Origin of the sequence: Pseudovibrio exalbescens DSM 16456, from assembly GCF_000422785.1 — a bacterium.
GTDB classification, from domain to species: domain Bacteria; phylum Pseudomonadota; class Alphaproteobacteria; order Rhizobiales; family Stappiaceae; genus Pseudovibrio; species Pseudovibrio exalbescens.
On record NZ_AUGS01000018.1, the window covers coordinates 1 to 57,101 of the forward strand.

Genomic DNA, 57,101 nt, shown 5'->3' on the forward strand with positions numbered 1-57,101 from the left:
GGAAGCAATCGTCGGTACAACAACAACCGGCACCTTGCTGTAGAACGCCACGGACTTGGCCGTGTCCAGCGTCTTGCCGCCGCCAATGCCCACAATCACATCCGCCTGCGTGCTCTTGGCAATTTCCAGAATGCGGTTGATCTCATCACGGCAGCACTCGCCGTTGAACTTTTCCATGGTGAGCTTGGCTTCCGCCGCCGCAAAGCTGGACGTGACAGTCTCTCCCACCAGACCCGTGACCACCTCATCGGCAATCGCCAGCGGACGGCCGCCCAACGGCTTCACATAGTCACCGATCTTGGCAAGCGTGCCGGCCCCTTGAACGTACTTGCTTGGAGAGATGATGATTTTATCCATAGCTCGGTCTCACTTTCACTGCCGGTCCCTGCCCGGCATTCAGGAAGTTGATCATTGGCAGGCCGGTCCTCCCTGATTGGGCCTCCACCTGCTAAACAAAGTCACACAAAAGACTATGGGGGACACTGAGGGCGTAAAAAATAAGGGATTAAACGTAAAGTGTGATATCGAAAGAAATTTGATCGGTTTCGAGCCCTTGTTTCAGACCCAGACCGTAGGTTGAAGTTCGTACTCGAACAACCATAGGTCTCAGGACATCAGTGTGACCAAAACGATATAGATTCATATATTTCAATTGGTTACATGAATGTTCGAAGGGCAAAGGTTTCATAGCTCGCCGATGATTGTCGTATACGTAGTCACATTTTCGAAAAACAACAGCTCTCTGTGAATATTTGTTCGATTCATCGTCAAAGGTAAATCCCTGACTGGAAAAATAACCAGCTTATGGTAGGGTCTCTTCGGTAGTTGAGGACTTGCTAAATGGAAATGAAGCAAGTGAGAATTACTCGCAAAACCGGTTGATTCCAGCACCTACGAGGGCGTTCTCTCAAATCTGCCTGTGGCTTTGCAGCGCAATGGTGCAATCGACAGCCACGTTGACATGACGCAGCCAAAATGGGCGGCCTTCACCCCTAAACGTGATCAACGCTGTCTATTTTTGATCTTTATCTGGAACTTTATTGACTTATTGTGTATGAAATGGGCTAATATATGTATTAGCTCTGATAGATTGTGACCATTTGTCGACTTAATGTGATCAATGAATGAAGCTACTTGGCAGATCACTGCATCAGGGAGAGATGCCGGATCGATTTGGGCGCCCGTGAACATGTTCTGCCAAGACACGGAGGAACAGAATGTCTGTAGAAAGACCCCGTATTGGTGTGGTCGCGCTGGGGCGCCCCACTTTTGATGTCCCATTTGCCGAAGAAATCCTGGCCAAGGCATGGTCGACCCTTGAAAGCATTGACGCCGAGTTGATTGGTCAACCAGAGCTGCTGTTTGATGCCGACGCTGTGCGCGCCGCGCTTCCCGCTTTGAAAGAACAGCAACTGGACATGCTGCTGCTGCTGCAGGTCACCTTTACAGACGCAACCATGACCGTGGAACTGGGCAAGCAGATTGATGCGCCGTTGGTCATGTGGTCCTTCCCTGAAGCTCGCACAGGTGGCCGTCTGCGCCTGAACTCATTCTGTGGTGTCAATCTTGCAAGCCACGCGCTGAGCCGGAATGACCTGAGCATCGACTACGTGCATGCGGACGCCGACAGCCCTGCTGCCAAGGAAGAGCTGGAAGTCTATGCCCGCGCCGGTGCTATCGCAAATGACCTGCGCGGCACCAAGCTGAAACTGGTTGGTCAGCATCCAGACGGCTTTGACGCCTGCAATTTCAATGAGGAAGAACTCAAGTCCAAGTTTGGCGTTGAAGTGGATCGCATCCCTGTGATCGACTTCATCAACGAAGTCAAGGAACTGCCTGACGACGTCGCCGACGCCCCCTATGAGCGCCGCGCCAAGGATTTCCCGAATCTGGCTGAACTGGATCAGGATGCAACCCGCAAGACGCTCAAGGTTTATTCAAAGCTGCGCGCAGAAGCAGATGAAAATAACTACAAGGGCATCGCGGTTCGTTGTTGGCCGGATTTCTTCACCGAGTATGGTTGCGCGGCCTGTGGTGCGCTTGCTCTGCTGAACGAGGATCGGACGCCAGCAGGTTGCGAGGCTGACATGATGGGCGTGGTTACCTCCCTGACATTGCAGCATGCTGCGCAGGGAAGTGTGTTCAACACTGATCTGGTCGACGTCAACACAGAAGACGACACCGTTGTTTTCTGGCACTGTGGTCAGGCCCCCATCGATATGGCGGACACCGATCAGCCGATTCAGGGCACCATCCACTCGAACCGCAAACTGCCGTTGCTTTCCGAATTCGCTTTGAAGCCGGGCCGCATTACCATGGCACGCTTTAGCCAAGGTCACGGCAAGATGCGTCTGCTTTTGGCAGGTGGCGAGATGATCAAGGCACCTTTGGCGTTCTCCGGTACTGCTGGCACCGCAAAACTGGATGTTCCAGTAAAGCAGTTCCTCGACACCATGATCAACGAAGGTCTGGAACACCACACCGCTCTGACGTACGGCGAACACCGTCCGGTTATGCGCGCTGTAGCCAAAAGGCTTGGTATTGAGGTCGTTGAACTGACCTAATCCAGTGCGCGGTGGGAAGCGATATTAAATTTTGGCTCTGTCTGCTTCCCACCCCTTTGGCTTGCATTTCTAAAACAAGGAAATCGCATCATGTTAGAAGCCATTGAAAAAGGGCTGAACAAGATCAACGAACCGCTCGGCAAGCTGGGGAGCTGGATCGGCGGCAGCCTGTTGGTCATCATGACTGTTATCGTTCTGCTGCAAGTGCTGTTTCGCTACATCCTGAACATGCCGTTGAGTTGGACCGATGAAACCTCGCGTTTCATGATGATCTACATGACATACCTGTGCCTGCCGCTCATCTACTTGCAGGACAAGAACATCGCCATGACGTTCTTGCTGGATGGTCTCAACGGCAAGCGCATCAAGCACTTGCTGATGGTTTTCATCCATGTTCTGGCCATTGCCGCGTTCGTTGTCTGGATCAAGTTCGGCTACGACTTCTACCTCAGAGGCCAAAGCCAAGCAGACAGCCTGCCAATCAAGATGTACGTGATCTATGCGGCCCCTCCTTTGATGATGACCATAACGCTGTTGTCAGCCGTTCAGAAAATCATCAGCGAACTGCGCATGTTCACCCATTTCCACTCTCTTGCTGAAAAGCCTGCGGCTTGATTGGCAGCAGCGGACGATAAGGTAGACACATCATGGTCTCTCCAATCTTTGCCCTCTACTTTCTGATCCTGCTGTTCGTCGGTGTACCAGTGCTGTTTGCGCTAGGTCTGGCTCCAGCAATTGCCCTGTTCCAGGCAGATCAGATCCTGTTCATGAACATGCTGTACCAGCGCCTGTACGCTGGTCTGGACAACTTCCTGCTTCTGGCCTTGCCATTCTTCATGTTGGCAGGTGAGTTCATGGTGAACGGCGGTATCACCAACCGCATCATCACCTTCTCTCAAACCATGGTGCAGCACATGCGCGGCGGTTTGGGACACGTGGTTATTCTGGCATCTACACTGTTCGGCGCGTTGACGGGCTCGGCCGTGGCGGCGACCTCCGCCATTGGCAACATGATGATCCCGGAAATGGAGCGCTACAAGTACGACCGCACCTACGCGGCCGCATTGACAGCAGCTGCAACTGTGCTGGGCACCATCATTCCGCCCTCCGGCATCATGCTGATCTATGCCTTCGTCATGAATACGTCCGTGGCAGCAATGTTCATGGCCGGCATCGTACCTGGGCTGATCCTGTGCGTGGCACTGATGCTGGTCAATCGCTGGCAAATCCAGAAATACCCGGACGTAGAGCAGTTTCCACGCGCTACGGCAGCAGAACGCGCCGCTGGTTTCAAAGTTGCGATCCTGCCATTGTTGACGCCAGTCATCATTTTGGGCGGCATCTATGGCGGTATCTTCACACCGACGGAAGCTGCGGCAGTAGCGGTGTTCTATGCCTTCATCCTTTCTGTATTCATCATGCAGATTTTGAAGATGAAGGACGTGTTCCCCATGTTCATCCGCATTGCCATCAACGCGGCCGCGATCTTGATCATTGTGGCAGCGGCCAGTGGCTTTGCTTCTGCGATCAGCTTGTCTGGTGTGGCCAAAGAGATCACCACCTTCTTCTACTCCATCACCGACAATCCGTACCTGCTGTTCTTCATCATGAACATCTTCCTCTTCATCGTGGGCATGTTCCTCGATGCAGGTCCGGCAATTCTGATCTTTGCACCCATTCTGGCACCTATCATGACCAATCTCGGCATCGATCCGGTTCACTTCGGTGTGGTCATGGTGGCAAACCTGTCCATCGGCCTTGCAACACCCCCCATGGGACTGGTGCTGTTCGTTGCCTCTGGTGTGTCGGGCGTGCCGCTTCAGAAGATCTCCAAGGCAATTCTGCCCTTCCTGTTCGCAGAATTCATCGTGATCTTCTTGATTTCGTTCTTCCCAGTTCTTGTCATCGGTCTCCCTCAGATGCTGGGCATGATGTAAGGCGGGATTTCTCGGAGGAAGCTGGTGTGCAGCAAACCATGCCAGCCCTTCCAACCATTACTTGGAGGTAAGTATGAAACTCAAAGCACTTGGTCTTTCTCTTTTGACCTCGGTTTTTCTGACTGCGGGAGCACAGGCAGCAGATTACAAACTGACAGTGCCGCACGTCACGAACATCGACAGCTACAATCACCAGTCGCTGCTCGTGTTCAAGAACTTCGTTGAATCCCGTTCCAACGGCGCCATCGAAGTCGAAATCTATCCATCCGGTCAGCTCTGCTCAACGGCACGCGAATGTCTTGCTGGTGTACAGGCTGGCATGTTCGATTACTTCCAGACCACGATTCCGGAGCTAGCCAACTATTGGGCTCCAATGGGCGCATTCGATCTGCCTTACATGCTGCGCGATGACCGTGTTGCAGAATGCGTATACGACAACGAAGACTTTCTGGCTGACATCCGCACAAACATTCTGGAAGAAACCCAGAACCTACGCACCATGATGGTGTCCAACTCCGGAGGGTGGCGTAACTTTGCAACCACCGACAAGCAGATCAAGTCCCCTGAAGACGTTCAGGGTCTGAAGCTGCGTACAGTTCCGGCCCCAATCCAGCAGGAACTCGTGAAGGCACTCGGTGGTGCCCCAACGCCGATTTCCTGGCCAGAAGTTTACACCGCGCTTTCCACTGGCGTTGTTGACGGAACCAAGAACGGCATCGTGGACATCACCACCATGAAGTTCGAGGAAAGCCTCAACTACATCGTTCTTGACGGTCACGCTTACATGGGCGGCGTCTGGGTGATGAACAACGAAAAGTTCAACGCATTCCCTGAAGAACTTCAGCGCGTTGTTATTGACGGTGTTCAGGCTCAGAACCAGTTCCTGCGCGCCTATCCGAAGTGGAAAGAGTTCGATGCCTACGAAGTCTTCCGCAAGGCAGGCGGCACCGTTTACACCCCGAATGCCGAAGAAAAGAAGGCATTCCGCGATGCAACCGCACCCGTACGTGACTTCTTCGTAGAAAGCACTGGCGAAGAGGGCCAAGTATGGCTGGAACGCTTTGAAACAGAAATCCAGGCTTGCGAAGCTGCAATTGAAGCAGACTATGCAAAAGCCTCCAAGTAATATTTGACGAATGACGGGGTGAGCTCGTCTCACCCCGTCACAACTACACAAGACCAAACGCAGCGCAGCTCACCCCTCGCAAGCGAAACCGATTTTTCGGCTACACAAGCTCGAACCCGTAACGGTACACAATCATGAAACTGGAAAAACTCGAGACCGGCTTCGTGCTCACGCACAAGGGCCAGGTTATCCTCCGTCATAGCTTCGACAATCCGTGTCTGTTCCTTGGCGCAGGCTCTGCGAACTTTGACATGTATCGCGGTAACTTCGACATTACCGACTACGTGATCGAGCGCCTGCCAATGCGCAACTTCGCTGTTCAGGAAGTTGACGACAAAATCCTGATCACCTTCAGTGCTGAAGGGCAGGAGACCATTGTCTTTACCGCAGAAGAAACTGCTGAAGGTCGCCTTAAGATCGCGTTCACCAGCAAAAAGCCGGAATTGAACCGTTTCTGGCTGCGCATTGCCGCAACGGCGACGGAAAAGGTCTATGGTTGCGGTGAACAGCTGACCTATTTCAACCTGCGTGGCCACAACTTCCCGCTATGGACTTCAGAGCCGGGCGTTGGCCGCAACAAGAACACCTACATCACCTGGCAGGCGGACGTTAAGGACCGCGCCGGTGGGGACTACTACAATACCAACTATCCGCAGCCGACCTACGTCTCCAGCGACAAGTACTTTGCGCACTTGCAAACAACGGCCTATGCGGATTTCGATTTCCGGCACGATGATTTCCACGAGCTGCAGGCTTGGGAGATTCCTGAATACCTGTTGGTAGACAAGGAAGACAGCTTTGCCGACCTGGTGAAGAATATTTGTGGCGTCTTCGGCAATCAGCCAGAACTGCCGGATTGGGTACTGGACGGTGTGATCCTCGGCATTCAGGGTGGTACCGATATCACCATCGAGAAGATCAATCGCGCCAAGGAAGCTGGTGTAAAAGTTGCTGGTGCGTGGTGTCAGGACTGGCAGGGCATCAAGATGACCTCCTTCGGCAAGCGTTTGCAGTGGGACTGGCAGTGGAACAAGGAGCTTTACCCGGACCTCGACACCAAGATCCACGAGCTGAAGAAGGAAGGCCTCCGCTTTCTGGGGTACATCAACCCATACGTTCTGGAAGACTTCCCGCTTTACAACGAAGCTCAGGAAAAGGGTTTCCTCGCCACCAAGGAAGATGGCAGCAAGTACGTTGTCGACTTTGGCGAATTCTATTGCGGTGTTGTCGATTTCACCAATCCTGAAGCCTTCGAGTGGTACAAGGGCGTCATCAAGAAGAACATGATCGAGTTCGGTCTGGACGGCTGGATGGCTGACTTTGGCGAATATCTGCCAACGGACTGCTATCTGTCCAACGGCAAATCCGCCGAAATCGAGCACAACAACTGGCCAACCCGTTGGGCACAGTGTAACCACGAAGCCATTGAGGAAGCGGGCAAAACCGCCGACATCCTGTTCTTCATGCGAGCTGGATACACCGGCATTCAGGGCTACTGCCACACCCTTTGGGGCGGCGACCAATGCGTGAACTGGAACATTGACGATGGTATGCCATCTGTCATCAACGCTGCATTGTCCTCCGGCTTGATGGGCAATGGTATCCACCACTCTGACATTGGCGGGTACACCACCCTGCATGGCATGAAGCGGGACCGTGAGCTGTTCATGCGGTGGGCTGAGTTTGCTGCCTTCACTCCAATCATGCGTTCACATGAAGGCAACCGTCCAGCCGACAACCATCAGTTTGACAGCGACGATGAGACCCTTGCGCATCTGGCCGCAATGACCCGCGTCTTCACGCATCTGAAGCCGTACATCAAGGCTCTGTCCAAGGAAAACGCAGAAACAGGCATGCCGGCACAACGCCCGCTGTTCATGCACTTCGAAGATGACGCTGAAGCCTACGAGGTACTCTACGAATACCTGTTCGGTCGTGATCTGTTGGTGGCACCGGTTTACGAGCAGGGTGCAACCACGCGTAAGCTGTACCTTCCAGCGGATGAATGGGTGCACGTATGGAGCGGCGAAACCTATACAGGCGGTTGGGTCGAGGTTAACGCGCCAATCGGTCAGCCACCTGTGTTCTATCGCAAGAACAGTGCGGATGCAGCGCTTCTGTCAAAGATTGCGGAAGCTGCTGACTACAAGGCCTAAAAGCAAAGGCAACGATTCAGAGCAAACTTGCCCGCCTCTTTCCAGAGGCGGGCTTTTTTATCCCAGTTTATGATGAGCAATATGTCTTCGGCTCCATCGAGATTAGCGCACCAGCTTTCCCACGGCCTTTAAGAGGAACTCATCCTTGTAATGTCCGGCGGCAAACGACAGGCCGACAGGAATGCCTCCCACATCAAGCAGTGGGGCAGAGATTTCGGGGAATCGGCCAACACCAGAGAACGCCGTTATCGTCATTGTGCGATTATAAAAATCCTGAACCGCCTCAAGAGTGGTCAATGACCCTTTCAAGGGCGCAACAACCGGCGTGCTTGGGAAACAGACAACAGTGCCATCCGGCAGCCCTGCGTTGATGTCTTCAAACAACTTTTCGCAAAGCGCCAAACACTTCATCTGCTTGACACGATCAAAGTTTTTTACGTTGCCATAGGCCATGGAGAACACAAACCCGAGTTCCGGCTTGTGGGCTTCGATCCAGTTCCCAACAACGCTTTCAAATTCAATCGTCTGCAGATTGCGCAAGGCGGCCTCATTGCACATGGACAACGGCGCATCATAGCCGACAAGTTCTGCAAAACTGACCGCCTCAAGGGACACACCAGAAGCGCCGGAAATGCGCTCCAATGCATTCAACGCCGCATCCGCGACAGGTTTGTCGGCAACATTAAAAGCATCTTGCAGATAAAGAATACGAGATACGTCCGGGACAGCTCTTCCTGTGCTTTTCAAAAGAACTTTCGCCGGCCTTTCCAACGCAACCAGTGAATTTGCCAGTACCCCAACCGTGCTCACGCTCGGCATAAAGGGCAACACACCCGCCTCGGATATCCGGTGCAACGATGGCCGAAGTCCCCATATGCCGCACAGACTTGCCGGCACCCGCACTGATCCGCCCGAATCCGTTCCCAATGAAAAATCGACCAGGCCATTTGCGACAGAGGCCGCGGAACCACTGGAAGACCCACCTGGAATGCGGTCCGGTGCCCTCGCATTTCTTGGGGTCCCGTAAAAGTGACTTTCACCGTCCAGGCTGTAGGTAAACTCATCTGCAACCACCTTGCCTCGACACGTGGCGCCTTCTGCAAGCAACTGGTCAACACATACTGCATTGTAAAGCGGCGCGGGATGCGCGTCGCGCCAGGACGGACTACCAAAAGACGTGGGCCGACCTGCCAAGTCAATGTTGTCCTTGACCGAAAAACTCAAACCATCAAGCGCACCCGTGGCATATGGGCCGATTTCAAACTGTTCAACAAACGCGCCAGATTCATCCGATGTGGTGCCGGTCATCTAATTCTCTCCTTAAAGGCTTGAAGCCCCCTCAACGAACAAGCGGGTACATTGATCAACCCAGGCGCGAAGTTCCGCGTCATTGGGATGCTTTCGTTGTCCAAACAATACCTGACGACGCATGCCGTCAATCGCATTGCGAATAAAATCCGCGAGAACCAGCGGCTCGCTACATGTTACGGCGCCGGACCGACACAAACGGGCGACACGCTGATCAAACGCTTCGGTAAACCGGCGCCCGCTTTCGCGATAACTTTCCAGCAATTCAGGGAACTCCTTATGCTCAACCCAGATCATGTTCGTCACCTTCAAGGAGGGTTCGCTCAGGGATATCCGCGTGTATGCCATCACGAGAGTGCGCAATCCGTCCCGCCCTCGCCCGTCGCACGAAGGTAAGTCGTCAAACTGTTGGATGCTGATGTCAATGGCCTGATCCATGGCAAGACGAAACAGTTCCGCCTTGTTTGGCACAATCTTGTACAGGCTTTTTGTGGAGACACCGGCCCGGGCAACAACGGCCTTGATACTGGTGCGGGCATAGCCATTAGCCATGAACTCTTCCGTGGCTGCGCGGGCGATCAACCGCAGGGTTTCATCCCGGCTGCGCACAGGCGGACGTCCAGCTCCGCGAGCCTTTGGCCGTTGCTTGCATTGCTTGTCTCCCGTCATGATCGTGACCATCCCCATCTGCGCGATTGCCAATTAGGAAAATATATGTTTTCCTAATACCAAATTATCTGTTCCCCCAGAAGACTCAACAAAAACATGCGTAAATTCCTTATCATTGCAATTCTATTGATCGTTGCAACCGCTGGCTATGTCGTGTGGTCTGTCGAAAAACCCGCCGGCCTTGTAGTTCAAGGCGAAGTGGAAGCCACACGGGTTGATCTTGCCGCACAAGTAACCGCACGGGTTGTCGCAACCCCTGTCAATTTCGGCGAGCGCGTAGAAAAGAACCAGTTGTTGGTCCAACTGGCCAGCCCCCAACTCACAGCAGGGCTTGCCAAAGCAGAAGCGGCCCTCGCCGTGGCCCGCGCGAACAAGGATCTGGTATTCTCAACCCGGCCGGAAACCATCGCCGCCCGCAAAGCTCAACTGGACAAGGCCAAGTCAGACGTCATTCTGGCGCGCAAAACCCATGAACGAGTGCTAAAGCTCCGCGACAGCGCGGTAACCTCCGTTCAGTCTCTGGACCGAAGCAGCAACGCCCTCGACGCTGCATTAAAGGCCCAAGAAGCTGCAGAAGCGCAATTGGAACTAGCCCAGAACGGTAGCAGCAAAGAACAGAAAGCGGTCGCAGTTGCTCAGGTTCAACAGGCAGAAGCTGCGGTAGCCCGCATAGAAACGGACCTGAAAGAACTGGACGTTTCAGCCCCATTTGCGGGTCAGATCACCGCGCGCATGGCAGAAATCGGCAAGCTGTTTCCAGCAGGCTCCCCGCTTGTTTCCCTCGTTGATATCGATAATGCGTGGTTCACCTTCAATGTGCGCGAAGACCTTTTGAGCGGGCTTGAAGTGGGCGAGACGTTGAAAGTGCGCGTTCCAGCACTTGAAAACAGGCTGGTTGACGCAACGGTAACCGCAATCAATGCAGAGGGCACATACGCCAACTGGCGCGCCACCAAGGCAACCGGCGATTTTGACCTGCGCACCTTTGAAGTGAGAGCAGAGCCCATAGACCAAACCAAAGGACTGCGTCCGGGCATGAGCGCACTCATCGACCTTGGTGCGCGGTAAGGAAAGCGGGCAATGTTCAACGGCCATCTTGCGCCCGGCTTTCGGCGGGTCTTTCGCCGCGAGCTGCGCCAAATCTGGGCACGGCCGGCTTTCGCGGCCATGCTGTTGCCCTACCCCTTGCTTCTGTTCATTCTGCTTAGCCTCGTGTTCCGCACCGGCCTGCCAACGGATCTTCCCATCGCAGTGGTCGACTTGGACAACAGCACCACGTCCCGACAAATCGTTCGCATGGTGGATGCCACATCCGGCGTCAGCATTGGCAATCGGGCCACCACCTTGAGCGAGGCAAAAGAAGCGTTGGTGCGTGGTGATGTCTATGCGCTGCTATACTTGCCCCACGATTTCGAGAGCAATCTGTTTCGCGGCTGGCAGCCAGAGGCGGTCATCTTCACCAACAATCAGTTCCTGACCGCAGCCGGGATCACCGGCCGTGCCATTACCCAGGCGGTCACCACTGCCAGCGCTGGTGTGTCCATCAAACTCCGGCAAGCACGCGGCACACCACCTGATGAGGCCGCCGTGGCGGTCAATCGCATTCCGGTTCAGCAATCTGCGCTCTTCAATCCGGAACAGGAATACATCTCGTTTCTGCTCGCGGCCGTCATGCCCACGGTGCTTCAGATTTTCATCAGCTGCAGCATGACGCTCTCTTTCTCCCGCGACCACCACAGTGTTGCCGGTATGGCGCGGCTGGTTCGATTGGGCCGCTCGGCGCCACGGGCGATCCTTGCCAAGATGTTGCCCTACACCTTCTTCTGGTACCTGATGCTGCTTATCGCCGATCTCTTGATCTTCGGTTTGTTCGACAGACCATTTCACGGCAGCGTCGCTCTGCATTTCTTCTACGGCCTGATATTCGTCCTCACCAGCCAGATGTTGGGTGCAGCATTCGGCATCGCAGCGCGGGACTCTGTAGGTGCTCTTGGGGTTGTAGGGTTGCTCACGGCACCGGCCTTCGGCTTTGTGGGGCTCAGCTATCCTCGGCTCATGATGAACGAGTTCTCGCAGGCGTGGGGCGCCATCATCCCGCTGACACCATACCTTGAACTGCATGTTGATCAGACACTGCGCGGTACACCCCTTGTCTATTCCCTCCCCACCATCGGCTGGGCGTTGGCGCTGGCTGGCTTTTATGCCTTGCTGATGGCCGTTTTTTTGCGGCGCAGCCTGTCAGAAGCCCGGTCTGAACGCACACCTCGGGAGGCCCACATATGAGAGGGTTTGTTCGGGAAGTTCTTGCCACCTTTCAGGGTATTGCGCGCAACCGTGCCGCCCTTTCCACCATGGTAGCGGCGCTGCTGATTTATTCCGTCTTTTACCCGCAACCGTATCGCGGCGAAGTGGTACGCGAAGTGCCCATGGCCGTCGTGGACCAAGACCAGTCCACCATGAGCCGCGACTTCATTCGCCGGGTAGATGTTACAGACTCGGCGCACGTGGCCTACCGGGTGCCCGATATGCTGGCAGCACAGGATCTGTTTTTCGAACGAAAGATTGACGGCATCGTCGTCATTCCACCTGACTTTGAGCAGAACCTTTTATCCGGTGAGCGTTCACCTGTGGCTTACTACGGCGATGGCAGCTACTTCCTGCTTTATGGAGCTATGAAAAGCGCCGTGTTGAACGCGGCGCAAACCTTGGGCGCTGAAGTAGAGCTTTCCCGCCTCACGGCGACCGGTATGGGATACACTGCCGCCCGCTCACTGGTTCAGCCGATTACAATAACCAACATCCGTGTTTTCAATCCGCAGGGGGGCTATGCCAGCTACGTGGTTCCGGCGGCCTTCATTCTGATCATGCAGCAAACGCTGATGATGGGGATTGGCATGATGCACTCCAGCCAGTCGCGCCAAAAGGGGGGCATCGCACTGGCAGCGCCAACGGCCTATGTCCTGCTCTATGCCTTCTGGTCCCTGCTTTATCTCGTGATCTTGCCATCCGCCTATGGCATACCTCGCATTGGAGAAGTAAGTGCCCTGTTTTTGCTTGTGCTGCCGTTCTTGTGTGCTGTCACCGCACTTGGCCATGCAGTTGCGGCACTCATTCCCTGGAAAGAAGGGGTGGTATTCTTCTTTGTCGTCCTGGGTATGCCGCTGTTTCTGATCTCCGGTATTTCATGGCCGATTGAGGAAATCCCAAGGGCACTGCACCTGCTGACCTTGCTCATACCCTCAACCAGCGTGATTTCAGGAACGGTACGCATCGACCAGATGGGGGCAGACCTTTCCAGCGTGCTTGACGTTGTCTACATCCAGCTGGCGCTCACCGGCCTGTACAGCGCCGTCACCTATCTCACCCGCTGGTTGAAAAACGAGGAAATCTGAGAGGACAGTGCAGTGCCTGTCAGCCTTTACGAGCTGGCAGGCACTGCGATATCCGCTTATACGCCCCACTCGCGCAGCACCTCTTGCGTATGCTCTCCGGGATGTGGTGCCGGTTTGGTTGGTGCATTCGGGACATCACGAAACCGGGGTGCTGCTGTCGGCTGCACTCCGCCATTCACAGAAATGAAGGTTTCACGGGCTTTGTTATGAGGGTGGTGCGGAGCTTCACTCATGGATAGCACCGGGGCAAAACACACGTCCGTTCCCTCCATCACTGATGTCCAGTGTTCCCGCGTCTTCTGGCGGAAAATTGCCGCCATCCTCTGCTTCATCAGAGGCCATTTCTTGGTATCCATCTGGTTGGCAAAGTCCGGATCTCCGGCAAGACCGACCTTTTCCAGCAAAAGCGAATAGAACTGAGGTTCTATCGCGCCAATGGCAATAAACTCTCCATCGGCACATTCGTAAGTGTCATAAAAGGGCGCAGCTCCATCCAGAAAGTTGGTGCCGCGCTTGTCTTGCCACATACCTGCAGCCATCAGATCGTGAAACAGCGCGGTTAAAAGTGCGCTGCCGTCGGTCATCGCCGCATCAATCACCTGTCCTTGCCCCGTTTCACGGGCCCGAAGCAAACCAGCTACAAGGCCGAACGCCAAAAACAACGCTCCACCACCATAATCGCCCACCAGATTAAGTGGCGGCGATGGGGGACTGTCTGGTCGTCCCATGGCATGCAGCGCGCCAGTCAGCGCAATATAATTCAGGTCATGACCGGCAGCAGACGCCAGTGGTCCGCTCTGCCCCCATCCCGTCATCCGGCCATAAACAAGTGCCGGATTCTGCGCCAAGGCCACATCCGGTCCAAGGCCCATACGTTCCATCACACCGGGCCGAAAACCTTCAAACAGCGCGTCCGCCTTGCCAATCAAAGCCAGCGCGGTCTCACGGTCGCCCTCTTTTTTCAAATCAAGTGCCACCGAACGTCGCCCGCGGCCCGTTATGGCCCCCACACCCTGAGGAACCACACCTGGCCGGTCGATCCGTACGACATCGGCGCCCATATCTGCCAGCAACATACCGCAGAACGGCCCGGGCCCAATTCCTGCAAACTCCAAAATCCGCAGTCCCGTCAGTGGTCTGTCCATCATGCCCCCTTGTCACGTCGCCGCCAGACTCATCTGACGCTAGTCACTACAATGGGTAGCAGGACAGCCCTCTACCGTTCTATGGACCAAACGTCGGGCCTTGCAACAGACTGATGATGACTGAGCCGAGTTGAATCAAATTCCCTTCAGCGTACTTTGCAAGCTGCCTGTCGGGGTCACGATATCATTGATGCGCCATCCTTTGTCGGTACGGATCAAATCGTAACGCAGGGCGTACCGACTATCGAAGTTGCGGAAAAACACCTCAACCCGTGCCGTATCGCCCTCCACCCGTGCCGGCGCGATCTTCAGATCCGCCAGCTTGATTTCGTTTCCCGGCACGATTGGATTGAAGAAGAGCCCACGCTCACCGTAGAGCAGCTCTCCTCGCTGCTCGGCATAGGCAATCAAATCCAGAACACGGCGTGAAAACCAACTGTCCCTCAATGGCGGTTCGAACACATCCACCATCGGCTCGTCTGCATCATACAATGCTTGCAACATGCCTGCAGGGTCCAACTCCTGCTCATCTTGAGGCAGAGCGTCTTCTGCGACTACCAAGCGGTCTACCAAGGCCTGATCGATGGCCTCCTGAGCAGGAAGGTCTTCAAGCTCTCTGTATTTGGCAATAGCCTCACGGGTCATGGGCCCCAACTTGCCGTCGATGGGCCCGAGATCATACCCCAATTTCGTGAGAATGCGCTGAACCGTGAAAATTTGCAGGATCTCTTCGGTAAATACCGAGTCCGGCGGTGCGGATGGCAAACAAAGTGCCATGTCCTCGTAGGTATTGAGTAGCGGCGCATGCTTGAATCGACTGTCTGGCCAGCTTACCCGCAACGCAGCAAGGCGCGCGTTCGCACCGCACCCACTCTCACACGCCGCGCCGGTCAACGACCGCAAAACCGCACCTTCTTCATCCAGCTCGAGTGAAAATCGGCAGCCGAGATCCTCATAGACCCACTGTCCCTCGTCGTTTTGCACCAGATCGCCAATGATGGAACAATTACGTCCATCTTCAAACCAGACGTCATAGCCAAAACGGCGTTCGCCAGCGATGTCTTCGCCCAACAAAAACGTGACATCGGTCTCCGTTTTTGGCAGGCAGTTCTCTTCGTCCCCATCGCGGCACAGTTCGCTGTCTTGTTCAATCACATCAACGGCAAACGTGTCCGCCGTACAAAAGATACCGCCCCGGCTCACGCCATCTGTTTCCTGCGGATCGGCTGCGGCTTCGGATGAACGTTCTTGATCTTGCGCCAGCGCTGCGCTCACCATCATTGCTGCCAGTCCGACTGATACCACACCGCCGAACAACCACCGTGCACCTGCCATACCGAACCTCGCTCGTGCCACCGCCCATCCGGTTTCTTATCTGGGGCATAAAACCGCTCAGGGTGCAGCGTCTCTGTCAATTATCCGGATCATACAAGCAAAAAACCTAACAAGGGGAAAGCCGATAGTTCTCGCGGGTAACACGCTTTGCAAATCCTGAAGGCCGACTGGTGCAACAGGCGTGCACATATAAAAACCCCGGCAGACGCAAGGCCACCGGGGTCGCATGTCAAATTGACAGTTTGTTCGCCAATCAGAAGTTCTTGTAGGCTTCTGCAATACCGAGGAAGTCAGCAGCCTTCAGGCTTGCTCCACCGACAAGCGCGCCATTCACGTTTGGCAGAGCCAGCAGTTCAGAAGCGTTGGTCGGCTTGACGGACCCACCATAAAGCAGGCGGATCTTTTCGCCATCTTCGCCAAAACGCTCGACCAGGCTCTTGCGCAGTGCCGCATGAACTTCGGCAACGTCATCAGCCGTAGGTGTCTTGCCTGTCCCAATTGCCCAGATCGGCTCATAAGCCACAACCGTGTTAGCGCTGGTGGTTGCATCCGGCAGGCTCTTGGTAATCTGCTCCGTTACAACGGCAATGGTTTCGCCAGCTTCACGCTGTTCAAGGCTCTCACCAATGCAAACAATCGCCACAAGCCCGGCACGCCATGCCGCTTCAGCCTTGGCAGCCACATCAGCGTCCGTTTCACCGTATCCTTCACGGCGTTCCGAGTGCCCGACAATCACGTACTTGCCACCAACATTGGCAACCATCTCGGCGGAGATGTCACCCGTGTGTGCACCAGATGCCGCCGCATGGCAGTTCTGAGCACCCACCGGCAGGTTTTCAACTTCGGCAAACTGCGCCAACAAAACAGCAGGAGGACAAACCAGCATGTCGATCTTTTCGGCAAGTGCTGCGTCATATCCGGCAGCAATCTTGGCGAATTCTTCATAGGACTCCTTGGTCCCGTTCATTTTCCAGTTACCAGCTACAAGTGGGCGAACAGTCATTCTGGATCTTCTCCTGTAATCAAGGGTCCGGGCTTTCATCCGCAGGCACGGCCCTGCGGGTGATCTGATGAAACGTAGGCGGCGCCAAGACTATACGCCTTTAGTTTAATCGTTTGAAACGACTGGCGCGAGAATTCTTTCCAATCCTCACGATATCACGCGGCATTTCAACTCAGATCTTTCCCGTAGAAGTCGGTTTTGCAAGGAAAAGCCCCGGAAGTTCCGGGGCTGAACCAGGCTTACTTGTAGTCAGCAGCCTTGCCTTGCGACCCAAAGATGCGGATCTTTTCCTGAACCTTTGCCATCATGACTTCTTCACCACGGCCGAGGGAAGTCGCCAGAACAAACTCCTCAGGGTTTTCTTTCCAGATTTCCTGAACGCCATAGGTAAAGGCCTGACGCAGTTCCGTATCCACGTTCACCTTGGCAACACCAAGGCCGACGGCTTTCATGACCTGCTCATCCGGCACACCGGAGCCACCATGCAGCACCAATGGCTTCTTCACGATGTCGCGAATTTCCTGAATACGCTCGAAAGCAAGCTTCGGCTCGGACTTGTAAACACCATGGGCGGTGCCCACGGAAATCGCCAGATAGTCAACCGTTGTGCGAGTTGCAAATTCCTGCGCTTCTTCGACAGAGGTGATCATGGCGTCGGCTTCATCAACGGTAATGTCGTCTTCCGTACCACCGATCTTGCCAATCTCACCTTCACAGCCAACGCCCAGAGCATGAGCCACATCAGCAACCGCTTTTGTGATGCGTACGTTTTCTTCGAACTCATAACCGGAACCATCGAACATCAAGGACTGGAAGCCCGCCCGGGCTGCTTCCATGGTCTGTTCGAACTTGCGGCTGTGGTCGAGGTGGATACAAACCGGCACCGTGATGTCACGCATGAAGGTATCGACCATGGCCTTCATTTCATAAAGACCGAGGGTGTTGATCACTTTCTGACCAATCTGGATCATGATGGGTGCCTGCTCTTGCTCAGCAGCCCGCAAGATCCCCCGAATGGTTTCAGCGTTGTGTGCACTGAACGCGCCGATGGCGTAACCACCTTCCCAAGCGCGCTTGATCATTTCTTTACCGGATACGTAAGCCATTCTTAATTCCTCGACTTGAGCTCTCTGTCAAAAGGTCGTTTCGCAGTGGTGTGAGCGTCTGGCACATCCCCGTGAGGCCCACTCCACGTCAATTCCCGTGTTTGTTGCTCTTACCTTACACCATTACAATCAGATACGAAAGCTAATGTGACCATTTTTGTTTATTTAAGGACATAAATAGAGCGTATATGTCCGTAATTTTACCATATATGGAGGTTTTTAAGCACAAGCATTGTGCCAATGATCAAAAGCAGACCGTGAATGATCCCGTGATAATTGATCTTGTAGTGATGCAGCAGGTGATAGGCGAACATTCCAACACTCATGCCAACGATGAAGGCGGGCATCGCGTACAGAATGGTTTCCATCACATAGGCATCAAGCAAGCCTTTGGTCCAGAAGCCAGCGATCGCACCAACCATCTGAAGCATAAAGAAGAATACCAGCGTTGACTTTGTCTGGTGTGCTGTCCAGGGCTGCATGGACGTGTAGGCGATCACCGGCGGCCCCGGCTCTCCCACACTTGCACCGAGCGCACCGGAGAAGAATCCGGTTCCGAGCGTGATGGGCGGCGATGTTTTCTTGAAAAGAGGCGCTTTGGAGAACAGTGAATACAGGCTGGAAGCGATCAAAACCACGCCCATTGTGATCAGAATTGCTTCGCCAGGCAAACGCTTGAGCAGGTCTGCACCCAAAAACGAACCGGGGAGCGACCCCACAAACAGGATCAGGCCCGTCCGCCACTGGACATGTTCGCGCATTTTCCAAACCAGCGGGAAGGTGACCAGCCAGCCAAACACCCCGGCAATCGGCACAGCAGCTTTAACATCAATAGCGAGCGACAGCAGCGGAACACTGACCAGGGCAAGACCAAAGCCTGTCAGGCCCTGGGTAAAGCTGCCCAGAGCGATAATCGCCGAGACGATAATTATTTCGATATACATGATGGGAACTCGACTGAGTGGCCCCTTTCAAAAGGGACCACTTGTTCAGTTATGCCAGCAACTTAGCGAGTACCAAACCGATGGATGGTTTTGTGCTCGTAAACGTCACCGGGGTTCAAACGGGCAGAGGGGAAGTGCGCCTTGTTCGGGCTGTCAGGATAACCTTGTGTTTCCAGACACAGACCGCCAAACGCCTCGTACTTGCAGCCGTTACGACCGATCCACGTTTTGTTGGAGAGTTTAAACGCGTTGTAGAACTGAATGGCTGGCTGGGTGGTCAGCACCGTCATGAACCGACCGGACGTCGGATCATAAAGATCAGCCGCCAGCTTATAATCGCCTTCCTGTTCTTGTCCGTTCAAAATGTAGTTGAAGTCGAACGCCGCGCCCTCAACCTTGTCCATGTTTGTCCCGATCCGGGTGGAGTTGCGGAAGTCCATGCCGGATCCCGCAACACTCAGGATTTCTCCGGTCGGGATCATGTTCTCGGCAACCGGCGTGTAAAAGTCTGCGAACAATTTCAGCTCATGGTCCGCAACGCTGCCGCTGTCATGACCCGCCAGATTGTAGTAGCTATGGTTCACCAGATTGATGACAGTCGGCTTGTCGGTATGGGCCCGGAAATTGTAGTGCAGCTGGTTTTTCTCATCCAACCCAATGGTATGCGTGACATCCAGCGTCCCCGGATATCCTGACTCCCCATCCACCGAGATGCGATGAAGATGGACCAAAATCTCTTCGTCGGTTTCTTCCAGATCATAGGCCCAGACATACTTGTCAAAGCCTTTCGAGCCGCCATGAAGATGCTGCACGGTGGGCGGCTCGTTGGTTTCCAACTGGTAGACGTTGGCGTCAATCTTGAACCGTCCGTCCTGAATGCGGTTGGCAAAACGGCCTGCAATTGCGCCAAAGAAAGGATGTCCGGCCAGATACTTTTCAAGGGATTCATAACCCAGCACCACGTCCTCGGCCTTGCCGTCCCGGTCCGGTACAACGATCGAGGTAACGATACAGCCGTAGTTGGTCAAGCTGACCTGCATTCCCTTTGAGTTCTTCAGCGTGATCAGATCCACCCGCTGCCCACCGATCTCACCATAGAGTTCGATTGTCTTTTCCATGTTCGTATCTCCCTGCCCGGCTTACTTGGCTTTGGTTTCAAGGCCAGACAGTTCGCGCAGTTGCTCCAGAACTGCGGTCCAGTCCTGACGCCCCCGGCCAGCGGTGCGGCTGATATTGTAAATTTCACGGGAAGCTGCGCCCATTGGTATTGGCACTCCCACCTGGTTGGCCAGATCAAGCGCAATGCCCAGATCCTTGTGAGCCAGATCAACCATGAAGGCCGGATCCAGATTGCCAGCAAGCACCTTGTTCGGCCACGTCGTGGTGAAGTGTCCCTTGCCTGCCGGCGTGCCGCCCATGACGGACATGGCGGTGTCAAAGTCGAGACCGATTTTCTCCGCCAGCGCAATCGCTTCAGCTGACAAAACGTTCAAGGCGATGCTCATGTAATTGTTAATGATCTTGACACGAATGCCTTTACCCGGTCCGCCGGCGTCAACAGTATCCGACCCCATCAGATCAAACAGCGGCTGCGCCTTGGCGATCTGTTCCTTGGTCCCGCCTGCGAGGATCAACAGCGTGCCGGCAATCGCGTGATCGGACGTGCGGCCCACCGGCGCTTCCATCATCTGATAACCGTCCTTGGCCAGATCAGCGATCAGCGCATCCGTTTCAAGAGGATGGATCGTTGACATGTCGATCACCAATGCGTCTTTCGACAACCGCGACACAACGCCGTCTTCACCCAGAAGAACATTGCGGACCAACGCCCCATTCGGCAGCATGGTGATCACAAATTCTGCGCCTTCTGCTGTTTCGGCTGGCGACCCACACGCCTTGGCGCCTTGCCCCTGCAAAGCAGCAACCGCGTCTTTATTAATGTCGTAAACGTTGAGGGTGTGGCCTCCCTTGATCAAATTTGCTGCCATTGCGGCGCCCATCTGACCCAGACCAACAAAACCAACAGTCGCCATACCAAGTCCTCACTTGTGATCATTTATGTTCGTTATTGAACATTAGCCCCTAATAAGGGCAAAATACAACACATTTTGATTGTTTTTTGCCGGTTTTGGTGGTATTTTTTCATTAAATGAGTGTTTGTCCGTTCGTATTTACACGCAGATTTGGACCAAAAACACCTGCAATGCTAGAAAAGGGTAGCCAATGACCATCGCTTGCGTAGGGATCACAGTGCTCGATCGTGTATTCCGAGTCTCTGAATTGCCAACCACTGGCGGCAAGTTTGTTGCCAAGAAGTACTTTGAAATTGGCGGCGGTCCGGCTGCAACAGCAGCAGTTGCCATTAGCAAGCTGGGACATCCGGTGGAGTTTATTGGCCGAGTTGGCGCGGACGATGTGGCGCAAGCCATGCAAAGAGAATTCACCCAATACGGTGTGGGCCAGGCACATATTCGCACGATAGACGGTGCTACATCGTCATTTTCGGCCATTCTTGTGGATGACGCGGGCGAGCGCATGATCATCAACTATCAGGACGATCAACTGAGTCGTGATCCTGAGTGGCTCAAACAGATCAATTTCGATCAGTTCCAATCAGTGCTGTGTGACGTGCGCTGGATCGCCGGTGCCAAGCATGCTCTGGAACAAGCCAAGTCCCTTGGAATTCCTAGTGTTTTGGATGCCGACATCACCCCGGAAGACATTGGCGAACTGGTCGCATTGGCCGACCACGTCGCGTTTTCCGAACCTGGATTGGCGAAATTCTCACAGGTTGATGACCCCTTAGAGGGATTGCGCATTGCTCAAACGAAAACCGATGGTACAGTTTATGTAACAGTTGGCTCAAAAGGGTGCTACTGGCTGGAAGGGGATGAGCTCTGTCACCAACCGGGCTTCAAGGTTGATGTGGTTGACACAACCGGAGCAGGCGACGTTTTCCACGGCGCCTTTGCATTGGCAGTAGCGGACCAAATGTCGGCGCGAGACGCCGTCACGTTCTCCAGCGCAGTCGCCGCGTTGAAATGCACCAAGATGGGCGGTCGCGAAGGTGTTCCGGACCGGAGCACGGCAGAAGCGTTCATCAAGGCCAACGCCTAGAAAAACCGGGGACCACAAACGCCGTTGAACAAGCACGGGCATTTGAGGCACCCTGTCGAAAGTTGGAACAGAAACAGATGCCGGATGCCGTGATTGTTGGAAACCTACGCCACGAAAAGCTGATCAAGGAAGTCAACGACAAGGGCTATGTGAGCGTCGAGGAGCTGGCTGAGCTGCTTGACGTTTCCGCCCAAACCATTCGTCGTGACATCAAGAAACTCAGTGAACAGAAGCTGGTGGTTCGACACCATGGCGGCGCAGGGCGCAGCTCCAGTGTCGTGAACCTAGATTACGCTGTTCGTCAGGTTTCGGAAACGGAAGAAAAGGAAGCCATCGGCGCCGCGATTGCTGAGCACATTCCCGACAATTCGTCCGTTTTCATTTCAATTGGCACCACAACGGAAATCATTGCCAAGCACTTGCTCAAAAAGCAGGGCCTGAGGGTGATTACCAACAGCTTGCGCGTGGCCAACGTTCTGTATCAGAAAAACGACTTCAACGTGATGGTGCCAGGAGGCAAGCTGCGCAGCACGAACGGCGGTATTGTGGGCTCAACCGCACTGGAATTCGTCAACCATTTCCGGGTGGACTATCTGATTACCAGTTGCGGCTCCATCGATACGGACGGGACCCTGCTGGACTATGATTTCAACGAGGTTGTGGTTGTACAAAGCATGATGAAAACGGCGCGCAACGTGTTCATTGCCGCAGATTCCACGAAATTCTCCACCACGGCAGCGGTGGAAGTGGGTCACATCAAGAACGCTACCGCCTTGTTCACCGATGCCACCCCTCCGGCGGACATCAACATGCAGCTTACGCAGCATGGGGTTAAGCTTGTGATCGTCTAGCAATCCTGCACAAAACAAATTCCTGAGACAGGCCGCCGGGGAGCTCCCGGCGGCCTTCTTCATCAATGGCTTTCGCCTGCGACAAGCCGTTCGCTCGGCGCGGGACGGATCAAGACCCGATCAATGGCGCGGCCATTCATGGCCATCACCTCAAACTCCAGAGAGCCGGCCGTGACGCGCTGGCCTGCCTCGGGAAGGCGTCCCATCTGCCACAGAATATAGCCGGCAAGCGTCGAATATCGGTCCGCTGCGTCTGAGAGGTCCATATCCAGCAACTGCGATATCTTGCGGATATCGATCCAGCCGCTCACCAGCCATGAGCCATCCTCATTTTGCTCAATGAGCAGATGCTCTTCGTCCTCCTCAGGAAACTCGCCAGCAATCACTTCCAGCACGTCAATGGGGGTCACGATGCCCTCCATTTCCCCGTACTCGTCCACCACCACAGCCATCTGAAGCGGTGAGTTGCGCAACTGTTCCATGACTCTCAAAACGGAAACGCTCTCATGCACAATCAACGGCTGGCGCAAGGAACGCTCGTAGTTGATTTCCCCTTCCTCCAGGAGGTCACGCAGCAAGTCCTTGGCAAGGGCCACCCCAAGGAAGTCATCCAGCTTGCCTCGTGCTATCGGATAGCGGGTGTGCCCTGCCTCCAAAATCTTGTGGCGCAGCTGTTCCTTTGGCAACGTAACGTCCAGCCAGTCCACCTCAATGCGCGGGGTCATGGCGGAGGTGGCAGGGCGTTGGGCCAACGTCAGCACACCTTCGATCATTTCCTTTTCCTCTGAGGAAAACAGGTTGTTTTCGGCGGCTCGCTCTGCAATCAGATCAGCCCCTTCACCAAGCGGGATCTCTTCTCGGCCTCCACCCAGCAATCGCAGTACCGCACTGGCCGTACGTTGACGCAGGTCGCCTTTCGTCACCAGCTTTTCCCGGTTGCGGCGCGCTGTCTGGTTGGCGGCTTCAATCAGAATGGAGAAGCCGATTGCCGCGTACAGATAGCCCTTCGGAATGTGGAAGCCGAACCCTTCAACAATCAACGAAAAGCCGATCATCATCAGGAAACCAAGGCAAAGGATCACAACCGTTGGATGGCGCGATACGAAATTCATCAGCGGCTTGGAGGCCAGCATCATCACGCCAATGGCGATGATCACGGCAATCATCATTACGCTGAGTTCGTCTACCATCCCGACCGCTGTAATCACGCTGTCGAGCGAGAACACGGCATCCAGCACGACGATCTGCACAATCACCTGCCAGAAAACGCCGTTAGCGAGATTGCCTTGCCTTTTTGTAGCCGCGCCTTCCAGACGTTCATGCAGCTCTTTTGTCCCCTTGAACAGCAAGAACAAACCGCCGAAGAGCATGATCAGATCCCGGCCGGAGAAATCCATCCCGAATACGGTAAAAAGCGGCTGCGTGAGCGACACGATCCACGCGATCGACGCAAGCAGGACCAAGCGCATGACCAAGGCCAGTGACAGGCCGACAAGCCGCGCCTTGTCCCGTTGATGTGGAGGGAGTTTATCAGCCAAAATCGCGATAAAGACGAGATTGTCGATACCCAGAACAATCTCAAGAAGAACGAGCGTTGCCAGACCCGCCCATATGGCGGGATCGGACATCCATTCAAATAGCATTACATGCGTTCGGCGCGTTTTGGCGCAACCGCTCCTTTTCTACTGTTGGTCGAGAAGTAAGTATGATTGCCCATTGTGGCAATACAGCCAATGGCCATGGCATTGCCACAGGCATGAAGACGAGACAGGAATGAACCAGTTAACTGCGTGTTTGACGTCCTCAGACCGCGAAACCGTGCCGCTCTTTCGTGCGGTCCAAAAAAGAGCGTTGCGTATATCGGGAAGCATCTCCGATGTTTCAATTCAGGGATTTTCCAGATATCGCTTTGTCCAGCAGCTTCGCTCATTATCATGTTCATATTACAAGCGCTTGGCGCTTGCAGCTCACTCATCATATTTAGCACTGGAGCCAATAATGCCACCTGTTCGCCTTGCTGTCGTCGGTTTGGGCATGGCCGCCCGCCCCCATTTTGCAGCTCTAGCCGAGCTGTCCGGAACGGTTGAGATTGCAGGCCTTTATGCCCGCACACGCGACAAAGCCGAGGCCGCCGCGACTGAACATGGATGCAAGGCGTTCCACAGTGCGGAGGAAATAGCGCAAGATTCTTCCATCGACGCCGTTCTATTGTTAACCCCGCCCAACCAACGACGCGAGCTTGTTCAGCTCTTCGCCGGTGCCGGCAAGCATATTCTCTGCGAAAAGCCGTTGGAGCGCGATTTGGATGCGGCGCGTGAATTGGTTGAGATCTGCGCGGGTGCCGGTGTGACCCTGGCGATGGTTTTCCAGAACCGTTTCAAGGCCGGTGCGCTGCATTTGCGTCAAATCATGCAGGACAATGCCTTGGGCGACATTGCCCTTGTGCGGGCCACTCTGCCGTGGTGGCGGGAGCAAGCCTATTATGACACCCCCGGCCGAGGCACTTATGAGCGAGACGGCGGCGGCGTCCTGATTACTCAGGCCATTCACTTGCTTGACATGATGCTCAGCGTTACAGGCCCTGTGAGCGCGGTTCAGGCCTTGTGCGCGACGACCCGGTTGCACGATCTGGAGGCGGAGGATTTTTGCAGCGCTGCCCTTATCTTTGAAGATGGCGGCTATGGGTCACTGTTTGCCTCTACCGCCACCTATCCCAGCCAACCGGAAACACTGGTCATCGATGGCACCCGGGGCACAGCGACACTTCAGGGCGAGCAACTCACCGTACATTGGCGCGATGGCGTGGAGGAACGTATCGGCGCGGCCACACCCATGGCCGATGGATCGGATCCAATGGACTTTTCCTGCGAATGGCACCGGGAACTGATCCGAGATTTTGCCCATAGCGTTCAAAAGAGAACAAAGCCCATGATCACGGGCGCTGAGGCGCTGGATGTCCACGCCTTGATTACCGCTTTGATGGACAGTTCCAAAACTGGCGAGAAGGTGAAGGTGCCATCAACTGGCTATGTGGGTCGGGGAACATCTTGACCCATCCACGCCCAACTGGAATCCTGAGGTTGGAACGGGTCTTCAACTATATGCATACAAAAAAAGCAGCTTGAAGCTGCTTTGAGTGAGAGGGTCGATGTCAGCTGGGGGCGCTGCTTCTTGTAGTTTCCCTGACCACGTGCTTTATCTTTTAATTCTTTGTGACGATCAGTAGATTTAGACTAGTAACAATTCGAATGTGGCGCAAGAAAAATCTGTAAAACTATGCCTATGCATATTATTCGGTCACTTTATGATCAGGTCGCTTACTTTTCATAAACTCTTTCTCCAGCGTGAAACTCTGAGTTAAGCGCCCGGGAAAACCTTTAGAACAGAACTGACTAAGGGAGCCTTTAGTTTCATTGAGCATATCGTGCCACAAAATAATATATAAAGGCTTATAAACGACATTTTATTCTAAAGTTGAACAGCGTTCGACACCATATCAAACGGGAGGGAATCACTCATGAGCCAAAACAACCGGATCAACTACATCGAATTTCCCGCAAAAGAGCTTGAACCAATCAAGAGCTTCTACACTGATGTGTTTGGCTGGACTTTCACGGACTACGGAGACGCCTATTCGGCGTTTAGTGATGGCGCATTGAACGGCGGATTTTACAAGGCGGACATCGCTTCATCCGCACAAGATGGCGCGGCTTTGGTGGTGTTGTATGCGGATGAGTTGGAAGATGCGATGGCCCGCGTCGAACATCACGGCGGCAAGGTTGTCAAAGACATCTTCGACTTCCCCGGAGGACGCCGCTTTCATTTCCAAGACCCTTCAGGCAATGAGCTGAGTGTCTGGTCCGACAAGTAGTCTACAGCGCTTAAATCGGGTCGGAATGCATCTTTTCGGCACTGATGAAAATAACGAGGGCGGTCGCGCCCAGCATGCCAAAGCCCAAGACGATCGGAAGCAGGCTGCCCTCGTAAAACGAGCCGATGATCATGGCCAGAAACAGCCCCACAAAGGTGGAGATACTGCCTACCATTGTTGCAGCGGTACCGGCCACATGCCCCAGCGGCTCCATTGCCAGTGCATTCAGGTTGCCGAACAACAGAGGCAGAAAGAAAAACGTCGTCGCCAGGTAGATCAGAAACGACCACAACGGGGGCTGGCCGCCCGTCAGCATCACAGGTCCAAGATATAAAAGGGCGCTGGTCATAACCCCGGTCAACGCCACCTTACACAGCAACTGCATGCCAAAACGACGCACGATGCGCCCGTTCACGAACGATGCCGCGCCAAAGATCAGTGCCAGTGAGGAAAAGTACACGGGGAACAAAGCACCAACACCATAGATCCCATCAAAAATCGGCTGCGCCGTCGACAAATAAGTCATGAAGCTGGCGAAAACAAAACCGGCCCCCACCGTATACAGCATGGCCGCGCGGCATTTGATGATTTCTCGAGCCGCATAGGACAGAGACGCCAGCGAGACCGGACGCCGGTGTTCCGGATGCAATGTCTCGGGTTGGCGCACCGCCAGCCACAAGGTGGCTACCGTCGCCTGCACCAGCATGGCATAAAAAATCGTGGGCCAATGCGCCAGCATCAGGGTCAGCTGACCCATGAGCGGCGCGATCGCGGGCACCGCAATGAACACAGACATGACAAAGGAAGTGATGCGCGCCATTTCCCGCCCTGAATACTGATCGCGGATCAAGGCAATGATGACGACCTTTGGCGCCGCTGCGCCCACGCCTTGCAAGAACCGCCCCACCAGCATCACCGGCAAGCTGGTTGCCTGCGAAGCCAACACGGCTCCGGCCACAAACACGCCCATTCCGATGTAAATCGCCGTCTTCCGGCCAATGCTGTCAGACACAGGGCCGAACACCAACTGTCCAATGGACATGCCCAGAAACACAAAGGTCACGAGAAACTGCAGATGGTTCATGTCCGCCACGCCGAGATCCGACTTGATCTGCGGAAAAGCAGGCAGCACCGCATCTACGGCCAACGCCACCAGAGAGGTCAGAAGGGCCATCAAACCCACAAATTCGGCAATACCGAGCGGCTTACGGTCGGAGGTAACGGCTGGATACATGAGCGACTTCAGATCGAGAATAGATAAAAAGTAAGGAAGCATTACTTAGCCGCTTCCTAAGGGGCAGATCAAGCGCTCGTTTTCGCATTCGTCAATTTGGTAAAAAGAAGCGCGGGGCGTTGCATTTTCGCCCCGCACGAGCTTTTCGTCAGGCAGATGCGGCCATAGGGCCAATGCACCTACTCGCCCTCACCATTCGGCAATGGACCCGTCTTCATGACGCCAGATCGGGTTTTTCCAATTGCTGGCGTGCTTTGACCGATCTTCCACAAAGGCTTCGTTGATCTCGACACCGAGCCCCGGCTTGTCGAGAAGCGGCAGGTAGCCATCCACGATCTGAAGCGGAGAGGGATCGAGCAGATAGTCCAGTACATCATTGTCTTTATTGTAATGGATGCCCATGCTTTGCTCTTGGATGAACGCGTTGTGGGAGACAAAGTCCACTGCGAGCGAGGCAGCCAGCGAGATCGGCCCCAGCGGACAATGGGGCGCGATCGCCACGTCATAGGCTTCTGCCATGGTCGCAATCTTGCGCCCTTCCGTGATCCCGCCACAATGGGACAGGTCCGGTTGGAGAATATCGACATAGCCGCGCTCAAGAACCTCGCGGAAATCATAGCGGGAGAACATGCGCTCCCCAGTTGCGATAGGATAGCAGACGTTCCCTGCGATCTCCGGCAACGAACGCAGATGCTCCGCCACAACCGGCTCTTCCACGAACATGGGCCGGAACGGCTCCAGTTCCTTGAGCAGGATCTTGGCCATGGGCTTGTGCACGCGCCCATGAAAATCAACGCCAATACCGACGCCCATCCCGACAGCATCACGCGCTTCGGCTATACGAGCCACAGCGGCATCTATCTTTTCATAGCTGTCGATGATCGCCAGTTCCGGTGTGCCGTTCATCTTGAACGCGGTAAAGCCTCTGTCGACCACTTCCTTGGCTTGCCGGCCGATATTGTGCGGACGATCGCCGCCAATCCAGCAATACATCCGCATCTTGTCACGCACTGCCCCGCCAAGCAGTTCATGGACCGGCACGCCAAGCGCCTTTCCCTTGATATCCCAAAGGGCCTGATCAATTCCCGCCAGGGCGCTCATCAGAATTGGACCGCCCCGGTAAAATCCGCCGCGATACAACATTTGCCAGATATCTTCGATCCGACGCGGATCCTTGCCGATGATGTAGTCCGAAAGCTCGTGCACAGCCGCTTCTACCGTTGCGGCCCGTCCTTCCAGCACCGGCTCACCCCAGCCATGCACCCCTTCGTCCGTTTCGATTTTCACAAAGCACCAGCGCGGCGGCACGCGCCAGGTTTTCAGGCCTGTAATTTTCATGGGTCGCTCTCCATGGTTCTGGGTCAACGTGGTTTGTGATGCCGGGCCGGTCTGAGCCCTGATTGTTTTGGTGGAGCCTCAAAGCACTGCGCGGTGCTTCATTGCGCCGATTGTTGGAACGGTCGCCATATCGCCAAGATCTTCCGCACTACGGCGCAGAATATCGCAAGAGGCCTGAAAAGCCGCTGCTGCATCCCGCAGGCGTACTGCTTCCAAGAATACACGGTGGAGCTCGATGCTCCCCACAATGTCGCTTTCCGCGCGGGTTGTTGTTTGGCGAATGCTGCTGAAGAACGCCGCGCGCAACGTTTTGGAGAACTGCTGCCAGATCAGGCTTTGCGAGGCGTGATAAAGGGCCACGTGCAGGTCAATATCCCACTCGCCGAAGTGCCGCCCTTTATGCATCATACTGCCATTCTCATGGGCTCGGAGCATTCCTTCCCACGCGGTTTCAATGCGGGCAAGGTCCGCTGCCCGTGCCTTCAACGCGGCTTCCGCACACACATATGGTTCTGTCGTGGCCCGGAACCGGTAAAGCTCACGTGCAAACGGCAAATCAGAACTGCTGTATTCGGCCACCCAGTTTGCCACGGTGGACGACAGGATCATCCACTCTTCATAGGGCTGCACGTGGGTGCCGTGACCGGACGTGCGGCTGATGATTCCAAATGAAACCAATTCGCCCAAACAACTGCGGATTGTGGACCGGCTCACACCATGATGCTCACACAACTCCACTTCCTTGGGCAACACCTCTCCCGGCTTCAACTCTCCAGAAAACAAAGTATGCGCAAGGCTCTCCAGCACCTGCGACTTTCGATCAGAAGACCCTTTGTCTGCCATAACCGACTCCCTTATATATGACATACAATATTGTATGTCTGACATATACGCAAGCGCTCAAATCATTTGGTTTATCGACCAACCCTGCGATCCCTCGGAAATCGTCGAGGTCCCCACTGAGAACATAGGTAGCGAAAGACGACCTGAGCTCGGCCTCGAACCCGGCGTTTCCTCGGGTTTCTTTCCTCAGTAGAGAATCGTAGCGTGGCGCGACGCTAACGACCGTTGAGGTGCCCGGTGATCCTCCCGATTAAACTGCTTGTTGCCTGCTGTATTCCTCTGGCCTTTGCCGGTTGCATGAGCGCAGAAGAGCGCCTGCCAAAAGCCTTCAGCACAACGGTTGCCATACCTCCCGGCGGTTATCTTCTGACGGTTGCAACCACACCGATCGGCGCCAAGTGCCACATCGCTGGTCGCGCCAGCACGCTGTTGATTGATCCCACGCCGGGGTACATGGTCATCCCGCCGGGGTACGAAAGAAGCGATCTCGTTTGCAAGGCGCCGGGCTACACCACCTTTCGCAGTGAATGGATTTCAGAACCCTATCCGGCGACCAACCGAATTTTGATTGAGGTCCTGTTACAGCCAAATCAGCTTCCCGGCCCTACATGATTACTTTTTGATCATCGATTAATTAATGCGCAAACCGACCCAGCCCTGCAAGGCCCCTCGCCTTCTTCTCCTGACGTCCCAACGCAACATTCCTCAATATAGTCAGCACCTTATGGACATTGAGCCAGCTCCCTTGAAACTGGCACACGAATTGCTGAAAGAGGATGACCGAAACGCGGTGTGAGGTGGGAGTGACGCTGCGTCGATCCTCGACACACGCCAACAAACAGACGGTGGCCCATGACCCAACCCAGCCTCGCACCCCGCGTAGATGAAACACCCGCTGCCCTCCAGCGCACGATTGGTGTCGGCCGCGTGGCGTTCAAGCCCGCCCCTTCCGATAGGCCAGAGACGCGCGCGACCCGTTTGGAAACTCTATATCAGGAAGGCGCTGCAAAGGTGCGCCTGCCCAAAGTCTATAGCGACATGGCCGAGGCTGTGCTGATCAACACCAGCGGCGGCCTCACGGGCGGGGATGTTCTGGACTGGTCCGTTGAGGCGGGAGTGAATACCCGCTCCGTTCTGACAACTCAAGCCTGCGAGAAAATCTACCGGGCCAACGAAGGCACTGCCAACGTCACCTCGTTCCTGTCTCTGGACAAGGGCGCGGAACTGCACTGGCTGCCTCAGGAAACCATCTTGTTTGACCGCTCCTCCCTATCGCGTCAGTTGCACGTGCACATGGCGCAGGATGCTCGCTTTCTCGCGGTCGAGGCGGTCATTCTGGGCCGCGATGCCATGGGTGAGCAGGTGACCGAAGCCCATTTCAGCGACCGCTGGCGCATTCACCGTGGCGGCAAGCTTGTTCATGCCGATGATCTTTTGCTCTCCGGCAAGGTCAGTGAAATCGCAGCAGGCAGCAGCACTCTGGCCAGCCAGCGGGCATTTGCCTCCGTTGTTTATGTGGGGCCGGAAGATCAAGAAGTGCTCGAGACGTGGTGCGCCAAGCTGCGTCCGAAAGCGCCGGACATGTCGTTCGGCGTGAGCGCTTTCAATGGAAAGATCACCGCCCGTCTCACAGCGATAGATGGCTTTGCGCTACGTCAGAAACTGATCCCGTTTCTGCAGGGTCTGCGCCCTGACCAACCATTGCCCAAGCTTTGGAGTTTGTAAGGAGATCCAATGAACCTCACCCCTCGGGAAAAGGACAAACTGCTTGTGGCCATGGCCGCCATGGTGGCCCGCGCTCGCCTTGAGCGCGGGGTCAAGCTCAACCATCCGGAGGCTGTTGCCATCATCACCGACTTTGTCGTTGAAGGGGCTCGTGATGGCCGTTCCGTGGCAGATCTCATGGAGGCCGGGGCCCACATCATCAAGCGAGAGCAGGTCATGGAAGGCATCCCGGAGATGATCCATGACATTCAGGTGGAAGCTACCTTTCCGGACGGGGTGAAGCTGGTCACCGTTCATGAACCCATTCGTTAGGGTTTGGAATCACGAACTATTTTCCAGAAGGCAATGACAGAGGAAGGGCCTTTTTGACGCCATAACCATATCAACCGGCGCAGGCCCTCAAGAGGGGAACTGATGAAAAAGCTGATGATACTCGCCACAACCATGGTCCTGGCAGGGGCAGTCCCGGCGCTGGCCCACACCGGACACGCTGAGACCTCCGGGTTTCTATCGGGGTTGATGCATCCCATTGGCGGTCTGGATCATATCCTCGCCATGGTCGCAGTGGGGGTTTGGGCAGCTCTCATAGGCGGGAAACGCAGTTATCTCTGGCCGATCTCGTTTGTTGGCGCAATGATTGTCGGTTTTGCGCTCTCCGCCGTCGGCCTGTCTGTTCCCTTGATTGAACCAGGCATTCTTGCGTCTGTTGTGGTTCTTGGGCTCCTTGTCGCAGCCGCAGCCCCGGTTGCAAGCAGCATCGGCTGCGCCATCATCGCGCTTTTTGCCGTTTTTCATGGCGCAGCCCATGGGCTTGAAGCGCCGGGCGGAAGCCTGATGGGATACGCGGTCGGCTTTGCCCTTGCCACGGCAGGCCTTCACATGGTTGGTCTTGGGTTTGGCACAATCGCCACCTCCTCCGCAGGCCGCTGGATATTGCGTTTTGCAGGCGGCGCCTCAGCAGCTGGCGGTCTTGCCCTTGCTTTTGCGGCGTGAGGAAGGCTCATGATCCCCGGAGAAGTTATTGTCGCTCGTGGCGACATCACCCTCAACGAGGGCGTAGACAGCATCACGCTCAAGGTGGCCAACACTGGCGACCGTCCGGTTCAGGTGGGCAGCCATTATCACTTTGCCGAGGTAAATGCCGCCCTCACCTTTGACCGAGAGGCCGCACATGGAAAGCGCCTCGACATTGCCCCCGGCACCGCCGTGCGCTTTGAGCCTGGGCAGACCCGCGAAGTGCACTTGATCTCCATTGGGGGCACGCAGACCATTCAGGGCTTCCAGATCAAACCAAGCGGAGGGGCGTGACCATGGCAACTTCCATTTCTCGCGCCGCCTACGCGGACATGTTCGGCCCCACCGTGGGTGACAAGGTCCGCCTTGCTGATACGGAGCTCTTCATCGAGGTGGAGAAGGATTTCACCACTTACGGTGAGGAGGTGAAGTTCGGCGGCGGCAAGGTCATCCGCGATGGCATGGGCCAGAGCCAGCTGTCCCGCGCCGAAGGAGCCGTCGATACGGTCATCACCAACGCCTTGGTGGTCGATCATTCCGGCATCTACAAAGCCGACATCGGCCTCAAAGACGGCCGCATTGCCGCCATTGGCAAGGCAGGCAATCCGGACATGCAGAGCGGCGTCGACATCATCATTGGTCCGGGAACGGAGGCCATTGCCGGAGAAGGAAAGATCCTTACAGCCGGTGGCATGGACGCCCACATTCACTACATCTGCCCCCAGCAGATCGAGGAGGCCCTAACCTCTGGCGTCACCACCATGCTTGGCGGCGGCACGGGTCCGGCCCATGGCACCCTGGCAACCACCTGCACGCCCGGTCCGTGGCACATCGCCCGGATGATTGAGGCGGCAGACGCCTTTCCCATGAACCTTGCGTTTGCGGGCAAGGGCAACGCTTCCCACCCCAAGGCGCTGGAGGAAATGGTGCTTGGCGGGGCCTGCGCGCTAAAGCTTCATGAGGATTGGGGAACCACCCCGTCGGCCATCGATACCTGCCTCAGCGTGGCAGACAGCTACGACGTTCAGGTGATGATCCATACGGACACGCTGAATGAAAGCGGCTTCGTGGAGAACACCATCGATGCCCTGAAGGGCCGCACCATACATGCCTTCCACACGGAAGGTGCAGGCGGGGGCCATGCGCCGGACATCATCAAGGTTTGCGGCCTTTCAAACGTCCTGCCGTCCTCCACCAACCCGACCCGTCCTTACACCCGCAACACCATTGCCGAGCATCTGGACATGCTCATGGTCTGCCACCATCTGGACGCCAACATTCCCGAGGACGTGGCCTTTGCTGAAAGCCGCATCCGCAAGGAAACCATCGCCGCAGAGGACATTCTGCACGACATGGGCGCGTTCTCCATCATCGCCTCGGACAGTCAGGCCATGGGCCGCGTGGGCGAAGTGCTGATCCGCACCTGGCAGACCGCCGACAAGATGAAGCGCCAGCGCGGCGCTCTTCCGGCAGAAACCGGCGACAACGACAACGTTCGCGTCAAGCGTTACATCGCCAAGTACACCATCAACCCCGCCATCGCCCACGGGCTGTCACGGGAGATCGGTTCCATCGAAGTGGGCAAACGCGCTGACCTGGTGCTCTGGACACCGGCCTTCTTCGGCGTAAAGCCAGACATGGTACTTACTGGCGGCACCATAGCCATGGCCATGATGGGCGACCCCAATGCCTCCATTCCAACACCGCAGCCCGTGCACTACCGGCCCATGTTCGGGGCCTATGGCAAGAGCCTGACAAATTCCTCTGTCACCTTTGTCAGCAAGGCGGCTCTGGATGCGGGCCTCCCGGAAAAACTGGGCACCGCCAAACAGATGCTCGCGGTCGACAACACCCGGTCGGGCATTTCAAAAGCCTCCATGATCCACAACAGCGCCACGCCGCACGTGGAGGTAGACCCCGAAACCTATGAGGTTCGCGCAAACGGTGAGCTTCTCACCTGCGAACCGGCAGAAGTGGTTCCCATGGCGCAAAGGTATTTCTTCTTCTGATGTTTACTGCACATACATACAAACGCGCCGGAGAGTATTCTGGCGAAATTCTGGGCACCGTCACGCTCTCCCATGACGAACGCCATCTGCGCCGCAAGGTCCTCACCACCGATACAGAGGTGAAAGTCCTGTTCGAAGTAGCTGATGCCGTCTCGTTTGATGAGGGCGACGCCATTGAAACAGAAGGCGGCACATTCGTCGTGATAAAGGCCGCTGTGGAGCCGCTTTACGAAGTCAAAGCCCGCGACGCCCTGCATCATGCCCAGCTGTGCTGGCATCTGGGGAACCGGCACCTGCCCTCGCAGATCGAGCTCTACCGCATCGTGATCCTCAAGGATCACGTCATCAAGGAAATGCTCGAAGGCCTCGGCGCGACCATCACCGAAATTGAAGGGGCGTTCTCACCGGTCCGCGGCGCTTATCACAAGTCCAACCGCAGCAGCTTTCATTCACACAGTCACGGCCACAGTCACCATCATTCGCATGACCACAGCCATGACTGATCCAGATGGCCGAAGGGCGCTTTTGCGGCTGCTCACATGGCTGTCGCCTGCGATTCCGATTGGCGCATTCTCCTACAGTCACGGCGTGGAAACTGCCATAAATGCGGGGGTTATTCAAAGCGCAGAAACGGCCAAGGAGTGGCTGCAAGGCGTGCTCAACCATGGTTCGGGCTGGAACGATCTGCTGGTTTTGGGACAAAGCCATGCAGCTGCCACAGAAAACGACAGCGCCCGGCTGGCAGAGGTGAACAGCCTTTGCCTTGCCATGGCACCCAGTGCGGAACGCTATTTGGAAACACAGCGGCAGGGCACAGCATTTCTCACCTACGCACAGCCGTGGATCGGGCAGTCAGACCCCATGGCAGCAGCGGTTGGAAAGAATGCCGCACTGCCAGTGGCGGTTGGGCTTGCAGCAGCGCGAACGCACATCCCCCTTGAGGAGTTGAAACTTGGCTACCTGCAGAGCTTCACCAGCAATCTGGTCTCGGTGTGCCTGCGCCTTGTGCCCCTTGGCCAATCGGAGGGCGTGCAATTGCTCGCCGATCTGGAACAAACCTTCGTCAACCTCACAGAGCGTTCACAGGGGGCCACTTTGGATGCTCTTGGGAGCGCTGCCATCCTGTCAGACATCGCCAGCATGGCGCATGAAACCGAACCTACAAGGATTTTTCGATCATGAGCGGATCATACGGACCTTTGCGCGTCGGCATTGGAGGGCCTGTTGGTTCAGGCAAAACCACGATGACGGAAAAGCTTTGCCTCGCCTTTCGCGATCAGTTTTCCATCGCTGTTGTGACCAACGACATCTACACCCGCGAAGACGCCACAGCGTTGGTGCGTGCGCAGGCCCTGCCTGAAGACCGGGTGCTGGGGGTAGAGACCGGCGGCTGCCCGCACACCGCCATTCGCGAAGACGCCACCATCAATCTGCAGGCCATTGATCAACTCATAGAGCGGCACCCCGATCTGGACATGGTCTTCATAGAAAGTGGCGGCGACAACCTGGCAGCCACCTTCTCCCCTGATCTTGCAGACATCACCCTCTATGTGATCTCCGTGGCGCAGGGCGAGGAGATCCCGCGCAAAGGGGGCCCCGGCATCGTGCGCTCCGACATGCTCATCATCAACAAAAAGGACCTTGCACCTTATGTGGCAGTCGACCTTGGCGTCATGGAGCGGGATGCAAAGAAAGTGCGTGCCAGCAAGCCGTTTTGCTTCACCGACCTGAAGCGCGGGGATGGGGTCGACGAGGTCGTGACCTTCCTCAAGGAAGTCGGCGGTCTGGTTGCAGTGACAGGAACCAACGATTGATGCTGAACCTCAAGAAACTTGGCAGCGCAGATTTGCCGCTGGCATTGGAACCGCTCACTCAAACACTCCACGCAGCGGTTCACGCCGGTGCCAGCATCAGCTTCATCCTGCCGTTTACACCAGAAGCCGCCCGTCGCTTCTGGCAAGAAAAGGTCTTTCCCGGCGTTGAGGCGAACCGCTGTTTGTTGCTCTGCGCCTATTGGGAGGAAGAGCTTGCAGGCACCGTTCAGCTTGACATCGACATGCCGCCCAATCAGGCCCACAGGGCAGAAGTGGCCAAACTGGTCGTGCATCCTTCCCACCGCCGCAAGGGTATTGCGTGCGGGCTCATGATCGCACTGGAAGAAGAAGCCCGCGCCCAAGGCAAGACCTTGATCACGCTGGACACCCGCACCGGGGATAGCGCCGAGCCGCTCTATGCATCCCTCGGCTATGAAACGGCAGGCAGCATCCCAAACTTCGCCAAGGCCCCGGACAGCGACCGCCTCGACGCAACAACGTTCATGTACAAGATCATCTAGACACGAGCTTCAACCACTCTCCATGACCAGCATGATGCGGGCATGAGGGCTTAGGGCCTCATAAAGGTGCGGCTCATCTCCGGGAAACGCGTAGTAATCGCCTTGCTGCAGCACCTCTTCAGCGCCTTTTGGTCCGGCCCGCACCTCCCCTTCCATGACGATCAGGTGCTCCAGCGTTCCGCGTGGATGGGCCTTGTTGCATTGAGGCTTGCCAGCAGAAAGCGCCACCTGATAAATGTCGTGGCGTGTCTGCGGTGTGCAAGAAGCCAGAAGCACGGCTTGAAACGCCGAGCTTTCCGCGTCAATGCGCTTGCCCTCTCCGGCACGGATCAAAGTCGTTCGTGCCGGTGGCGCTTCAAACAAGAAGCTGAACGGAATGCCAAGAGCCGTTGCAATGGCCCACAAAGTCTCGACACTCGGGTTCCCACCGCCGGCTTCCAACTGCGACAGCGTTGATTTTGACAGGCCTGCTTTGGCAGCAAGCGCAGAAAGGGACAGGCCAGCCTTGGTCCGCTCGCGGGTAATCGCAGCGGCAATGGCCGCCGTCATGGCCTTTTTCGCGCTTTCGCTCATGTCCATTCTTCCAATCCCTAATAAAAGCGTTTGTTTGCAGCGGCCGTCAGGCGTAAGTGCGAAGCGCCCAAATCGCCACGATGCCAATGGCCATGGTTGCGGGCAAACTGCGCGTAAGAAGCGCCACAATAACTGCAATTCCACCGGCGATCAGCTCAGCGCTCTCGCCTTTCACAGTAAACAGCGCCACCAGCGCCACAATCAGACACCCGGGCAGCGCAGAGAGAAACCGGGCCCAAAAGCCTGTCTGAGGCAACCGCTGCCCCAGTGCCCAGCCACAGAAGCGAATGAGAAACGTCAGCCCAGCAAGCCCGACGATGACCAGCCATGTCTCGCTCATCTGCGCACTCCCGCAACTGTTGTTCCTGCCAGCGCTGCGATGATCAACACCCACGTTTCGCTCAAGGCACCGGAATAAAGCCCAAGCACAACAACGGACACCACGCATAGCCATGGCAAGAGATCCTTCGGCCCGCGCCAGAGCGAGCGGGCAATCGCGATGAACGCCGCTGTGAAGGCAAAGTCGAGGCCCAACGCTTTGGGGGATGGAATGGACGTTGCCACAACGACGCCAGCCACGGTGGAAACCAACCAGATCAACAGCAGTGCCAATCCGCCGCCAACCAGATACCAATAGCCCGAGGCACCACCCCGCTTTTGCCGCGCCAACATCATGGCCCAGTTCTCATCGGTGGTCAGATGCAGCCCAAGCACCAGTTGCCACAGCGGCCTTTGAGAAAAAACGTTGCTGACAGAAGCTGTAATCAGCAGCAACCGAAGGTTCAGCGCAAGACCTGCAATGATTGCGGCCGCCGCCCCGGCACCGGCCATCAGACGTTCCACCGCCACAATCTGCGCCGATCCCGCAAACACGAATGTGCCCATGAAGCCAACTTCAAGGCTCGACAGCCCCGCTTGAGCGGCCAGTAGACCGAACGCCAAACCGTAAAAGCCAACGCCGACAGCAAGAGGTGTTATCTCGATAAACCCCTTCCGTGCCTCGCTGAAATCCAATTTTTCCAAAACCATAGGGGCACTCCACTCAACAAATCGTTCGATAATGTGCACATACGTTCGTTTTAATGTCAATATTGTTCGCTATGTCGTACGCGACATCAACTCAATACGATTGCCCCAAGGATCCGCAGTAAAGAAACGATCATAGCCATTCAGGTGCGCATCATGCTGCACCGGGTATCCACCGGCTGCCAACGCTTTCTTCGAAGAGCTGAGATCATCGCATAGAAATGCCGGGTGCGCTTTCAAGGCGGGCTGGAACCTCTCATCCGCGCCCAGATGTAGGTTCACTGTTCCTGCACGAAGCCAAAGGCCACCTCGTTCCTTCAGGACAAGCGGCTTGTCGACTTCTTCAAAGCCCAGAAGGTCAATGTAGAACTTGCGGGCGGCGTCCTCCTGATTTTCGGGGATCGCAATCTGCACGTGGTCCAGCACCAATATTGCCATATACTTGCCCTCCAAGCTGGCTAACTTGAATATTGAATACACTAGTATACAAAATAGCCGCAAAATGTAGGGAGGGACAGCCATGATCGCCGTCATTTTTGAGGTGGAGCCAGACGTCGGCCAACAAACAGCCTATCTGGAAATTGCCAAGCTCCTAAGGGAAGAGCTCGAACGGGTTGACGGCTTCCTGTCGGTGGAGCGGTTTCAGAGCCTTGCAGATGAAAACAAGATCCTGTCTCTGTCATTCTTTCGAGACGAAACAGCGGTCAAAGAATGGCGCAACAAAACCGCCCATCGCATATCTCAGGCCCGCGGCCGCAATGGTATCTTCAAGACCTACCGCATTCGCGTGGCACATGTCCTGCGTGACTACAGCATGACCAATCGTGCTCAGGCTCCTGACGACAGCCTGCACTACCACGATCATATGTAGCAGTCATACTCAAGTGATGACATTGGCCGGGTGCCCACGCTTGTAGTTCTCGATGTGCCCGATCAGTTGGTCCCACAGGGTCTGCATGGCTTCCTCAGAGGCCCACGCCACATGGGGCGTGATGATCACGTTGGGGCGCTCAGCAATTTTCATGAGCGGATTGTCATCCGCAGGAGGCTCGCTGGTGAGCACGTCAAAACCGGCGCCAGCAATCAATCCGCGATCCAACGCAGTCACTAGCGCCGCCTCATCGACCAGTCCCCCCCGCGCCGTATTGATCAATAGCGGCCGCTGCGCCATCTGCTCGAACTCAGCCAAGGAGATCAAACCTTCCGTCTCCGGGGTCAAAGGACAATGCAGGCTCAATACATCACTCGTGGCCAAGACCTCTTCAAAGGGCAGATAGCCCGGCTTTGAAACTTGTCCCCCTTTCCGCCCGGCGTAGATAACTTCCATTCCAAGGGCCCTGCCGATGGCACCTGTCGCCTCCCCGAGCGAACCGCCGCCAATGAGACCCAGCCGAGAGCCAGACAGATCTTTGATGGGATGAGTGAAAAAACAGAACTGTCCGGATTTTTGCCAGACCCCATCGATGACATCCTGCCGGTAGCCGACCAGATTGCGCCGCAGGGCAAACATCAACGCAAAAACGTGCTCAGGAACCGTCTTTTGTGCATACGAACGCACATTTGACGCAACCACGCCATGAGCCCAGCACGCCGCTACATCGAGAATGTTATAGCCGGTTGCAGCCACGGCTATCATCTTGAGATCAGGAAGTTTTTCGAGATGATCTGCGCGGATGGGCACCTTGTTGGTGATGGCAATCTCCGCTCCTTGCAGGCGTTCTACCACCTCATCGCCCTGCGTTCGTTCATGCTCGACCCATTCATGTGAAAAGGAAGGGGGCGTAAGTTTCACGCTCGGTCCAATTGTTCCCCTGTCCAGAAACACGATCCTTGTCATTGTCGTCCCCTCCCCTTTTTCGATTTCTGCAACTTTAGCTCGTCGCCATGGAAATGCCACGGGCTGGATTTATCCAGAAAGAGAACGGGTTAAGTCAAGCCTATCCACTAGCGCCAATCAACATCAGCCCCACTCGAGGAGACCTCGGCATGAACGCGCCCCATACTTTTCTCGCCGCTATTCCCTTTTGTGTTCTCGCCGTAACGGGAACAAGCGCCGCAACAACACCAACGTTTGATTGTGCGAAGGCCAGTGGCAGCGTGGAGGAGATGATCTGTGCGGATGAAAATCTCGCAGGGCTGGACCGCAAACTTGACGAAGTCTGGCAACAAGTGAGCAAGAAAGAGGAAGCGCGGGCGGAAAACGGGGACACGCCTCGCGTCGAACAATGGAAGGCAGTACAGCGGGGCTGGATAAAGGGGCGGAACGAATGCTGGAAGGCCCCTGATGTAAACGCTTGCGTGACAGAGGCATATGAAAAGCGAATTTCCGAGCTGGAAGTGCTGTACGATATTGCTCCCTTGGTGAATGCGGTGGTCTACGCGTGTGATGGCGAAGCACCCCGCCGCATTTCTGCTAGCTTTTACAACGCATTAAAGCCCGGCGTTCTATTGGAACGCGGCGATGAGACACTGGTTGGCCTGCAAGCCATTTCCGCTTCCGGAGCCCGCTACGTCGCCAATTTTGGCGTGGAATTCTGGACCAAAGGCGATACGGCCTTTGTTACCTGGCCACAAGGAACCGAATTCTCTTGCCATGTGACTGATGAATAACAATGGGTTGGGCCGGAGTTACCGGCCCGCATCATGGGGATTGATTATTTCAAGAGACGAACAAGCAACGCGCCGGGCGCACGGAGCGGGTCCGTCGCAATGGAGGCTACGCGACCAGCGTATGGAGCCACATAGGTCTCTTGAACATCTCCAAAGGGATTGACTTGCTCTGCCAGCACCTGACCTTCATCAACCCATTGATTTAGTTCCACTTTTATTCTGCTTATCCCACCAATACGCGCTCTGATGGACGTAAGCTGATCCCCGCAGTAGGGGGTTGTGCCCAACATGTCGGCGGTGCCTTCGATCATCTGCTGATCGATCATGATGTTCCTGATGGCCTGCGCACCGCGGCGTGTCATGTCCCTATCAAAAATCCGAGGCGCGCCAACTTCCAAGGTCAAAGCGGGAATACCTGCCTTCAGCATTTCGGTTTCAACCGTCCCGTCTTCACCGGGATCATTGGCTATCAGGTCCGCTGGTACCAACTTAACTAAATGATCTACAACACGATTTCTTCGATCGGCAAAAACGAAGAACGGATAAGCTGTACCCGTGGACTGGGTGTGTAGATCCAAAAACAGATGGGCATTTCCGGCATACAAATGGTTCCACAAAACCGCAGCAAACCGACCAGCCGCGTCACTTGCCGTTTCATCACCCGGCATGACCCGGTTCAAATCTGTTTGCGAAAATCCATCGGTCAGGAACGAGAAGTATCGTGAGCCCTGCCCCAAGCCGGATGGATTTGCTCCGGGCACCAAGGTGAGGACGCCGGATAGCTGCTCGGGGCTCAGTCCTTCGGAAATACTATGTATGATATCAATGCCTTGGACTTCGTCTCCATGCAAAGACGACTGAACAAACAGCTTGGGGCCAGGCTTTGATCCCTTGATTACAATAAGGGGCAGAAGATGGTCGACCCCAAATGCAGAGGCGCCGGCGCGGAAATAGAACCGATGAATACCGGCCTCCAGCTTCTCTGCGTCATAGTGATCAATCACTGGCACACCCTGCATTCTGTCCATGACCATCAAACACTGCCCCCTATCCTGAAACATGAAAGCCAAGCGGCCCGCTCTTCATTGCCACACGTTTAACAAGAACGTTTCTTTGGCTGTCGAATAAAAACAACACCGGCGAGATTTAGCGATCGACAAAAATTAATCAACTGTAACGTTCATCGAACCGACATGTAACGCGGATACAGGATGGTATAATTCTAAAATAAGCAGAAGAATCCGGAGCCCATAGTGCCTGAACTCATTACGTTGAGTGGCGTTGGAGGCAAGACCCCCGCCGCGTTTCTTGTGAAATCGCAAGAACATAGTATTTTGCTGGATATCGGCGAAGGACCGGAGCCGGGCGTTCTGCCTGATTTTACCGGCATTGATCGGGTAGATGCCGTTTTGTTGAGCCATGCTCATGTTGATCATGTCGGCGGACTTGCTCTGCTCCCAAATTTGGGCAACCCAGAAGTGTATGCCAGTCAAGCAACTTGGGAGTTGATGCCAGAGGCCCCAGTCGCTGACACTCAACGCCGTATCCTGCCTGTATCGGGCCAGATCAGTCTGTGTGGTACGCAGATTACCATGGGCCAGACCGGGCACGCCCCCGGCGGTTTGTGGTTTCATCTCGGCACTGGTCGCTCACTAATTTATATGGGCGATCATAGCGAGGAATCCCCTGTCCTGCCCTATGAAGCCCCTCCCGCTGCGCACACGGTCATTGTTGATGCGTCTTACGGCGATCGCAATACCGACCTTGAAACACAGCTGGACGCCCTTGAAAATGCTGCGAAAGGCGGCGCGGTTATCGCTGTGCCAATCGGAGGGCGCGGCCCGGATCTGGTCATAGCGTTGCAGGCCAGAGGGCTTCCAGTCAAGGTAGATGAGCAGGTTGCTCGCGAATTGGCTTTTCTAACGAAGAACCTCCATTTGGCCAATTCTCAAGTCCATGGCGACTTGGCAAAAGCGGTCAACACACCGCGTGCAGATCAGGATGCCAAGCCGTCAGACGTCATCATCGCCGTTGGTCCCAATGCAGACTATGGACTGGCACAAAGCCTGGCAGAGGCCACCGACGAGCCCTTTCGCTTCGTCTTCACTGGGTTCGTTCCTCAAAACTCCCCTGCCAAACGACTGATTGAAACCGGACGCGGCGAGTGGTTGCCATGGAACGTGCATCCACGTATGAAAGATGTCATTAAACTGGTCGAGCAAACGGGTGCAAAACAGGTCGTTCCGGCGTTTGTGGACCCCAACAAGGCAACCCATTTGTTCAACACGCTGGGTAACCGGATTTGTCTGGATCGCGCAATAAAACTTTGAGGGCCAAAGCCCCTTCCCCATCACGATATGAGGACATGAATGTCTGATAACAGCCTTGCCAGCCCGCTCTCCGCTGAGAAACAGGAGGATCAGACCCCTGTTGCAATCCCGGTTTATCACCTCAAGGGATATCCCACGCTCACCCTTTTCATTGGCAACAAGATTGCCGCCAATGACCCTGAGCTGCTGCAACGGGAAGGCATAACATCCACGATGAATTTCGCGGTGAATGTGGAGATGCTGCCCTTGACGCTCGCCAATGGGGTTGCCGTACGGCGCACCCATATCGGCCTGATTGATGGCAATGGCAACACGGCGCACCACCTGTTGTCAGGTGTGCTTGCGCTGGCCGGAATTATTGGTCAGGCCAGTCCGGGCAAGGACCACTACCCGCCACACAAGCAGGGTAACGTTCTCATTCATTGCCGCGGCGGCCGCAGCCGTTCGGTCACGATTTTGGCGCTGTACCTCCACCTGTGCCAAAGTGGCGACTTCCCCACCTTTGAAACCGCCCTTGAACACGTGCGTGCCTGCCGGGGGCTGGACCAAGCCTATCCCCTGCGCCCAATGATAGATCTGGCCCACACCGCGTTGGATCTGCTGCCTGCACGAGAAATGTTCTGCTCACCAGAGATGAAGGTCTAGGGCCCTCAGGTCAGACCTTCACCCCCAAGGCCCCGAGCGCCATGGCTGCCAGATCATGGGCGATCGCATCCCGGTCGTCCTGTGTTTGGCCCGGTCTTGGGCTGTACCAGATGGACGGACTGTTCAGCAAAGTAATCAAGCTGTGCACAGTCAGCGAAATAGGCCGTTTCGCAAACACACCGCTGTCCATGCCCTTTTGAATAACCCCTCTGAACAGCTCTTCATACGCAGTGCGTTTTTCAATGATTTCCTCAATCTGGCGGCGCTCATCGGGTGTGGTGGAGCGATTGAAGAACACACGAAAGTCTTCAGAAACAACGCGGTGATAACTGTGATGCCCGAGAATCAACTGAACGTGCGTGAAAGCCATCTGCTTCATCGCGTCCAGCGGATCAGATGCGCGTGCAACGATGGGAGCGATCTGATCATACATCAACGAGACTGAACGCATCCGCACGGCACACAGCAGTTCGGACTTGGACCGGAAGTGATGGTAGATCCGTCCCTTGGTTGCGTTGAGGTGCCGCGCGATATCATCAATCGACACCGCATCAGCTCCATAGTTTGCAAAGCAATCTGCCGCAGCTTCCACAATTTCGAGCTGAGACTTATTCATTTCCGCGAGCATTCCATCCCTCCAGATTTAAGGGCTCATAATTGGCACCCTCACACAGAAATCTGCGAGGGTGTTTCTGCGAGTTCCCGCGCCATGCCAGACAGTAACGTCAGCGCGGGTCGCAAATCGTCGACAGTCTTCGGGTTTGATGCGTTGCCTTTCGCTGCCCGGAACAAGATGCCCTGAACAATGGCAGCCAAACGAAACATGCTGAAGACAAGATAGAAATTCCAATGAGGGATGCCAGACCAACCGCGCTGCTGGCAGTAGGCAGCCACATACTCCTGTTCAGTTGGCAGGCCGTGGGCTGTTCTGTCGATCCCCGCCAACCCCCGGAGTTGCCCCCCATTCGGCAACCGCCACTGCATGCACTGATACGCAAGGTCCGCAATCGGATGCCCGAGAGTCGAGAGTTCCCAATCAAGAACAGCGATGATTTCCGGCTTGTCGGGATGAAACATCAGGTTATCCAGCCTGAAGTCACCATGGACCAAGGCCACCAGCCCATCATCAGGTACCATGTTGTCTGAAAGCCATGTTATCAGCGCTTCCATGTCCGGCTGCGGATCCATTTCTGTTGCCCGATATTGCTTGATCCAACGCGCCGTCTGACGCTCAAAGTACCCACCGGGTTTGCCAAAGTCCGCAAGTCCAAGGGCAGCCGGGTTCAACGCGTGCAAGGTCGCCATAACCCGGTTCATTTCGGCAAATACCTGACCGCGCTCATGCATAGGCAACTCAGGCAGAGCCGGATTCCAGAAGACACGCCCCTCCAGATACTCCATGACGAAGAACTGCGCCCCGATCGGCGTTTCCTCGCCAGTTAAAAAGAAGGTCTTTGGCACCGGCACACCAGTGCCTGCAAGTGCCCGCATGACCTGGAACTCCCGGTCAACCTGATGCGCAGAAGCAATCAGATCTCCCGGCGGTTTGGCTCGCAACACATACTGATGCTCCCCTGAGCTCACCAGATATGTCGGGTTCGATTGGCCGGACGGAAACTTCTCAAGACGATCCAGGCGATCAAAATCCGGAAGGTTGGCCCGCAACACGGCCTCCAATGCCTCAGCCTCGTAGGTATGAACGGGCTTGTGCATGGGGTGATCTGTTTTTGGGGACACGTTTGCTTCACTCATCACGAGGCGCCTTCAGCAAATTGGCTACATGATCAAAGGCGGAAGATGAGGAATACCCGCCTTCAAGGGAGCGGATCCTTTCAAAACGCGCAGCAATTCCCTCTGGTGTGCGTTCCTCCTGTGGCAGGTGAAGGCCCGGCGTCTCAATAAGTTGCGCAACAGAGTACGACCCGCCCGCAGCCATTATGACTATTTTGTTCGGCGCTTGGTCCGAGCACAAGAACAACACTGCAGGCGCAACGTTTTCTGGTTTGAGCGTTTGCGTTGAAGAGGCGTCCAGCAGTTCCTCGGTCATGCGCGTAACAGCGGTTGGGGCGATACAATTTGTATGAATATTGTACTTGGCTCCCTCCAGCGCCAACGTGTTCATCAAGCCCCAAAGACCAGCCTTCGCAGCCCCGTAGTTTGCTTGCCCGAAATTTCCGCAGAGGCCAGACGGCGACGTGGTCATGACGACCCGGCCATACGCCTGCTCCCGCATCACGGGCCAGACAGCACGTGTGCACACGGCAGCACCGGTCAAATGCACTGCCACGACTTTCTCCCAATCAGCCATGGTCATTTTGTGAAAGGACTTGTCTCTCAAGATGCCCGCGTTATTGATCAAAATATCAACCCGACCAAATTTGCTCTGAGCGTCCTGCACCATGTCCGCCACTTCGGCTTCATTGGTTACATCAGCGCTGTTGGCGAGTGCAGTACCGCCGTTTTGCTCAATCTCGTCGCAGACTTTTTCGGCAGCCGTTGACGACCGCCCTTCCCCATCAACCGCTCCGCCGAGATCATTGATCACGACGCGCGCTCCGCGTTTGGCCAGCTCCAGCGCATAAACACGGCCCAAACCGCCGCCCGCGCCTGTTACAATCGCGGTTCTTCCCTCAAAATCTATTGGCATCAAATATCCTCCTCAAAATAAAACAATGTCAGCCATTGCGCTGATAAAGCCGGGGTCTCTTCCTCTTCAATTTCAATGGAAAACGCATAGTTGAGCAGCACACGCCCCCGTCCCTTGGGCAATATCTCTGATAAGGAAAAGCGGCCTCTAACCCGTTTGCCACTTGCGACCGGATGTAAAAACCGAACGCGATCAAAGCCATAATTGACGCCCATCGTTTGGCCTTGAATTTTAGGCTGCGCCTCCAAAGCCATACGGCTGGCCAGGGAGAGCGTTAAAAAACCATGTGCGATCGTCCCCCCAAAAGGAGTAGCATCCCGTGCACGCTCTGGATCCATATGGATGAACTGCTCATCTCCAGTGAGGCGACCGAAAGCAGATATCATCTCCTGATCCACCAGAATCCACGAAGACGGCGCCAAGTCTTCGCCAATCAATTCATGAAGCTGATCCAAGTTCACCGTCATGCCGCCCTCAACTTAAATCAAACAAACCGGCACCTGTGGCGACGTGTATACCGCCGCACAGAGGGAGTATGGCACCGGTGACATAGCTTCCCGCCCGGCTACATAGAAACAGCGTCGCTCCGGCGATATCATCCGGCGCCCCAATGCGCCCTAAGGGTACATTCTTGCCAACGCGGGTGGCCTTGTCCTCTGTCCCTGTGGCGAACTCAGTCATTTTCGATTGGAACGGACCGGGGGCAAACGCATTTACCGTGATCTGGTCAGGCGCCAACTCCTTTGCAAGAATCCGTGTGAGATGATGTACGGCGGCCTTGGATGCAGCATAGGAATAGGCACCATCGCCAATTGGCGTCGATCCCATAACCGAGCCGAGATTAATAACCCGCGCAGGATCATTTCCTGCCCCCGAGGCTTTCAGTTCCGGCAACAGATTTCGGGTTAGGTCAAACAGGCCGGCCACGTTCACGTTCATGACCTTCTGCCAGGCCCTGTGGGGAAAACGATCCAGCTGCTCGCCCCATGTGATACCCGCATTATTTACGAGAATATCGAGACGCCCGGTCCGAGCCCGGACTTCATCTGCAATTGCGGCAACGCCCTCTTCACTTGAAACGTCGCCAGCAAAAGCGTCGATCTGGGCGCCGGGAACTTCGGCTCTCAAACACGCCGCGGCTTCGGCCACCACCGCTTCCTTGCGGGAACAGATCATCACCCGCGCACCACCATGGGCCAATGCCGACGCGACCATGAATCCGATACCGGTTCCACCACCGGTAACCAACGCGACTTTGCCCGATACGCCAAACAGATTCTCAAGATAGCTCACCAGACCCTCCTCCTGGTAATGCCCCCATGGGTTGCACCGCCCACCTCTAATTCATGCCACAATTTCGGTTGCATCACATCAGCGCTGCACCGCACTTGACCCTTGGGGATATTGCAAACATACTCCGTAGTATGTTTTTGGATTGAGGCGTTTGTAAAGACGAAATTGACGAACAGACTTGCGAAGGCGCGATGGAGGAAGGGAGATCCCCTCGCACCCCAGCACCAAATAAATTGAATGAATGACCGAAATTCGGGAGGTATTTCAAATGTCAGCTGCCATGGATCTGGGACCGAGCGAACGCGTTAAACCCTTGATTGATCAAGTCTCACAAATGATAGAACAGGAGATCATACCGCTTGAGGGCGAGTACTTCTCAGAGGTACCCAAGGATGGGCGCTGGACACTAACAAACCGGCAACTAGAAATATTGGAGGGCCTCAAGGCAACGGCAAAAGACCGCCAGCTCTGGAACTTCTGGTTAACTGATTCGGAGCGAGGCTACGGCATCACGACGGTCGAATACGCCTATTTGGCCGAGGAGATGGGCAAGTCGCGTTTGGCTCCAGAGGTATTCAACTGCAACGCGCCGGATACCGGCAACATGGAAGTGTTTGAACGTTACGCCTCCCCTCCCCTGAAAGAAAAATGGCTCACGCCCTTGCTCGCCGGCCACATCCGTTCTGCCTACTTGATGACCGAGCCAGATGTTGGCTCCTCCGATGCCACTAATTTGCGCATGTCCTGCATTCGCGACGGTGATTATTACATTCTGAACGGCGAAAAGTGGTGGGCGTCCGGGGCCGGAGATCCTAGATGCGCCGTTTACCTCGTCATGGTGCGCACACCAACAGACAAAGGAAAGCATCGCCAACATTCCATGATCGTTGTCCCTGCTGACACACCCGGGGTCACTGTCCTGCGCCCCATGGAGGTATTCGGTCACGACGATGCTCCCCATGGTCACATGCATATCCGGTTTGAGAACGTGAAGGTGCCAGCGAGCAACCTATTGCTTGAAGAAGGTGCTGGCTTCGAAGTTGCACAAGGCCGACTTGGCCCGGGCCGGATCCATCACTGTATGCGCGCCATTGGTCTCGCGGAAGCCGCGCTTGCAACCATGTGTGAGCGCTCCTTATCTCGAGAAGCCTTTGGCAGGTCCCTTCACCAACTGGGCGCCAATCACGACATCATCGCAGAATGTCGCATTGAAATCGAGCAAGCCCGCCTCCTTTGCCTCAAGGCTGCGTGGATGATGGATAATGCCAGCGCCAAAGAAGCGGCTATCTGGATCAGCCAGATCAAGGTTGTCGCGCCCCGCATGGCTCTCAAAGTAACCGATGAAGCCATGCAGATGCTCGGCGCAAAAGGCATCAGCCAAGACGCTAATCTCGCGCACCAATGGATCAATCTTCGTACGCTTCGCTTTGCAGATGGTCCGGATGCTGTTCACCGCCGACAAATCGCGCGCGCCGAACTGCGCAAACATACCTCCGAGCGAATCTGAACATCCCCCGGTGCGCGCCAAGCCACCGGGGAAAATCCCGTCTCCATATTCAAATTTCCAAACCGCGAGAACATAGACAGCACCTTCGGCACGGCGATCCCAATCATGGTTTATTCAACATGCTCACCCAACAATTAATAGTACTGAGCACCAGGACAATACAGCGCCGCTTTGCCAACCTTTGCCCCAACCAATAATCCGGAGGAAATTCGAATTTGTGGTATATGTGGCCCGGGATAACCTTAGTTGACAGCTGTCAACGGAGCCATTGAAACAGGTCGCCTGAGAAGCACCGGCGCTGTGGTTCTGAATGCTTTCGGACGCCACAAACTCCGACAACTTACACTCACCGTTCTCGGGCCCATCCAACTTCGAATATCGGCCTTTTCAAGTTTTAGGCCTTCCGGACATGGTGCCTTTTGTTTTGGTTGACAGGTGTCAACACAGAAGCTCGTGAGTCTGCGACCGCCGTTGTTGCGCGCACAGTACTTCAATCGGCAGTGCTGATCAGCCGTAACCATATCCCACAAATCACAAGGGAAAGACTAGGCGGAAGGCCTTTTGTTCTTCTCAAAAGGCTTCGGCGCACAGTCCGCATGCCTTTCCAGTCTGTTGACAGCTGTCAACCACGCCGTTAGCGAGCGTGGAAACTCGGCATCTGTTGACACCTGTCAACACCAGCAGTTTTCTTCATCCAAACGGGCAATAGCGAAGACGAACAGTCTTCGCATAGCTTCTTTAGAAATAGGGGAGGAAAACCATGCCAACCAAAACACCAGTAGAACTCAACTTGTATCTCCCGGTCGATTTGCCAGAAGACATAGCGACCTTGTTCTCCAAATGCCAGGCGAAGCTTGGTCTGATACCAAACGTCTTGGTAGCCTATGCGCACAGACCAGAGAAACTTCGCGTGTTCTCCCAATATTACAACGAGTTGATGCTTGGAGAATCCGGCTTAAGTAAACTTGAGCGCGAAATGATTGCCGTGGCCGTTTCGTCAATGAACGACTGCTGGTATTGTCAGGTCGCTCATGGGGCCGCTGTTCGCCAGTACAGCGGAAATCCAATACTCGGCGATGCTATAATGATCAACTACCGCTACGCCGATATTACACCTCGTCAAAAGGCAATGCTCGACTTTGCTGAAAGGCTAACCAAAGACAGCGCCCAAATCGGCGACAAGGACCGGCAGATCCTACGCGACCACCGCCTTTCCGAAGAGGATATCTGGGATGTTTGTGAGGTGGCCGCGTTCTTCAATATGAGCAACCGACTGGCTTCAGCGACCGGCATGAAACCCAATCCGGATTACCATTTCCAGGCACGTTCGCCGTGGACAACAGACAAATAGGGGAGGGGGCCGAAGTGACCGAGGGGTTTTGAGACATTGCAATGCCCCCTGATCATTCACTTCGTCCAGACCATCAGGGGAGAGTGTGGTATCCAAAGCTTTGAAAAAAAGTACACATGCACAACCGCAGCGATTTCTTTGAACCAAACGCAACTCTTTAACCGCATGGGAAACCGTTTCAAACTGACACTACAGATTGCGTCTACCTTTTCAGAAAGGACAGCCCACTAGTCTCTTTCGAACCCCTTAATAGTGCAAGATACACATTGAAATATCTGGTCAATTGGTGCGGAAGACCGGATGATCAGGGAATGAATGGAACTGCTCAACATGACCCCGGCAGTCATATGCCGCGGGGACACCACGAGTTTGACAACATCGCCGCCCCATCAGTTATCCTCCTAGTTGATCAAAGGGGAGGGGCCGAACAAAAAAATACTCGCTTCAGACAGTTTCCAGCCGTGCCGGGTTCCAGCGCGAAGGCCCTGGTGGCACTTGCTATTCCCATCGGGTACTTCGCTTTGATCATGGGGCTTTGTTCCATGAGAATAAGAGAACAGCTAAGACTCTCAATGCTTTGAGGACCACAGAGACGTCAGCAATTGCCAAACTATTGGGTCCGACCTGCTTCAAGAGACAGGGGAGGGGAGGGCGCCGGAGAAAAAGGGATTTCGTCCATCTAACACAGAAGCGGCTTCTTTCTGGAAATTCTCTAAGAACTCATCGTGATTTAGAAAGATGGCTTAGTCCAAGTGGTCGTTTGCATTTGTTCCTATACGTAGCGGGCAGCCCCGTCCATCAGGACTGAACCATGAAGAAGCCGAAGCCCACCACGGCTTCATAAATTCTTACATGCTTTTTGCGGACATGGTAGGCGCAAGTCCCTTAAGAAAAAACGGTTCTATTACGAAGAGAAAAGGACGACTGGTCCATCCGCATAATATGACAAACGCGAGTGCCTACATTTTCCGGTGTGGCCGGTTTTTTTGGAAAAGGTGCCTCGCAAGGGCGACAGCCCGAAATAGCGACGAGTTCCACTCGCGTCTCGCAGAAGCAATGAGGAGCATAGTCCTGGATGCTCCGTATCAAATTTACTTCAGAGTAGGGGAGTGAGAGTTTGCTCAAAGGCTTTAGAGTTCCCGCACATTACCTCACATGATGTTCATCGAATTCTCAAAATGTCTCTCAGAAAACAATGGAATGCCGCAACCACGCTATAGCCATCGACGAAATGTCAGCACTTATGTTTCAACGGGTTGTGTCACGAAGTAGATCAAGCCAAGAACCGGGCAGTCTGACAGTTGCATCAAAAATTTACCTTGATCGGATCGCACCACCGGGCGCGTGTTTTCCGACACCAGTCTTCCTCAAATCGCGCGGCTGCATCCAACTATGCAGAGCAGCCGCGACCCGAAGGCCTCGTTGCCAGTTTTAACATCACCGCCATGTGTCCGAAAATCCTGCAACCAACACTCGGCGTCCAATTGCGTCGTGTTCTCATAAGAGAGGCCTTCCAAGAATAGATCAAAGAACGTGTGGATCTCCGGACCAACAAATCAGGTCGTGTCTTCGCTGCACACAGGGGGCTTTCCTGCAATTTTCTTTTGATGGCAGTTCACCGACATCAGCGAATGGCTGTAATTGTATGAACAGCGTCCCAACCACCGTCTACTCACCCGTCAGTCCATAAAGCGACTTATGTAGCAGCAATTTACCATCCAGCGCGCGATCTATGCAGGCTCGGAAATAACCCCCAGGGCTCGAAATGCTTTCAGGGTCGCGCAACGCCTTTTCCGCCGTTACAGCAAGCACTGTCGCTGCAAGTTTATCTCCAACCTGGCTCTTTGCCGCACGCCACGCACTTTCGGACAAACCGACGAGCAGACACATGTCTCCCAACACAGAAACCAAACGAGACCAACTGTCAAACGTGGTCCCCAGTGTTTCCTGAAGTTCGGAAGTTGCTTGGGCAACCAGTCCAATTGAAACAGACGCCAAGAGAGGCGACAGCCCTGTGGTTGATAGGTGGGACGCCACACTTGAAGTTTGTGCCTTTGTTGCATTTTCAGGCGTATCTCGTGTGGCATGAAGTTTGCGAAATTGCTCTTTTTCAAGAGCTTTTGCGCCGGAGGCGCTAGGGTTATCAATGGAATTGGCGATAGCCGATTTCCGCTTATTACAATTTTTTGAGTTTAGAGAGTTTGTATTATTATATGAAGTGACATCAATGTCACCCTCGCATGTCATTTGAGAACATAAAGGATCTTCTTTGTCGCCTGAAGCAGAGGCATCCAGCAGCTGCTCATAGATGCTTTGTAAAGCCTCTGCTTTTTCAGCGTTTGGTTTCGCAGCAGACAGGATGTCGAGGACACTCTCTGCAACGTCATAACCCAACGCCGAATCAAGGGTTCCATCCAGATCAAGCATATCTTGAATGGCGCGGGAAAGCCTGCCAACGTTACGGCGAGCTTCCTGTTCGGCTCTCAAACGTGCTGCAAACGCATCGGCAATTTCTGTAAGTTCCTTGACCCGTTGGCGGGCTGGGGAGAAGTCGAGCCCATAGCCGCGGTCAATCTCACCCGTCACGTCATTACGGTAGATGAAGCGGCGGCCTGTAGAGCTGTCGCGATAGGCCAACACACCGGCCTCCACCAGCTTTTTTAACGAGCGCACCACAGTACGCTTGGAGCGGCAAACATACTCTGCGAGCTTCTCATTTGAAATCGCCACAAGTGGACGCCGGCTTGGCTTCCAATCATCGGCTTTGGTAAGGCCAATCAGAATGTCGAGGATATGATAGGTCGTTCCGTCAATCCCAAGGGCAGGGGCTGACTTTTTCAGGGCCAGGGCAACTTCCGCCTTGGTTGTCTCGACGATATCGTTCGCCATCGCCAACCGTTGGGCTTCCAGCATGCCCGGAGTCAGCTTTCGGAACGAAGCAACTTTGTGTGTCTGCATGACATAACCATTCACGTACCCCAAAAAAGGCACGTGTCCAAACGGCGTAACCGTGGGGATAATGGGTATCAAACAGGAAGAAAGGCGCACTTCCGTATTTCAAGGAACAATCGTCCCTTGATTCGCCCGGCCACATTGTCGTAGGATAACGGTGCTAAGGATGATCCTATGCAGGTGGCACTACCTGTTTGGGTTGATAGATTTGGGTCTTGCTGATTGCCGTCAGCAAGGCCTTTTCTATATCCAGCCTAGGTCATTGCTCTGGCTCCTTGTGTTCTTCTTCAAACTGTCGAACAAGTTCGTCAATGTGCTGCATCAAGTAGTCGGCCAGTTCCGGGTTTGCCGTATGGTCGACAGTAAAACTGGTCGCCTTGGCAGTCTGCTTGAAGGCGACCCGCCGGTCTCCGAACCACCCTTTGTTGGCAGAGGCAGCTGGCTTGATCGTCTTGGGTGCTTCCGTCTGCTCCAACGCTTCCGTATGGACGCCGCTTTCCGCCTCCTGCAGCGCTTCCAGTACCGCCAGAAAGCGTTCATCACTGTCCAGATCAAGAAAAGCTTCAGAGGCAAACAGCCAATCCACCGCCTTTTGGTGGACTGGGTCCATTTTGCCATCCTCGCTAAAATAGCCAGCCATTTCCTCCCATCTCGGGCGCCCGATCTTGGGTGCTGGGCCAATGGTCATGAGGAAACTCTCAGGCATTGTCGATGCCAGTTTCCGGTATTTGGAAACGAGCGACTTGTCCTTGTTGATCGCCTTGCAGATCACAGACTGCGGATAGTCTGCTGACAAGCGGAGCACAAACAAGCAAGTCTCAATGAAACTGAGGTCCTTGCGCTCATGGTTCTCCTGACCTTGGGCGATAAGCAGCTCTTCATCACTGAGGGCGCGAACAACACCACGCACCTTGATCCCCAGGTCGCGACATGCACGCCAGCGCCGGTGACCAAAGGCGATCTGATATTGATTTTCTTCGGTTGGATGAGGGCGCACCAAAATGGGTACCTGCTGCCCGGTTTGCTCGATGGACTCCTTCAGGGCATCGAACGCCGGATCGTGCTCAACGACCATCCGATCAGGCACAAAAGAGGGGTGCACTTTCTCAGGATCCAGTTCCACAACCGCGACGGCCGATGACAACCGCCCTGAAAGGTCAGACACTTCTTCTTTCAGCCGATCCCTTTCATCACGGATCAGATTGATTTCAGCCGCCCCAATAGCCCCGGATGCAAGACGAGGTCTTTGAGCAGATCCAGCGGCCACCATGTCAGCCATGCCGCCACCGCCAAACAGCGAATCCAATGCGTTTTTGCGATCCTTTGCCTTGCTCATAGCTTGCGCCCCCAAGAGGCTTTCATCAGATCCTCAATTTCATGATTAACCGTATCAATGCTTTCCAGCGCACGTTTCAGCGTTTCGCGACCGATCGAACCCGGCTCCAGTTCATAAAGTGACTTTTTCTCAAGACCTGCATTGGCAACAGCGGTTGACTCCAAGGCCGGTGCTGTCAGAACGTCTTCGCCAAAAAGGGCGCGCAACAAGCCAACAACGCGGGTCTGCGGACTGTCGTTGGGATTATGCCGGGTGATCAAGAACCGCATCCAATCCAGGCTCATCTCGCCGCCATTGTTTTCAATTACGCCCATCAGATCCGAACTCATGCCGAGGAACTGATTACAGCTGGCCAGGTCAAGCATTTGAGGGTGCAACGTAATGAGAAGGCCAGTCGCCGCAAACAACGCCCCCAAAGTCAGAAAGCCCAGTTGGGGAGGGCAGTCGATCACCACAACGTCGTAGCGGTCATCAACTTCCTGCAGCACGTTTTTTACACGGCGGAAAAAGATGTCTTCTCCAGAGGACATTCCCGATGCGATGGCAGACGGCACAATGTGCTCGAACTCCGCCAGTTCAAGGTTGGCGGGAACAAGGTCCAGATTGTCAAAATATGTGCGACGAATGACTTCGGTGAGCGGGCGGCGTTCGTCGTCATACCGCAAGGCACCAAACAAGGTGCAATTCGGCTCTACATCAAACTCAGGCTGAATGCCAAACATGGCCGAGAGCGAGGCCTGCGGATCCAGATCAATCGCCAGAACGCGGTAGCCCCGCAGCGCCAGAAAATGCGCCAGATGGGTACTTGTTGTGGTCTTGGCCGAGCCGCCTTTAAAGTTCGCACAGGCCACAACTTGAAGCGGCTCTCCGGCCCGGCGGAACGGCAAGATATTGACGGCCTCATCGCCCCGTTTTCTTGCGGCCAGCACCTTCCGAATTTCATTGATCTGCTCTAACGTGTAGCTGCGACGACCATTGGCTAACCTGGTTGGGCTCGGCCCTTCGCCGTCCAGATCAAGCTGGCGTATGGTCGATTCCGAAACGCCAATAAGACGCGCCACATCAACCGAAGAAAACGGACGCAGCTTTTTATGCGCTTCCGGCGGGTAGAGCTCCTGACGCAAACGATGAAGCTGACCCGAAAGAGTCTGCGAATAGCGGGATATCTTCTCCGACGGTGTTTCGTCGCGAGTGAGAGTGGAATTACCGTATTGCACTTGCATCAGCCCCCAAACGGAAAATCGGCTCCATGAGCCTCAATTTGCGTCAGAAGAGTAATGCAGCCACTTATGAGTGCAATCCCTTTTTGGTTAATGGAAATTAACTTCTGGCGCGTTGTTTGCGCGGGTAGCGCGAATTTTCATTGTTTTACAAAAGCTTAAGAAGAGAAAAATTGTTTCGTCAGAAACGTGCAAAACCCTGTTTCTGTCGCCCATCCGTTGGTGATCAGCGGCAGAGATCCGCGTTGTTTACGCCCTCTTCGAATCTGTCGGTACTGTCAGTTCCTATTACGACAAGCGAGGGCTAGAGATGAAAGCCGGTTAGTATTACAACTTGAACCTGTAGGCTCGTGTGATTTAGGTCACCAGATTACCGTTTATATAAAATCGTGCCCGTCATTCACACGGGGCGCTCCAGCCTCGCTATGGTTAATCGAAAAACGCCTGAGTATCATGAGTTTTGTTAGCCTTCTCACAGGCCCCACTGTTATGATTCCGTGTGAGTAATTCAATCATCTACAAGACGGCGATGCCTCGACCGCTCTGACAGCGTCGGGATCGCATAGATCGCAACGGACTTCTGAATCAT

General features: G+C 55.0%; 57 protein-coding genes (1 of these 57 running past the window's edge). 29 read left to right on the forward strand and 28 right to left on the reverse strand.

What is annotated here, in order from left to right; translation table 11 throughout:
* On the reverse strand, window positions 1–357 hold a 357-nt coding region (locus tag G512_RS20990; RefSeq protein ID WP_036489738.1), incomplete at its 3' end, for an iron-containing alcohol dehydrogenase.
* Window positions 358–1,217: 860 nt separating this feature from the next.
* Here G512_RS20990 and G512_RS0112445 point away from each other — a divergent pair.
* From G512_RS0112445 to G512_RS0112465, 5 genes are all read left to right on the forward strand, one after another.
* Complete coding sequence (locus G512_RS0112445) at window positions 1,218–2,564, forward strand: L-fucose/L-arabinose isomerase family protein (protein WP_028482009.1); 1,347 nt, start codon at window positions 1,218–1,220, stop codon at window positions 2,562–2,564.
* A 90-nt stretch (window positions 2,565–2,654) separates the two neighbouring features.
* Entirely contained in the window at window positions 2,655–3,179 is a 525-nt protein-coding gene (locus G512_RS0112450; protein WP_028482010.1) for a TRAP transporter small permease, read from the forward strand.
* Window positions 3,180–3,211: 32 nt separating this feature from the next.
* Entirely contained in the window at window positions 3,212–4,501 is a 1,290-nt protein-coding gene (locus tag G512_RS0112455; RefSeq protein WP_028482011.1) for a TRAP transporter large permease, read from the forward strand.
* Between the two features lie 73 nt (window positions 4,502–4,574).
* Window positions 4,575–5,627, forward strand: coding sequence for a TRAP transporter substrate-binding protein (locus tag G512_RS0112460; protein ID WP_028482012.1), 1,053 nt, complete (start codon window positions 4,575–4,577; stop codon window positions 5,625–5,627).
* 134 nt (window positions 5,628–5,761) lie between these two features.
* Window positions 5,762–7,783, forward strand: a complete 2,022-nt coding sequence (locus G512_RS0112465) for an alpha-glucosidase (RefSeq protein ID WP_028482013.1) — start codon at window positions 5,762–5,764, stop codon at window positions 7,781–7,783.
* A gap of 102 nt (window positions 7,784–7,885) precedes the next feature.
* Here the strand turns inward: G512_RS0112465 and G512_RS0112470 are convergent, their stop codons facing one another.
* A complete protein-coding gene (locus G512_RS0112470; RefSeq protein WP_028482014.1) occupies window positions 7,886–9,091 on the reverse strand; it encodes an amidase family protein in 1,206 nt (401 codons plus the stop codon).
* 12 nt (window positions 9,092–9,103) lie between these two features.
* Entirely contained in the window at window positions 9,104–9,760 is a 657-nt protein-coding gene (locus G512_RS0112475; RefSeq protein WP_162143376.1) for a TetR/AcrR family transcriptional regulator, read from the reverse strand.
* A gap of 96 nt (window positions 9,761–9,856) precedes the next feature.
* On the opposite strand from G512_RS0112475, the gene G512_RS0112480 reads away from it, so the two are divergent.
* From G512_RS0112480 to G512_RS21000, 3 genes are read left to right on the forward strand one after another with little or no spacing between them, the layout of a single operon-like run.
* Complete coding sequence (locus G512_RS0112480) at window positions 9,857–10,828, forward strand: HlyD family secretion protein (protein ID WP_028482016.1); 972 nt, start codon at window positions 9,857–9,859, stop codon at window positions 10,826–10,828.
* Window positions 10,829–10,840: 12 nt separating this feature from the next.
* Entirely contained in the window at window positions 10,841–12,043 is a 1,203-nt protein-coding gene (locus G512_RS20995) for an ABC transporter permease (RefSeq protein ID WP_051269296.1), read from the forward strand.
* Window positions 12,040–13,152, forward strand: a complete 1,113-nt coding sequence (locus tag G512_RS21000; RefSeq protein ID WP_051269297.1) for an ABC transporter permease — start codon at window positions 12,040–12,042, stop codon at window positions 13,150–13,152. The genes G512_RS20995 and G512_RS21000 overlap by 4 nt, the downstream gene beginning before the upstream one ends.
* A 56-nt stretch (window positions 13,153–13,208) precedes the next feature.
* Here the strand turns inward: G512_RS21000 and G512_RS0112495 are convergent, their stop codons facing one another.
* The 7 genes from G512_RS0112495 to yihU form a co-directional block, all read right to left on the reverse strand.
* On the reverse strand, window positions 13,209–14,300 hold the full coding sequence (locus G512_RS0112495; protein WP_028482017.1) for a CaiB/BaiF CoA transferase family protein: 1,092 nt from the start codon (window positions 14,298–14,300) through the stop codon (window positions 13,209–13,211).
* Window positions 14,301–14,432: 132 nt separating this feature from the next.
* Complete coding sequence (locus G512_RS0112500) at window positions 14,433–15,632, reverse strand: peptidoglycan-binding domain-containing protein (RefSeq protein ID WP_028482018.1); 1,200 nt, start codon at window positions 15,630–15,632, stop codon at window positions 14,433–14,435.
* A 253-nt stretch (window positions 15,633–15,885) separates the two neighbouring features.
* The gene (gene tpiA, locus G512_RS0112505; RefSeq protein ID WP_028482019.1) at window positions 15,886–16,635 is read right to left on the reverse strand and encodes a triose-phosphate isomerase; all 750 of its coding nucleotides are present in this window, start codon (window positions 16,633–16,635) and stop codon (window positions 15,886–15,888) included.
* A gap of 239 nt (window positions 16,636–16,874) precedes the next feature.
* On the reverse strand, window positions 16,875–17,741 hold the full coding sequence (locus G512_RS0112510) for a class II fructose-bisphosphate aldolase (RefSeq protein ID WP_028482020.1): 867 nt from the start codon (window positions 17,739–17,741) through the stop codon (window positions 16,875–16,877).
* A gap of 200 nt (window positions 17,742–17,941) precedes the next feature.
* The gene (locus tag G512_RS0112515; protein ID WP_028482021.1) at window positions 17,942–18,685 is read right to left on the reverse strand and encodes a sulfite exporter TauE/SafE family protein; all 744 of its coding nucleotides are present in this window, start codon (window positions 18,683–18,685) and stop codon (window positions 17,942–17,944) included.
* Window positions 18,686–18,747: 62 nt separating this feature from the next.
* On the reverse strand, window positions 18,748–19,803 hold the full coding sequence (locus G512_RS0112520; RefSeq protein ID WP_028482022.1) for an aldose epimerase family protein: 1,056 nt from the start codon (window positions 19,801–19,803) through the stop codon (window positions 18,748–18,750).
* 21 nt (window positions 19,804–19,824) lie between these two features.
* Entirely contained in the window at window positions 19,825–20,718 is an 894-nt protein-coding gene (gene yihU, locus G512_RS0112525; RefSeq protein WP_028482023.1) for a sulfolactaldehyde 3-reductase, read from the reverse strand.
* 190 nt (window positions 20,719–20,908) lie between these two features.
* On the opposite strand from yihU, the gene G512_RS0112530 reads away from it, so the two are divergent.
* Together G512_RS0112530 and G512_RS0112535 are read left to right on the forward strand one after the other, a co-directional pair.
* Window positions 20,909–21,802, forward strand: coding sequence for a sugar kinase (locus tag G512_RS0112530; protein WP_028482024.1), 894 nt, complete (start codon window positions 20,909–20,911; stop codon window positions 21,800–21,802).
* Between the two features lie 77 nt (window positions 21,803–21,879).
* Window positions 21,880–22,653, forward strand: a complete 774-nt coding sequence (locus G512_RS0112535; RefSeq protein ID WP_028482025.1) for a DeoR/GlpR family DNA-binding transcription regulator — start codon at window positions 21,880–21,882, stop codon at window positions 22,651–22,653.
* Window positions 22,654–22,715: 62 nt separating this feature from the next.
* Here G512_RS0112535 and G512_RS0112540 read toward each other — a convergent pair whose 3' ends face one another.
* On the reverse strand, window positions 22,716–24,296 hold the full coding sequence (locus G512_RS0112540; RefSeq protein ID WP_028482026.1) for a TerC family protein: 1,581 nt from the start codon (window positions 24,294–24,296) through the stop codon (window positions 22,716–22,718).
* A gap of 355 nt (window positions 24,297–24,651) precedes the next feature.
* On the opposite strand from G512_RS0112540, the gene G512_RS21005 reads away from it, so the two are divergent.
* Both G512_RS21005 and G512_RS0112550 read left to right on the forward strand, forming a co-directional pair.
* On the forward strand, window positions 24,652–25,704 hold the full coding sequence (locus tag G512_RS21005) for a Gfo/Idh/MocA family protein (RefSeq protein WP_051269299.1): 1,053 nt from the start codon (window positions 24,652–24,654) through the stop codon (window positions 25,702–25,704).
* Between the two features lie 466 nt (window positions 25,705–26,170).
* The gene (locus G512_RS0112550) at window positions 26,171–26,524 is read left to right on the forward strand and encodes a VOC family protein (RefSeq protein WP_028482027.1); all 354 of its coding nucleotides are present in this window, start codon (window positions 26,171–26,173) and stop codon (window positions 26,522–26,524) included.
* Window positions 26,525–26,534: 10 nt separating this feature from the next.
* On the opposite strand, the gene G512_RS0112555 is transcribed toward G512_RS0112550, so the two are convergent.
* From G512_RS0112555 to G512_RS21010, 3 genes are all read right to left on the reverse strand, one after another.
* On the reverse strand, window positions 26,535–27,800 hold the full coding sequence (locus G512_RS0112555) for a multidrug effflux MFS transporter (protein ID WP_028482028.1): 1,266 nt from the start codon (window positions 27,798–27,800) through the stop codon (window positions 26,535–26,537).
* Window positions 27,801–27,947: 147 nt separating this feature from the next.
* Window positions 27,948–29,096 carry a galactonate dehydratase gene (dgoD, locus tag G512_RS0112560; protein WP_028482029.1) on the reverse strand — a complete coding sequence of 383 codons (1,149 nt, stop codon included), beginning with the start codon at window positions 29,094–29,096 and terminating at the stop codon, window positions 27,948–27,950.
* Between the two features lie 78 nt (window positions 29,097–29,174).
* Window positions 29,175–29,939 (reverse strand): FadR/GntR family transcriptional regulator, encoded by a 765-nt coding sequence (locus G512_RS21010; protein WP_051269302.1) that lies wholly within the window; start codon window positions 29,937–29,939, stop codon window positions 29,175–29,177.
* A 237-nt stretch (window positions 29,940–30,176) separates the two neighbouring features.
* Here G512_RS21010 and G512_RS0112570 point away from each other — a divergent pair, with 237 nt between their 5' ends.
* The 10 genes from G512_RS0112570 to G512_RS0112615 all read left to right on the forward strand — a co-directional run bounded on the left by G512_RS0112570 (window position 30,177) and on the right by G512_RS0112615 (window position 37,022).
* Window positions 30,177–30,551 (forward strand): hypothetical protein, encoded by a 375-nt coding sequence (locus G512_RS0112570; protein ID WP_028482030.1) that lies wholly within the window; start codon window positions 30,177–30,179, stop codon window positions 30,549–30,551.
* Between the two features lie 240 nt (window positions 30,552–30,791).
* A complete protein-coding gene (locus G512_RS0112575) occupies window positions 30,792–31,664 on the forward strand; it encodes an urease accessory protein UreD (protein WP_051269303.1) in 873 nt (290 codons plus the stop codon).
* A 9-nt stretch (window positions 31,665–31,673) separates the two neighbouring features.
* Window positions 31,674–31,976: an urease subunit gamma gene (locus G512_RS0112580; RefSeq protein WP_028482032.1), complete on the forward strand. Its 303-nt coding sequence runs from the start codon at window positions 31,674–31,676 to the stop codon at window positions 31,974–31,976.
* A 102-nt stretch (window positions 31,977–32,078) separates the two neighbouring features.
* Window positions 32,079–32,657 (forward strand): HupE/UreJ family protein, encoded by a 579-nt coding sequence (locus G512_RS0112585; RefSeq protein WP_028482033.1) that lies wholly within the window; start codon window positions 32,079–32,081, stop codon window positions 32,655–32,657.
* A 9-nt stretch (window positions 32,658–32,666) separates the two neighbouring features.
* Window positions 32,667–32,972, forward strand: a complete 306-nt coding sequence (locus G512_RS0112590; protein WP_028482034.1) for an urease subunit beta — start codon at window positions 32,667–32,669, stop codon at window positions 32,970–32,972.
* Between the two features lie 2 nt (window positions 32,973–32,974).
* Window positions 32,975–34,687, forward strand: a complete 1,713-nt coding sequence (gene ureC / locus G512_RS0112595; protein ID WP_028482035.1) for an urease subunit alpha — start codon at window positions 32,975–32,977, stop codon at window positions 34,685–34,687.
* Window positions 34,687–35,190, forward strand: coding sequence for an urease accessory protein UreE (locus tag G512_RS0112600; RefSeq protein WP_028482036.1), 504 nt, complete (start codon window positions 34,687–34,689; stop codon window positions 35,188–35,190). Before ureC ends, G512_RS0112600 begins: the two co-directional genes overlap by 1 nt.
* Window positions 35,183–35,869, forward strand: coding sequence for an urease accessory protein UreF (locus G512_RS0112605; protein WP_051269305.1), 687 nt, complete (start codon window positions 35,183–35,185; stop codon window positions 35,867–35,869). Before G512_RS0112600 ends, G512_RS0112605 begins: the two co-directional genes overlap by 8 nt.
* Window positions 35,866–36,501 carry an urease accessory protein UreG gene (ureG, locus tag G512_RS0112610; protein WP_028482038.1) on the forward strand — a complete coding sequence of 212 codons (636 nt, stop codon included), beginning with the start codon at window positions 35,866–35,868 and terminating at the stop codon, window positions 36,499–36,501. The genes G512_RS0112605 and ureG overlap by 4 nt, the downstream gene beginning before the upstream one ends.
* The gene (locus G512_RS0112615) at window positions 36,501–37,022 is read left to right on the forward strand and encodes a GNAT family N-acetyltransferase (protein ID WP_028482039.1); all 522 of its coding nucleotides are present in this window, start codon (window positions 36,501–36,503) and stop codon (window positions 37,020–37,022) included. The genes ureG and G512_RS0112615 overlap by 1 nt, the downstream gene beginning before the upstream one ends.
* A 9-nt stretch (window positions 37,023–37,031) precedes the next feature.
* On the opposite strand, the gene G512_RS0112620 is transcribed toward G512_RS0112615, so the two are convergent.
* From G512_RS0112620 to G512_RS0112635, 4 genes are all read right to left on the reverse strand, one after another.
* Window positions 37,032–37,595, reverse strand: coding sequence for a helix-turn-helix domain-containing protein (locus tag G512_RS0112620; RefSeq protein WP_036489741.1), 564 nt, complete (start codon window positions 37,593–37,595; stop codon window positions 37,032–37,034).
* Between the two features lie 46 nt (window positions 37,596–37,641).
* On the reverse strand, window positions 37,642–37,935 hold the full coding sequence (locus G512_RS0112625) for an AzlD domain-containing protein (protein ID WP_028482041.1): 294 nt from the start codon (window positions 37,933–37,935) through the stop codon (window positions 37,642–37,644).
* Complete coding sequence (locus G512_RS0112630) at window positions 37,932–38,624, reverse strand: AzlC family ABC transporter permease (RefSeq protein ID WP_036489743.1); 693 nt, start codon at window positions 38,622–38,624, stop codon at window positions 37,932–37,934. The genes G512_RS0112625 and G512_RS0112630 overlap by 4 nt, the downstream gene beginning before the upstream one ends.
* 69 nt (window positions 38,625–38,693) lie before the next feature.
* Entirely contained in the window at window positions 38,694–39,059 is a 366-nt protein-coding gene (locus G512_RS0112635) for a VOC family protein (protein ID WP_028482043.1), read from the reverse strand.
* Window positions 39,060–39,141: 82 nt separating this feature from the next.
* Between G512_RS0112635 and G512_RS0112640 the strand changes: the two genes are divergently transcribed.
* Window positions 39,142–39,492 carry an antibiotic biosynthesis monooxygenase family protein gene (locus tag G512_RS0112640; RefSeq protein ID WP_028482044.1) on the forward strand — a complete coding sequence of 117 codons (351 nt, stop codon included), beginning with the start codon at window positions 39,142–39,144 and terminating at the stop codon, window positions 39,490–39,492.
* Between the two features lie 9 nt (window positions 39,493–39,501).
* Here G512_RS0112640 and G512_RS0112645 read toward each other — a convergent pair whose 3' ends face one another.
* Complete coding sequence (locus G512_RS0112645; protein ID WP_028482045.1) at window positions 39,502–40,458, reverse strand: D-2-hydroxyacid dehydrogenase; 957 nt, start codon at window positions 40,456–40,458, stop codon at window positions 39,502–39,504.
* Window positions 40,459–40,607: 149 nt separating this feature from the next.
* Here G512_RS0112645 and G512_RS0112650 point away from each other — a divergent pair, with 149 nt between their 5' ends.
* Window positions 40,608–41,231: an MliC family protein gene (locus G512_RS0112650; RefSeq protein WP_028482046.1), complete on the forward strand. Its 624-nt coding sequence runs from the start codon at window positions 40,608–40,610 to the stop codon at window positions 41,229–41,231.
* Window positions 41,232–41,275: 44 nt separating this feature from the next.
* On the opposite strand, the gene G512_RS0112655 is transcribed toward G512_RS0112650, so the two are convergent.
* Window positions 41,276–42,265, reverse strand: a complete 990-nt coding sequence (locus G512_RS0112655) for a succinylglutamate desuccinylase/aspartoacylase family protein (RefSeq protein WP_036489747.1) — start codon at window positions 42,263–42,265, stop codon at window positions 41,276–41,278.
* 219 nt (window positions 42,266–42,484) lie between these two features.
* On the opposite strand from G512_RS0112655, the gene G512_RS0112660 reads away from it, so the two are divergent.
* Both G512_RS0112660 and G512_RS0112665 read left to right on the forward strand, forming a co-directional pair.
* Entirely contained in the window at window positions 42,485–43,561 is a 1,077-nt protein-coding gene (locus G512_RS0112660) for an MBL fold metallo-hydrolase (RefSeq protein WP_036489750.1), read from the forward strand.
* Between the two features lie 39 nt (window positions 43,562–43,600).
* On the forward strand, window positions 43,601–44,206 hold the full coding sequence (locus G512_RS0112665) for a dual specificity protein phosphatase family protein (protein ID WP_028482049.1): 606 nt from the start codon (window positions 43,601–43,603) through the stop codon (window positions 44,204–44,206).
* A 10-nt stretch (window positions 44,207–44,216) separates the two neighbouring features.
* On the opposite strand, the gene G512_RS0112670 is transcribed toward G512_RS0112665, so the two are convergent.
* From G512_RS0112670 to G512_RS0112690, 5 genes are read right to left on the reverse strand one after another with little or no spacing between them, the layout of a single operon-like run.
* Window positions 44,217–44,834, reverse strand: a complete 618-nt coding sequence (locus tag G512_RS0112670) for a TetR/AcrR family transcriptional regulator (protein ID WP_028482050.1) — start codon at window positions 44,832–44,834, stop codon at window positions 44,217–44,219.
* A 38-nt stretch (window positions 44,835–44,872) separates the two neighbouring features.
* Window positions 44,873–45,958 (reverse strand): phosphotransferase family protein, encoded by a 1,086-nt coding sequence (locus tag G512_RS0112675; protein WP_322782959.1) that lies wholly within the window; start codon window positions 45,956–45,958, stop codon window positions 44,873–44,875.
* Entirely contained in the window at window positions 45,951–46,853 is a 903-nt protein-coding gene (locus tag G512_RS0112680; RefSeq protein ID WP_028482052.1) for an SDR family oxidoreductase, read from the reverse strand. Before G512_RS0112680 ends, G512_RS0112675 begins: the two co-directional genes overlap by 8 nt.
* On the reverse strand, window positions 46,853–47,320 hold the full coding sequence (locus G512_RS0112685) for a MaoC family dehydratase (RefSeq protein WP_028482053.1): 468 nt from the start codon (window positions 47,318–47,320) through the stop codon (window positions 46,853–46,855). The genes G512_RS0112680 and G512_RS0112685 overlap by 1 nt, the downstream gene beginning before the upstream one ends.
* Before the next feature lie 7 nt (window positions 47,321–47,327).
* The gene (locus G512_RS0112690; RefSeq protein ID WP_028482054.1) at window positions 47,328–48,146 is read right to left on the reverse strand and encodes an SDR family oxidoreductase; all 819 of its coding nucleotides are present in this window, start codon (window positions 48,144–48,146) and stop codon (window positions 47,328–47,330) included.
* Window positions 48,147–48,426: 280 nt separating this feature from the next.
* Between G512_RS0112690 and G512_RS0112695 the strand changes: the two genes are divergently transcribed.
* On the forward strand, window positions 48,427–49,653 hold the full coding sequence (locus tag G512_RS0112695) for an acyl-CoA dehydrogenase family protein (protein WP_028482055.1): 1,227 nt from the start codon (window positions 48,427–48,429) through the stop codon (window positions 49,651–49,653).
* Window positions 49,654–50,413: 760 nt separating this feature from the next.
* Window positions 50,414–51,004, forward strand: coding sequence for a peroxidase-related enzyme (locus tag G512_RS0112700; RefSeq protein WP_028482056.1), 591 nt, complete (start codon window positions 50,414–50,416; stop codon window positions 51,002–51,004).
* 1,668 nt (window positions 51,005–52,672) lie between these two features.
* Here the strand turns inward: G512_RS0112700 and repC are convergent.
* The 3 genes from repC to repA form a co-directional block, all read right to left on the reverse strand.
* The gene (repC, locus tag G512_RS0112720; protein ID WP_028482059.1) at window positions 52,673–53,962 is read right to left on the reverse strand and encodes a plasmid replication protein RepC; all 1,290 of its coding nucleotides are present in this window, start codon (window positions 53,960–53,962) and stop codon (window positions 52,673–52,675) included.
* Window positions 53,963–54,215: 253 nt separating this feature from the next.
* Complete coding sequence (gene repB, locus G512_RS0112725; RefSeq protein ID WP_028482060.1) at window positions 54,216–55,292, reverse strand: plasmid partitioning protein RepB; 1,077 nt, start codon at window positions 55,290–55,292, stop codon at window positions 54,216–54,218.
* Complete coding sequence (gene repA / locus G512_RS0112730) at window positions 55,289–56,515, reverse strand: plasmid partitioning protein RepA (RefSeq protein ID WP_178378232.1); 1,227 nt, start codon at window positions 56,513–56,515, stop codon at window positions 55,289–55,291. The genes repB and repA overlap by 4 nt, the downstream gene beginning before the upstream one ends.
* Before the next feature lie 584 nt (window positions 56,516–57,099).
* On the opposite strand from repA, the gene G512_RS21015 reads away from it, so the two are divergent.
* Window positions 57,100–57,101, forward strand: partial view of a GntR family transcriptional regulator gene (locus G512_RS21015; protein ID WP_051269306.1) — a 2-nt sliver only. It continues 727 nt past the right edge of the window; just 2 of its 729 coding nucleotides fall inside the window; the start codon is cut by the window's right edge — 2 of its three bases fall inside, at window positions 57,100–57,101; its stop codon lies off the right edge, out of view.

Coding starts and splice junctions, on each gene's coding strand:
- G512_RS0112445 (WP_028482009.1), top strand. CDS start 1,218: ATGTCTGTAGAAAGACCCCGTATTGGTGTGGTCGCGCTGGGGCGCCCC.
- G512_RS0112450 (WP_028482010.1), top strand. CDS start 2,655: ATGTTAGAAGCCATTGAAAAAGGGCTGAACAAGATCAACGAACCGCTC.
- G512_RS0112455 (WP_028482011.1), top strand. CDS start 3,212: ATGGTCTCTCCAATCTTTGCCCTCTACTTTCTGATCCTGCTGTTCGTC.
- G512_RS0112460 (WP_028482012.1), top strand. CDS start 4,575: ATGAAACTCAAAGCACTTGGTCTTTCTCTTTTGACCTCGGTTTTTCTG.
- G512_RS0112465 (WP_028482013.1), top strand. CDS start 5,762: ATGAAACTGGAAAAACTCGAGACCGGCTTCGTGCTCACGCACAAGGGC.
- G512_RS0112470 (WP_028482014.1), bottom strand. CDS start 9,091: ATGACCGGCACCACATCGGATGAATCTGGCGCGTTTGTTGAACAGTTT.
- G512_RS0112475 (WP_162143376.1), bottom strand. CDS start 9,760: ATGACGGGAGACAAGCAATGCAAGCAACGGCCAAAGGCTCGCGGAGCT.
- G512_RS0112480 (WP_028482016.1), top strand. CDS start 9,857: ATGCGTAAATTCCTTATCATTGCAATTCTATTGATCGTTGCAACCGCT.
- G512_RS20995 (WP_051269296.1), top strand. CDS start 10,841: ATGTTCAACGGCCATCTTGCGCCCGGCTTTCGGCGGGTCTTTCGCCGC.
- G512_RS21000 (WP_051269297.1), top strand. CDS start 12,040: ATGAGAGGGTTTGTTCGGGAAGTTCTTGCCACCTTTCAGGGTATTGCG.
- G512_RS0112495 (WP_028482017.1), bottom strand. CDS start 14,300: ATGATGGACAGACCACTGACGGGACTGCGGATTTTGGAGTTTGCAGGA.
- G512_RS0112500 (WP_028482018.1), bottom strand. CDS start 15,632: ATGGCAGGTGCACGGTGGTTGTTCGGCGGTGTGGTATCAGTCGGACTG.
- tpiA (WP_028482019.1), bottom strand. CDS start 16,635: ATGACTGTTCGCCCACTTGTAGCTGGTAACTGGAAAATGAACGGGACC.
- G512_RS0112510 (WP_028482020.1), bottom strand. CDS start 17,741: ATGGCTTACGTATCCGGTAAAGAAATGATCAAGCGCGCTTGGGAAGGT.
- G512_RS0112515 (WP_028482021.1), bottom strand. CDS start 18,685: ATGTATATCGAAATAATTATCGTCTCGGCGATTATCGCTCTGGGCAGC.
- G512_RS0112520 (WP_028482022.1), bottom strand. CDS start 19,803: ATGGAAAAGACAATCGAACTCTATGGTGAGATCGGTGGGCAGCGGGTG.
- yihU (WP_028482023.1), bottom strand. CDS start 20,718: ATGGCGACTGTTGGTTTTGTTGGTCTGGGTCAGATGGGCGCCGCAATG.
- G512_RS0112530 (WP_028482024.1), top strand. CDS start 20,909: ATGACCATCGCTTGCGTAGGGATCACAGTGCTCGATCGTGTATTCCGA.
- G512_RS0112535 (WP_028482025.1), top strand. CDS start 21,880: ATGCCGGATGCCGTGATTGTTGGAAACCTACGCCACGAAAAGCTGATC.
- G512_RS0112540 (WP_028482026.1), bottom strand. CDS start 24,296: ATGCTATTTGAATGGATGTCCGATCCCGCCATATGGGCGGGTCTGGCA.
- G512_RS21005 (WP_051269299.1), top strand. CDS start 24,652: ATGCCACCTGTTCGCCTTGCTGTCGTCGGTTTGGGCATGGCCGCCCGC.
- G512_RS0112550 (WP_028482027.1), top strand. CDS start 26,171: ATGAGCCAAAACAACCGGATCAACTACATCGAATTTCCCGCAAAAGAG.
- G512_RS0112555 (WP_028482028.1), bottom strand. CDS start 27,800: ATGCTTCCTTACTTTTTATCTATTCTCGATCTGAAGTCGCTCATGTAT.
- dgoD (WP_028482029.1), bottom strand. CDS start 29,096: ATGAAAATTACAGGCCTGAAAACCTGGCGCGTGCCGCCGCGCTGGTGC.
- G512_RS21010 (WP_051269302.1), bottom strand. CDS start 29,939: ATGGCAGACAAAGGGTCTTCTGATCGAAAGTCGCAGGTGCTGGAGAGC.
- G512_RS0112575 (WP_051269303.1), top strand. CDS start 30,792: ATGACCCAACCCAGCCTCGCACCCCGCGTAGATGAAACACCCGCTGCC.
- G512_RS0112580 (WP_028482032.1), top strand. CDS start 31,674: ATGAACCTCACCCCTCGGGAAAAGGACAAACTGCTTGTGGCCATGGCC.
- G512_RS0112585 (WP_028482033.1), top strand. CDS start 32,079: ATGAAAAAGCTGATGATACTCGCCACAACCATGGTCCTGGCAGGGGCA.
- G512_RS0112590 (WP_028482034.1), top strand. CDS start 32,667: ATGATCCCCGGAGAAGTTATTGTCGCTCGTGGCGACATCACCCTCAAC.
- ureC (WP_028482035.1), top strand. CDS start 32,975: ATGGCAACTTCCATTTCTCGCGCCGCCTACGCGGACATGTTCGGCCCC.
- G512_RS0112600 (WP_028482036.1), top strand. CDS start 34,687: ATGTTTACTGCACATACATACAAACGCGCCGGAGAGTATTCTGGCGAA.
- G512_RS0112605 (WP_051269305.1), top strand. CDS start 35,183: ATGACTGATCCAGATGGCCGAAGGGCGCTTTTGCGGCTGCTCACATGG.
- ureG (WP_028482038.1), top strand. CDS start 35,866: ATGAGCGGATCATACGGACCTTTGCGCGTCGGCATTGGAGGGCCTGTT.
- G512_RS0112615 (WP_028482039.1), top strand. CDS start 36,501: ATGCTGAACCTCAAGAAACTTGGCAGCGCAGATTTGCCGCTGGCATTG.
- G512_RS0112620 (WP_036489741.1), bottom strand. CDS start 37,595: ATGAGCGAAAGCGCGAAAAAGGCCATGACGGCGGCCATTGCCGCTGCG.
- G512_RS0112625 (WP_028482041.1), bottom strand. CDS start 37,935: ATGAGCGAGACATGGCTGGTCATCGTCGGGCTTGCTGGGCTGACGTTT.
- G512_RS0112630 (WP_036489743.1), bottom strand. CDS start 38,624: ATGGTTTTGGAAAAATTGGATTTCAGCGAGGCACGGAAGGGGTTTATC.
- G512_RS0112635 (WP_028482043.1), bottom strand. CDS start 39,059: ATGGCAATATTGGTGCTGGACCACGTGCAGATTGCGATCCCCGAAAAT.
- G512_RS0112640 (WP_028482044.1), top strand. CDS start 39,142: ATGATCGCCGTCATTTTTGAGGTGGAGCCAGACGTCGGCCAACAAACA.
- G512_RS0112645 (WP_028482045.1), bottom strand. CDS start 40,458: ATGACAAGGATCGTGTTTCTGGACAGGGGAACAATTGGACCGAGCGTG.
- G512_RS0112650 (WP_028482046.1), top strand. CDS start 40,608: ATGAACGCGCCCCATACTTTTCTCGCCGCTATTCCCTTTTGTGTTCTC.
- G512_RS0112655 (WP_036489747.1), bottom strand. CDS start 42,265: ATGGTCATGGACAGAATGCAGGGTGTGCCAGTGATTGATCACTATGAC.
- G512_RS0112665 (WP_028482049.1), top strand. CDS start 43,601: ATGTCTGATAACAGCCTTGCCAGCCCGCTCTCCGCTGAGAAACAGGAG.
- G512_RS0112670 (WP_028482050.1), bottom strand. CDS start 44,834: ATGCTCGCGGAAATGAATAAGTCTCAGCTCGAAATTGTGGAAGCTGCG.
- G512_RS0112675 (WP_322782959.1), bottom strand. CDS start 45,958: ATGAGTGAAGCAAACGTGTCCCCAAAAACAGATCACCCCATGCACAAG.
- G512_RS0112680 (WP_028482052.1), bottom strand. CDS start 46,853: ATGCCAATAGATTTTGAGGGAAGAACCGCGATTGTAACAGGCGCGGGC.
- G512_RS0112685 (WP_028482053.1), bottom strand. CDS start 47,320: ATGACGGTGAACTTGGATCAGCTTCATGAATTGATTGGCGAAGACTTG.
- G512_RS0112695 (WP_028482055.1), top strand. CDS start 48,427: ATGGATCTGGGACCGAGCGAACGCGTTAAACCCTTGATTGATCAAGTC.
- G512_RS0112700 (WP_028482056.1), top strand. CDS start 50,414: ATGCCAACCAAAACACCAGTAGAACTCAACTTGTATCTCCCGGTCGAT.
- repC (WP_028482059.1), bottom strand. CDS start 53,962: ATGCAGACACACAAAGTTGCTTCGTTCCGAAAGCTGACTCCGGGCATG.
- repB (WP_028482060.1), bottom strand. CDS start 55,292: ATGAGCAAGGCAAAGGATCGCAAAAACGCATTGGATTCGCTGTTTGGC.
- repA (WP_178378232.1), bottom strand. CDS start 56,515: ATGCAAGTGCAATACGGTAATTCCACTCTCACTCGCGACGAAACACCG.